Raw genomic sequence first — 57,671 nt, 5'->3', positions numbered from 1 at the left:
GCACTTTTATTGTTCGGCCGCCAGGTGTGGCCGGGAATAGCTTTAGGCGTCTTCTTTTTCGATATTTTCAACCAAAAAGTCTCCTTAATAAGTGGATTAGTATCTGCCTTAAGTGCTTGTCTGCAAGCTTTTATCGCATTTACTTTGTTACAGAAACTCAAGTTTCGGCCGTCACTAGAGCGGCTGATAGATGTAGTCAATTTAGTTTTCTGCGGTGCTGTAGTTGCCACTCAAATCAACTGCACTCTCGGCACGCTGCGCCTCTGTGTAACTGGTGTACTTGAGTGGAGCGAATATTGGCACATTCGATGGAATTGGTATCTCGGAGATAGCTTAGGAGTTTTAATTTTTACTCCCCTGCTGTTGATTATATACCACCAGAAGCCCGCGCCCAGCCCTTCACAAAATACAAGTTCTCAAACAATTGTAAATCGAATCGGTGCCACAATATGCCTGGTGTTATTAGTAACAGTCAGTTGGCTAGTATACAACTCAAAAAGTGAAGGTAGTATCTCAGGTTATCCCCTCGAATACTTGCCATTTCCCTTGGTAATTTGGGCAACCATTCAATTCGGCCAGGGTGGGGCGGTTTTAGCATCTTTCCTTGTATCCAGTATCGCCATTTGGGGCGGTTCTCAGGGAGGCGGCCCTTTTATTGCCAAAGCCGAAAATATCAATCAGGCAATCTTATTTTTGCAGGCTTTTATGAGCGTAATTGTAGTTACATCGCTGCTGTTGGCGGCCAGTGTAGCCGAACGCGCATCAGCAGAGGATTCGCTGCGCCAAAGCGAAATTAAGTATCGGGAATTAGTGGAAAATGCTAACAGCATTATTTTAAAAATAGATACGGAAGGAAATATTACATTTTTCAACGAATTTGCACAGAATTTTTTTGGTTACGATGAAGAAGAAATTATTGGCAAAAACGCCGTGGGAACAATCATTCCCCAGAGAGATACAAGAGGAAATGACTTGGCAGCCAAGTTGAGAGATATTTTGGAAAACCCAGAAGAATATACTCGAAATGAAAATGAAAGTATCCGGCGCAGCGGCGAGCGGGTTTGGGTATCGTGGGCAAATAAACCGCTGTTTGACGCGGCAGGAAAGTTCGCGGGAATGCTGGCAATCGGTACGGATATAACAGACCGCAGGCGGGCTGAAATGGCGCTTTACAAGCTGAATGAAGAGTTAGAATTTAGAGTGAAAGAACGAACTAATGCTCTGAATGAGACTTTAAGTGCACTGCGAGTTCAACAGGAACAATCAGAACGGTTGTTGTTGAATATTTTGCCTGAAGAAATAGCAAATCGGTTGAAGCGGGGAGACAGTACAATCGCAGACACTTTTGCTGACGTTACTGTCTTATTTGCGGACATAGTAGGCTTTACTCAGCTCAGTTCGCTAGTTTCTCCAACGCAATTAGTAGCCTGGCTGAATGACATTTTTTCGACATTTGACAACCTAGCAGAAAGGCACGGTTTGGAAAAAATTAAGACGATTGGGGACGCTTACATGGTAGTTGGAGGGCTGCCAATTCTCCGCCCAGATCACGCAGAAGCGATCGCAGAAATGGCTTTGGATATGCAGCAGGCAATTACTGACTTCAGCAATACCCACAATCAAAATTTCAGAATTAGAATCGGCATCAACAGCGGCCCGGTTGTCGCCGGAGTCATCGGTATTAAAAAATTTATTTACGATTTGTGGGGAGACACCGTTAATACCGCTTCCCGCATGGAATCTCACGGCAAGCCTGGGAGTATTCAGGTAACAGAAACAACTTATCAGCAATTGCGAGAAAAGTATTTCTTTGAAAACCGCGGCGCGATCGAAGTTAAAGGCAAAGGTCAGATGACTACTTATTTACTGAAAAGCCGAAAATTGCTCTAGTAAAGGTTTTTCTCTAAAAGTAAGGGCGATCGCACTCTCAAGTGTGCGATCGCCCTCATTTTAATTTAGCCAAGTTTTTTAAAGCTTGTACAGGTTAATTCCAGCTTCCTTCGCCATGATTTCCAAACCCTTGTTTTGCAAGGTTTTAATCGCCTTTGTAGAAAGGTGCAATCTTACCCAGCGCTTCTCCTGCGGCCACCAAACCCGCTTCCACTGCAAATTGGCGTCTTGCAATTTGTGAGTGCGGTGGTGCGAGTGAGAAACTGCAAAACCGTTATTCGCCTTCTTTCCCGTTAGCTGACATTTCCGTGACATATTGCGCTCCAGATTACCGTTTTTTGCGTGCAGCCTTTTATTATATAGCAACAGCGCAGAACCCCCCTAGCCCCCCTTGTTAAAGGGGGGACAAAAAACACCCGATCGCCCGCTCAGCAATAGAAATAAACTCTTACTCCCCCCTTAGCAAGGGGGGGTTGGGGGGGGAATTACATTGCACGTTCAGTCAATTTTGTCAAGACTTGATTCGATCGCTCGACAAAATCTTTCATCCCTTCAGCATCGAAACCCTTCTGGGCCATCAAAGCCAAGTCGTAAACGTGGTGACAAATCATACTCGCCAACTGACTTGACGGAGACTCCCCGCCGCCTTGAATAATCGCACCCTGACTCAAACTCGCCAGATTTTGAATCAGCGGGTGAGAGGTATTCACCAGCAAAACGTGTTCTTCGGGGAATTCGGCGGCTTGCTGCTGCAAAAGCGCCGTCATGTCGCGCATCCGGCGCAAAGCTTCCGGCAAAAGTACGATCGCAGGTGGCGTCGCCTCCGCAGAGTCAGACTTCAAAGCTTCTGTGCGAATGTTCACTTTCGGCTTATTGAGAGCTTTTTGGAACATTTCTTTAACTTGTTCGCTGCGAGTTTTATTCGTCGCCGGATCGACAATTTCCGCTTCTTTCTCTTTGTCAATTAGCGTCTCGTCGATGTCGGAATCAACCCGGGAGAATTTAACATCTGAGTATTCTCTTTCCAAGAAGCTGATAAAGTGCGTGTCGATGAAAGAATCCATAAACAGCACTTCTAAACCTTGGCTTTTGTGCATTGCCACGTAAGTTGCTTGAGACGCCGGATCGGTACAATAAAACACGCGATTTTCGTGGCGTTTTTGATTGCGTTCCAAATACTCTTTTAGAGTCGTGTAAGGCTGCGTCGAAGTAGAAGTTTCAGACTTCGGAGTTACATCTTGCCACAAATCTCCTTCCTCAGTTTGCACCTGAACTTCTGGCGTTACAGTTTCTGGCTTCTCGGCTGTTGGTTCGTAGGTGCTGCGGTAGATTAAAATATCTTCGACTTGCTTTTTGAACTTGTCATCGTTGAGAGTTCCAAACTTGACAAAAGTGCCGATATCTTGCCAGCAGCGGATGTATTCGTCACGGTCGTCGCGGTAGAGTTCTTTCAGGCGATCGCCCACTTTTTTCGCAATATAATCAGCAATTCTCCGCACAGTGCGATTGCTTTGCAAAGAACTGCGAGAAACGTTCAGCGGAATGTCGGTACTGTCAATAACGCCCCGCAGCGGCATCAAGAATTTCGGGATAATTTCTTCGCAGTGGTCGCTGACAAAAACCTGGTTGCAGAATAGCTTAATATTGCCTTGGGTAACATCGACATCCGGGCGCAGTTTGGGAAAGTAAAGAATCCCGTTAACAATGAAAGGATAATCTGTATTCAGGTGTACCCACAGCAGCGGCTCGTCTTGGAACGGGTAAAGGTAGCGGTAGAGTTCCAAGTAATCTTCTTTTTGCAAATTGCTGGCTGAGTCCCGCCAAATTGCTTTGTGCTTGTTGAGTTCCTCTCCATCAAATTTGATGGGAACTGGCATGAAATCGCAGTAAGTTTTGATTAACTGCTTAATGCGAGTGGGTTCTAAATATTCTTCTTCTTCGTCTTGGAGGGTAAGAGTAATAGTAGTGCCGCGTTCCGTGCGGGAAGATTCTGATAGTTCAAAAGCGGGAGAACCGTCGCAAGACCAGTGTACTGCTTGGGAGCCTTCTTGGTAAGAAAGAGTATCAATCTCTACTTTCTTCGCCACCATGAAAGAAGAGTAGAAACCTAAACCGAAGTGACCAATGATTGCGTCGTCGCCACTGCCTTGGTATTTTTGAATAAATTCTTCTGCGCTGGAGAAAGCGACTTGGTTGATGTATTTTTTTACCTCATCGGGGGTCATGCCGATGCCGTTATCGGAAATTGAGAGGGTTTTGTTTTCTTTGTCGATCGCTATGTTGATTTGCGGTTCGCCCATGTCGCCGCCGTATTCGCCGGAACGGGAAACCATTTTGAGTTTGGCAATGGCATCGACGCCGTTAGAAATTAGTTCCCGCAAGAAGACTTCGTGGTCAGTGTATAGCGACTTCTTGATAATCGGGAAAATATTTTCGGTATGGATTGAGATTGTTCCCTGTTCTAAAACTGTCATAATTTTTCTCTCTGATGACTGCTAATTGCTTAGAAATAGCTATTTAATGATTTTCGGCGATCGTGTTCTCTTCTGCAAAAGGGATTACCACAAATAGATGATTCGGTTTTCCCCACATCTTGGACAATTCTCAATAAGCCTTTCACGGGCTGGCTAGAAAATCCCAACTCCTACTCCCCACAAGATAATTCACTTTTTGTGGAACAGGCCAGAAAGACCTGTTAAGCGAAGATCGTGCAAGATGTCAGTTTCCCTCACATAGTAGCTCACAAAGGCAACTGCAGGAGAAAGGTGCTGCCGGAACCCAATTCGCTGCGGGCGCTGAGGCTGCCGCGGTGGGCGCGGGCTATGGTTTGGGCGATCGCCAATCCCAGTCCCGAACCGCCGGTATGGCGCGATCGATCGCTGTTGACTCGGTAAAATCGATCGAATATTCGTTCTAAATCTGCCGCCGCCATCCCAATACCGGTATCTTGAACCTGAACGATCGCCTCTTGGTGGCTGCAATCTAAAATAACTGTTACTTTGCCGCCCGCCGGAGTGTATTGAATCGCATTAACAATTAAATTAGCAACTAAGCGATAAAGTTGGTCGGAATTGCCGACAACATTTAATTGCTGCTGCACTCGCACTTCGGATGTTAACGCTACCTTAGAAGCGATCGCCATTGCCGCCAATTCCTCGACTAAATCGCTCACCAAGTCATTCAAACAACACAATTGAGGGCGATCGCGTATCGCCTGATTATCCATGCGAGCCAGCAGCAGCAAATCAGCAACTAACTGAGTCAACCGTCGGTTTTGGCGATCGATCGTCCGCAAAATTTCCCGCGCTTCTTTTTCATCTAATTGAGGCGTCAACAGCGCCGATTCTACAGTCGCCTGCGAAGCCGCTAAAGGCGTCCGCAATTCGTGGGCTGCATCCGCTGTAAACTGTTGGATTTGTCGGTAGGAAGAATAAATCGGTTTCATGGCCAATCCTGCCAGCAACCAACTAGCAAAGCCTATCAAAATCAATGCTGTAGGCAATCCTAATTTCAAAACCCATTTCACTGTACTGAGATAATCATTGAAGTCTTGCAGGTTGCGCCCAACTTGAAAATACCCCCAATCTTGCTGTGTTTGGGTGTGTAGCGCTACAGAAATTTGGTGGTAAATATTGCCTTTGCTGTCAGTTATTGTTTGCCAGTATTGGGAGTTAAATTGTGGTGGTAATTCTTCGGGATAAGCGCCTGCTGTAGCAATTAATTTCCCGGAATAATCAAATAAACGAATATAGTAATAGCCTTGGTTGATCGCGCTTAAAATATGGCGGCTTGGCAACTGTTCTTTAATGCCTTTAACTCCAACTAGCCGGAGGTTGGGCAAAAGTTCGTTTACTATTGGCTCCAAGCGTCCGGGCTGCTGCAATTTGAGTTCTAGGCTGTCGTGTAGCGTCCCCGCTACCGATTCTAATTCCCGGTCTATGGCTACCCAGTGAGCGTGGGCGATCGCCTTGTATACCCCAAATCCTAACACGCTTAAAATCAAACCCATTACAGCCGCATAGGAAATGGCTAATTGCCAGCGAGTTCGATTAAATAGTTTATTTTGATTCATTTAAACTCAGATTTTATATAATTTGGAACGAAGGCCAACTGTTACAAATAAGGGTGCAATTTTACGTATGTAGTTGCGCTTCAGCGCTCTTAGCTAGCCCTGTCTGGCGTGTTAAATCTGAACCCGACCAAAAGCCGAAAACCCCTATTTCAACTTCCAATTTTTGAGACTTCAATCAAGGAAAATTGCTTGGGGGAGCTTGGACTCAGAATTAAAACGCTGAAACTTAGTAGGCTCGTTACTCACCTTGACCCGGCTAAGCGCTCTTAGCTTAGGAAAGAGCGCTGAAGCGCAACTACATACTTTTGTGCCAGTTGGCCTTAGTCCTATAATTGTTAAGAACAGGCAAGATGCCTGTTCCACAAAAATTAAATTTTATTGTGGGGGCGACCGGAGAAGCTGCCCTACTTTAATTTCTCATGCGGTATCCGACGCCGTGAACGGTTTCTATTAAATTCGCGCCGCCTACCGACTCAAGTTTGCGCCGCAGCAAGCGCACTTGAGCTGCTACCACATTGCTAAAGCTATCTGCACTCGCTTCCCATAGCTGATTCCGAATTTGGTCAGTCGTGATAATTTGGTTGGGATGTTTCATAAAGTATTCTAGCAGTTGAAACTCTTTGTTTGTTAAAGCAATTATCTGGCTGTTGCCACTTCGATCGAGATGGCACACAGTGCGTGTTCCGCAGTCCAAAACTAGATTTCCTACCTGTAGCTGTTGCGGTTGAATGTGGGGCGATCGCCTTTGCAAAGCCCGCAATCGTGCTAACAGTTCCGCCATCCCGAACGGTTTAACTAAGTAATCGTCAGCCCCGGCATCTAGTCCTGCAACTTTATCTTCCATTCGGTCTTTGGCTGTTAGCATCAAAACGGGCAGGGCGCTATTTTTAGCACGCAATCTCCGCAGCAGTTCCAATCCTGACAATCCTGGTAACAACCAGTCAAAAATAGCCAGGTTATATTGCGTCCACTGACTGTCTAAATATTCCCAAGCTTCACTGCCATCCAAAGCCCAATCAACTATATATTTTTCCTGCTTTAAAGTGCGATCGATCGCTTTCCCTAAATCTGGCTCATCTTCAACTAGCAAAACTCTCATAATTCTAATTTATAGCGGTAAATCCTTATACATTGTTAGCGATCGGCAGCATCTACCCCAACATTTAAGCTCACATACTGAGATGAAATCAGCATGAAATATTCTGAATTCGCAGAAAAAGAGAACAGTTGACAATGATTGACAACAAGCTAGTAATGTCTTATAATCAACCACGAGAAAATTTTTGAGAAAGTTTTTCAATAAGTATGACAGATTTATCCGATCGTCCCGCCATTAAAAAGGCAGGGCGCTGGAGTCGCCGCCAACTGCTACAGCTAGGAATAGCTGGTGCTGGGGTAGCGGGCGGCGCGATCGCACTTCAAAACTTGACTCGCAAACCGACATCAGTTGCGAGAATACCGCCCATCCCCGCAGATGCACTCACCGTCAGCAATATTAACCCGATGCAAATTGCGCGGGATTTTGATTACGGCACGGTGACGCGCGAAAACGGGCGCACGGTTCGGGAATTTCGCTTGGAAGCTAATACTTCGATCGTCCAACTTAACAGCGCCGTCGCTTTCAACACTTGGAACGTCAACAATCGAGTGCCGGGGCCAACATTGAGGGCAACTGAGGGCGATCGAATCCGCGTCATTTTTTATAACAAAGCCGGACATTCTCATTCGCTACACTTTCACGGCGTTCATACCAGCGACATGGATGGCGTTAAACCCGTGAAAAACGGTTCAGTATTTATTTATGAATTCGATGCCAATCCTTACGGATTGCATCTATATCACTGCCATATTGAACCCGTAACTCGCCATGTAGGTAAGGGACTATATGGAATGTTCATCATCGATCCGCCAAAACCCCGCCCTCCCGCCGATGAAATCTTGTTAATCATGGGAGGATACGACGTAAACGACGACGAAAAAAACGAACTATACGCTTTTAACGGGTTGCCCAATTATTACATGAACAACCCGATCCCTATTTACCGAAATCAGCTAATCCGGCTGTACGTTCTTAACCTGATTGAGTACGAACAGGCCGTGACCTTTCACCTGCACGCCAACTTTTTTGACGTATATCGCACGGGAATGACTTTAACTCCCAGTGAAAGAACCGATGTAATCACAATGGGAGTAGCTGAACGGCATATTTTAGAATTTACCTACGGCTACGCTGGAAAATTTATGTTTCATCCCCATCAAGATGCGATCGCCGAAGCTGGCTGCATGGGTGTATTTGAAGTCATCACTTAAACCACATCCTGCTACCAGGGTGCACCGATTCAAATAAAGTATGAAATTATTTGACAAGCTCGATCGCAAATAGGTAGAATGAATAGCTCGCAAATAATTGAGAATTATTCTTAATAACTTGTGAAACCAAATGCACATAACGTAAAAATTAGCAACTGCCATGTTATCCACATTTCGTTTATTACCTAGAGTCACTGCTACAGCCATCCTCGTTGCTCTAGCTGGTTGCGCTTCCCCCACAGCCAGCAACACCGACAGCACACCCTCACCCGCTGCTACAGCCAGTCCCGCCTCCACAAGCGGTCACAGCGGGCATCACGGCGGCAAAGGCGGCATCAACATCAATACTGCCATTCTTTCAGAGTTAGATAAACTCGAAGCCAAGTTAGGAGTGCCGGCACTTTCTAACAAAATTCAAGCCAGCCGCCCTTACGGAAAAGTCGAAGAATTGGTTTCAAAAAATGTCATTACTCAAGCGCAATTCGACCAAATCAAAGACTTGGTAACTATTGAAAATGTGGTGCTGACAGGCGAAGCCAAAGATGTAGATTACATGACTAAACTTGGCTTGATGAAAGGGCATCTTTTCGTAGCCCAAGAGCTCTTAGATCAAGGCAAACCCGACCAGGCAGAACCGCACATCGGGCATCCAGTCGAAGAAATTTATGCCGATGTGGAAGATCAGCTAAACGAGCGTAAAATTCCTGAATTTAAGGCTACTTTAATTAAATTGCAAGATTTAGTTAAAGCGGGTGCAAAAGATCCGGCTCAAGTGAAGGCGGAATTTACCACATCAATGCAAGCAGTTGATGGAGCAATTGCCGCCCTTCCCGAAACGCAGCGAAAAGATCCGAAATTCGTGCTGCAAGTGATTAACGGCTTGTTGGATACAGCTAATTCCGAATACGGAGCGGCAGTTGCTAACGGCAAAATTTCCGCAATAATTGAATACCAAGATTCGCGGGGTTTTGTCATGTACGCGGAAAGCCTGTACAAAGATATCGCCGCTCAAGTGGCTAAAACCAGCCCGGAAATTGACAAAGCAATTGTTGCCAACATGACTGAACTTAAGGCAAATTGGCCAACTGCGATCGCGCCGGCGGCCCCCGTAAAAACCACCGAACAAGTCAACCAGCTAGTTAAAGCCATCGAAAGCGACAGCCAAAAAGTTGTCAAACCCGCATCTTAAAAAAGTTAACTCAAACCGCCAACGGTAATTGGTAAAACAAATTACCAATTACCTCCAGATATTACCTCAACTAAAAAGATGAATTTTAGCGAAGCATTGCCCACCTTTGTAATTACTCTCCGCGAAGGAGTCGAAGCCGCCTTAGTTGTCGGAATCGTTCTCGCTTGCCTCAAAAAGTCGGGACAAAGCTATTTAAGCCCTTGGGTTTTTGGGGGTGTTGGGCTTGGACTTATTGCCAGCGCTTTGATAGGTGTACTTTTGGTCTGGACGATGCAAATTTTGTCCGCATCCAATCAGCCTTTTGCACCGATTATGGAATTGCTGCTAGAAGCAATCTTTGGGCTGATAGCGATCGCAATGCTGAGCTGGATGCTGATTTGGATGACCAAGCAAGCGCGATTTATGAAAGCCGAAGTTGAAGGCGCTGTAAGTGCTGCTTTAACGCAAAACTCTCATGCTGGTTGGGGCGTATTTAGTTTAGTTTTTATTGCCGTTTTGCGCGAAGGGTTTGAAACTGTTTTGTTTGTCGTCGCCAAGTTTCAACAAGGCATTATTCCAGCCCTCGGCGCTTTGGGCGGCATTCTCTCAGCCACCGGACTTGGTGTCCTGCTGTTTAAATGGGGAATCAAAATTAATATCCGCCTGTTTTTCAAATATATGGGCATTTTATTGCTCTTCATTGTAGCAGGCTTAGTGGTATCTACTTTGGGACTTTTTGACAGCGCGGTGAATATTTTATCGCAAACAAATCGCGAATCAGCAGCACTGTGTTTCTATTACGAAAGATTTACTAAAATCCACTCTTGCATTCTCGGGCCGATGGTCTGGAATACCTCGCAACTGCTTCCCGAAGACAAGTTTCCAGGTTTGTTGTTAAGTGCGCTGTTTGGCTACACGGATAAGCTCTATGTCGTGCAGGCGATCGCTTATTTCGTCTTTTTAATTACCGTCGGTGGCATCTACTTCCAAAGTTTGGCAGGTCGAGTGTTTTTCCCATTCAAAAAAACCCAGGCAAGTAAATAGGAAATTAAGTGCGATCGAAATACGATCGGCTTTTTAGTCTGAACTTGCCCCTGCAAATATACTTACACAAGCTCAAAAGCCTCTCATCAGAAAGGTTTCAATTGTTGAGTAAAAAATTGTGTACCCATGTAGATGATTGATATCTGTTTGTAATCGGCAATTATATTGAATCTACAACAATTGAGCGCGAGATCCTGCATCAGCTATTGCTGATAAATGGGTACAAATTTTCAGCTCAACAGTTGCATCCTTTGTTGAGTAATAGTTTTAGGAATGTTAGTACATTTGTATGGGGGAAGTCCAGTCTATTGGTGGCCGGAGGCAAAAGTTTAATCATCGTTAATCGACCGGACATGATATAAGGTGGCGATCGCATCGCATCTAGTATCCCGCGCTCACCCAGTCTCTTAGAGAACCCAAATGGGTTCTCTATTTACCCCCATAAGCATGGATCTATCCACCGCCGATTCCAACCGTAAGCGGCAGATCACAAATGAGTTTCTGCCTGAGCCTTATCTAAGCAAGCTTTCAATTTTTCGGCTAGCACCTGTACATGAGGTTCTTGTAACATACCAAGGTGGGTACCAGGAACTTCATGGAATTCTAATCCTCCAGCAGCAAGTTCGCCCCAGCCCAATAGAGGATCTGCGTAAGAGCTTACACCGATAATCTGATCTGTAGACCGGAAAAGGGCTACTTGACCAGGGTAGACTTGCGGTACATAGTTTCTTGATGCCTGAATGTTTTCCTGTTGAAAAGTGAAGTCTTGAAGATCCTTAGGCAAGGGTCGTCCGATACCTCTGTAAAACTTGCAGCCAATCTCGTTGAGGCTATGATTAAGCTTATCGTTGAAGATCTGGATTTTCCCCTTCACGTTATCCTTCGCCTTCTTTAAAACATATGTTGGTCCGAGTTGTAAAAAGTTACTCCAGTGAGCAGAGAGCTGCTCTCTGCTTGATATTGGTTTGAGTGCCTCTGAAGTGTGTGTATCCAATAAGGCTAGTAGAGCTACCTTTTGGCCTTGCGCGACTAGCTGCTGAGCCATATCGAAGGCTACACTGCCGCCAAAAGACACGCCTGCCAGAAAATAAGGTCCCTCGGGCTGGAGAATCCGCATTTCTTTTATATAGTGAGCGGCTAAGTCCTCAACGCGATTGGGGGGAGCATATTTTTTATCCATAATTTGTGCGGCTAGTCCATAAAGGGGTTGTTCTAGACCCAAATGATGTGCCAAAGGACGGTAGAATTTGAGACCTCTGCCAAGCACATGGATACAGAATAGAGGCGGTTTGGAACCCTTAGGTTGAATCACTATCAGTGAGGAACAAGGCGATGACAATCCAGACTGATTCAGAAGGTTAGTTGCACTCTCAAGCTTTATTGTTGATTTGTTATGTTCTGAACTATCGCCTTCTTGGCTGAAAATGCTAGCTAGTTCCTCAATAGTCGGTGCTTGGAAGAGTTTAGCCAGAGGGAGATTTCTGCCCAATTTCTTCTCGATTTGTGCGAATAGACGTGCCGCCAACATGGAGTGTCCTCCCAAGTCAAAAAAGTTGTCTTTCACGCTGATGGGGTGGACACCTAAAACTTTTTCCCAAATCTGTGTGAGCTGGAGTTCTAATTCATTGCGGGGAGCTACAAACGTTTCTTCTGGCTCTTTCCTGATTTGGTCGGGTGCTGGTAAGGCGCGGCGGTCTACTTTGCCGTTGGGAGTCAGGGGCAAAGCCTCTAGAAGTACGAAAGCTCCAGGCACCATATAGTCGGGCAGTTTCTGCTTGAGGAAGCGGCGCACTTCATCGATTGTGGATGCTTGCTCTTGGTGGGAAACGATGTAGGCGACTAAGCTTTTGTTGCCGGAGATATCTTTTCTAGCTGTGACTACGGTTTCTTTCACAGTAGGGTGTTGTGCCAGCACCGCTTCAATTTCTCCCAGTTCGATGCGAAAGCCGCGAATTTTCACCTGATTATCGATGCGACCGAGAAACTCGATGTTGCCATTGGGGAGGTAACGGGCTAGGTCATTGGTTTTATAGAGGCGTGTTCCTGGTTCATCACTAAAAGGGTTTTGGAGAAATTTCTCTTCGGTCAAGTCTGGGCGGTTGAGGTAGCCTCGGGCTAAGCCGTCGCCGCCGATGTACAACTCGCCGGGAACTCCGATGGGGACAGGCTGTAGGTGGCTATCCAACAGATAAACCTGGGTATTGGTAATGGGGCGTCCAATGGGGACGGAGTTACCGAGTTGGTCAGGCTCTATTATTGGGTAGCAGCAGGTGAACGTCGTGTTCTCGGTTGGACCATAACCGTTGATTAGCTTACAGTCTCCTATTTTTTGGAGAAATTTCTGGACATGGGGAACAGATAAAACATCACCACCAGCCAAGAGTTGACGCAAGGGCTTTAAATCCTCCAGTCGCTCATCCACCATTAGGTGAAACAGACCCGCTGTGAGCCACAGAGTTGTGATTTGGTATTGCTGGATAACTTGTCCCAACTCTTCCAGGGATGGCGTATGGGGGGGAAATATCACCAGCCGCGCACCGTTAAGTAGGCTACCCCAAATTTCCAACGTTGAGGCGTCGAAGGAGATGGGAGCTAGCTGTAGGAAGACTTCTTCTGCTGCTAGGTTGGCATAGTTGGCTCCTTTGACTAACCGCACTACACCTCGATGGATGACGCTAACACCTTTGGGTCTGCCTGTAGAACCGGAGGTATACATTACATAGGCTAGGTTGCCAGCCGTCACGCTGCTAATGGGGTTTTCCCGGCTCTCTCGGTTAATGGCGTCCCAGTCAGTGTCTAGGCAGACTACTTTGGCTCGATGTGAGGGAAGTTTCTCAACCTGCGGCTGTTGGGTCAATAGGACTGGGACTTGGGCATCCTCCAGCATGAAGGTGAGACGCTCTTGCGGATATGCCGGGTCTAGTGGTAAGTAGGCTGCACCGGCTTTGAGGATGCCTAGGAGTCCTACTAATATATCTAGCGATCGCTCCACACAAATCCCCACGCATGTCTCTGGTCCTACCCCCAGCCCTTGCAGGTGGTGTGCTAATTGATTGGCACGGTGATTTAGCTCTCGGTAGGTAAGTTGCTCGCTTCCAAAGACTGCGGCAACAGCGTTAGGAGTTTGCTCGGCTTGGGCTTCAAATAAGTTATGAATACAGGTGTTACTTGGGTAATCTGTTTGGGTGTTATTCCACTCCACCAGCAACTGATGTTGTTCGGCTGCTGTCAACAGCGGTAAGTCTGAGAGACGCTGTTGAGGGTTGGCGACAATGCCTTCCAGTAAGGTCTGGAAATTCCCCAGCATCCGAGTAATGGTGGCGGCGTTGAAGAGGTCGGTGTTGTATTCCAACGAGGCTCTCAGTCCTTGCGCCGTCTCCATTATGAATAGGGTTAGATCGAATTTCGCCGTTCCACTGTCAATATTCAGGGAGTTGACGGTCAAACCTGGTAACTCCAAGGCGGAGGTTGGAGTGTTCTGTAGAACGAACATCACCTGGAACAGCGGCGTGCGGCTTCGGTCTCGTTCGGGCTGTAGTTCTTCTACGAGTTTTTCAAAGGGTAGGTCTTGGTGGGCATAGGCTCCTAAAGCGACCTCGCGTACTCGACCTAGCAGTTCTTGGAAACTTGGGTTGCCACTGAGGTAGGTACGCAGGGCTAGGGTATTAACAAAAAATCCAATCAGACCCTCGGCTTCCACTTGGTTGCGACCGGCGATTGGAGTGCCTACGATAATGTCTTCTTGCCCGGTATAGCGGTAGAGTAATGTCTGGAATGCTGCTAACAGGGTCATGAACAGAGTGCCCCGCTCCTGCTGGCTCAGGTCTTTGAGTGCCTGGGTTAGGTTTTTCGGTAGCTCCAGAGATTGGTACCCACCCTGATAGGTCTGAACTGGTGGGCGCGGGTAGTCAGTGGGCAGTTGTAGTATGGGCAGGCTGCCATTTAGCTGCTGTTTCCAGTAGTCTCGCTGAGACTCTAGGACTTCACCCTGTAGCCACTCGCGCTGCCAGTGGGCAAAATCAGCATATTGGATGGGCAGTTCGGGGAGGGGTGAGGGCTTGCCACTGGAGAAGGCGTCGTAGAGCGCTGCCAGTTCCCGTAAGAAAATATCGTAGGACCAGCCATCATAAACAATGTGGTGCATGGTCACGAGCAGCATATGTTCCGCTTCTTCCACGCGCAGAAGTTGGACGCGAAATAATGGCCCAGTCGCTAGGTCGAAGAATTGTTGAGCCTCCTCGGTGGCAAGGCGTTGAGCTTCAGAAAGCCCTTGGTCTGGAGGAAGTTCCCTCAGGTCTATTACTGGCAGTTTTAAAGCTGTATGTAGGGAGATGACTTGCTTGGGTTGCCCATCCACAGAGGGGAAAGTGGTTCTGAGGACTTCATGGCGTCGGACAATTTCACTCAGGCTCTGCGAGAGTGCGGTTACGTTGAGTAGACCGGTTAAGCGAAAGGCAGCAGGTATGTTATAAGCAGGACTCTCTGGTTCCAATTGAGCGAGTAACCAGAGTCTAGCTTGAGCAAATGAGAGGGGGAGGTTTTCGTCCCTTGGGACAGGCAATATGGGCGAAAGATTGGAATTGCTGGCAGCATTAGCCTTGTGCAGAAATGCGAGGATTTCTGCTTTGCGCTCTTTTAGCTCTTGCAGCAGGGCGGGTGTCAGTGTTTCTTTGGGAGCTTTATAACGCAAGCGATCGCCTTCGTTCCATAGCTTCACGTCTAGACAGCGAAGCTCAGACAAAAACTCATCAATCGTTTTCATAGTTCTCCCTCTTCATAATCACCCATTGTGTCGCTCTCATGAGCTTGTAATTCTTGCACTGCCCAACGAACTGTCTCAAGGCGAGTGCCTAAGTCAGCCACGGTAGGTGCTTCAAATAAAGTACGCACGGGCAGTTCCACTCCGAAGGCTTGGCGCAAGCGAGAAATAACTTGGGTAGCCAGCAGGGAATGTCCCCCCAATTCAAAAAAGTTGTCGTGGATGCCGACCTGCTCCAGTCTTAGGACTTCAGCCCAGATATCAACTAGCTGCTGCTCGATCGGGCTGCGAGGAGCCACAAACGTTACTGACTGGTCGGGTCGTGACTGGTCAGGCGCTGGTAGAGCGCGGCGGTCTACTTTGCCGTTAGGGGTCAGGGGCAGGGCATCTAGCAATACGAAGGCTGATGGCACCATGTAGTCAGGCAGTTTCTGCTTGAGGAAGCGGCGCAGTTCATCGATGGTGGGTGTCTGCTCTGGGTTGGGTACGACATAGGCTACTAGACGTTTGTCGCCGGGGATGTCTTCTCTAGCTATGACTGTGGTTTCTCGCACGGTGGGGTGTTGGAGGAGTGTTGACTCAACCTCGCCCTGTTCGATGCGGAAGCCGCGAATCTTTACCTGATGGTCGAGGCGACCGAGAAACTCAATATTGCCGTCGCTTAGGTAGCGGGCTAAGTCCCCAGTTTTGTAAAGGCGTTGCCCAGGTTCAGCGCTAAAGGGGTTAGGGATGAACTTCTGGTTGGTTAACTCCGGGCGGTTGAGGTAGCCTCGGGCGATGCCTGCGCCGCCGATATAGATCTCGCCCGGTACACCAATGGGAACAGGACTCAAATATTTATCCAGCAGATATATCTGCATATTTGCAATGGGGCGACCAATCGGAACCTGTGTTGTGAGTCCCGAAGGCTGACAATGATATACACTGCTCCAAACCGTTCCTTCTGTTGGACCGTATTCGTTGAACAAAGATGTGTGAGCCAGCAGCTTAGTATGGCGTTCAACCAACTCTCTGGAACAGGGTTCGCCTGCCACAATAACACTACGAAGACAAGTGAGCTGTTGTGGTTCCGCTTGCTCCAATATCAGGCTATAGAGAGATGGAAGACTCAATAAATGCGATATTTGATGTTGAGCGATGAACTTTGTAAGCTGTAACAGCTCTTGTTGGAACTTATCTGGCGGTAGTACAAGGATGCCTCCCTGGCACAATGTCCAAAAGATGCCCGCGATCGAACTGTCAAAGCCAAACGACGAAAGTAATAGGAAACTGGTGACGGGTTCGCTGTAATAAGAAATACGAGCACTGGTGGAGTGGACTAGGTTTTGATGGGTTACCAACACTCCTTTTGGTTTCCCTGTAGAACCAGATGTGTAGATTGTGTAAGCCAGGTTATCGGCCGTCACGCGGATGACAGGTTTTTCCTCGCTCTCTTGGGCGATTACTTCCCAGTCGGTGTCCAAGCAGAAACGCTGTGCTTTGTACTCGGAAAAACCTGCGATTAGCTTCTGTTGGGTTAATAGCACCGACACCTGGGCATCTTCCAGCATGAAGGCTAGACGATCCTGGGGATACGATGGGTCTAACGGCAAATAAGCCCCACCAGCCTTGAGAATGCCTAGGAGTCCTACGATCATCTCTAGCGATCGCTCTACACAAATTCCGACCAGCATTTCTGGTTCCACACCCAATTTTTGCAGGTGGTGTGCTAGTTGATTGGCACGATAATTGAGCTGCTGGTAGGTTAATTGCTCGTTTTCAAAGACTACTGCAACGGCGTTAGGAGTTCGCTCTACTTGGGCTTCAAATAACTGATGGATACAGGTTTGATTGGGGTAATCTGTCTGGGTGTTATTCCACTCCACTAGCAGTTGATGCTGTTGGGCTGCACTCAACAGGGGTAAGCCCCAGAGGCGCTGTTCTGGATTGGCGACGATACCTTCCACCAAGGTCTGAAAATGGTTCGCCATCCGGGTGATAGTGAGGGTGTCGAACAAGTCTGTGTTGTATTCAAACCAGCCCCTGATACCCTCGGCACTCTCTTCTAGTTCGAGGGTTAAATCAAACTTTGCTGTGCCGTTATGGACTTCCAGAGGGGTTAGACTTAGACCCCGAAACTCCAAAGCCGATATCGGGGCATTCTGGAGAACAAACATCACCTGAAACAGGGGGTTACGGCTCAAATCCCGTTCTAGTTGCAGTTCCTCTACCAACTTCTCGAAAGGCAAATCCTGGTGAGCATAGGCTCCCAAAGCCACTTCACGCACCCGACCTAGCAATTCCCGGAAACTTGGCTCGCCTGAAAGCTCAGTTGGTAGCACCAAAGTATTGACAAAAAATCCAATCAACCCTTCGATTTCAACGCGGTTGCGATTAGCAATGGGAGAACCAACAATAACGTCTTCCTGACCTGTATATCGGTAGAGCAGTATCTGGAAGACCGCCAGTAAGGTCATAAACAAAGTAACGCCTTCCTGCTGCGAGAGCGCTTTGAGGGCATCGGAACTTTTCTTAGGCAGTTCCAGAGATTGCCTTGCACCTCGATAAGTTTGAACTGGAGGTCGGGGGCGATCGGTGGGCAACTCCAGCACGGGCAACTGACCACCTAGATGCCGCTTCCAGTAGTTAAGTTGAACCTCCAACACCTCACCGACGAGCCACTCGTTCTGCCAGACACCAAAGTCAGCATATTGGATAGGTAGTTCAGGCAATGACGAGGACTTCTCAGTGGAAAAAGCTTCATAAAGCGCCGTCAACTCCCGCATAAACACACCAAGAGACCAGCCGTCGGAGACGATGTGGTGCATGGTCAACAGGAGGCAATATTCCTCCTGTCCCAGGTGCAAGAGTTTGACGCGAAACAATTGTTCATTAACCAAGTCAAAGGGGCGCTGAGCTTCCTCAGCAGCTAACCGTTGAGCTTCCGCCTCCCGTTCAGTCTCAGGAAGTTTCCGGAGGTCTACTATCGGCAACAGCAAGGTAACAGCCGGATGAATGACCTGAATTGGCTGCCCGTTCACAGCACTAAAGGTAGTCCGTAGAGCTTCGTGACGCCTCACAATTTCACTTAAGCTCTGCTCTAGTGCCGTCACGTTGAGCGAACCTTTCAAGCGAAGAGCGTTGGGGAGGTTGTATAGGGGTGTCCCAGACATCAATTGGTCGAGGAACCACAGCCGCTGCTGAGCAAAGGACAGAGGCAGGTCTCCCTCCCGTGAGATGGGACTAATGGGCAGAGCCTGTAGACTGCCTTTTTCGGCTCGGCTGGCTGTCTCGACGCTCTTGGCCAAGCCAGCTAGGGTGGGTTCTTCAAAGAGAGTATGCAGGGGGAGTTCCACTCCGAAAGCTTCGCGCACGCGAGAAATGACTTGGGTAGCTAGTAAGGAATGTCCCCCCAACTCAAAGAAGTTGTCGTGAATGCTAACTTGCTCGATGCCTAGGACACTTGCCCAGATGGCAACTAGTCTTTCTTCAATCGGACTTCGAGGAGCTGTAAAATTATCGTCTATCTCACGTAGTAATTTTGGTGTCGGTAAGGCGCGACGGTCTACTTTACCGCTAGGTGTAAGTGGTAGGGCATCCAAACTTACAAACACCCCAGGAATCATGTATTCTGGCAGTTTTTCCTTCAGGAAATTGCGTAGTTGGCTGTTTGTTGTTGCAGACTGATGATGAGATACTATGTATGCTGCTAAATACTTGCGACCAGGAACATCTTCCCTCGCTACGACTGCGGTTTCTTGGATTGCTGGATATTGTGCGATCGCAGTTTCAATCTCCCCTAATTCTATGCGGAAGCCACGAACCTTGACTTGATTATCAATCCTTCCCAAGTACTCTATATTGCTATCGGGTAAGTAACGCGCTAAGTCTCCAGTTTTATATAAACGCTCTTCTAAATCTTCACTGAAAGGATTTGCAATAAATTTTTCTGCGGTTAACTCTGTACGGTTCAAATAGCCTTGTGCTAAACCAACACCACCGATATGTAATTCACCTGCAACACCTATAGGTACAGGTTGAAGATGGGTATCAAGTAAATATATTTGCACATTGTCAATAGGACGACCAATAGGAGGCAGCGTTGACCAATTTTCAGGATAACCTGTAAGTTGATAAGCCGTCACTACATGACTTTCCGATGGTCCATAATGATTGTGCAAAGTACAATAAGGGATTTTGCTTAACCAATTCTTTAGCTGTCTAGTCATCTGCAACTGTTCACCAGCAGTAATAATTTCACGCAGACTTATAGTAACTAAATCTTGACTCTCAGCAACTTCAGCTAATTGTTGTAGTGCTACAAAGGGTAAAAATAATCGTTCAATTTCTTGCTCTTGAAGGAAACTTAATAACCTGAAAGGATCGCGGCGCATTTCATCCGAGATTAAAACTAATGTTCCTCCTGCACACCATGTAGAAAAAATTTCTTGGAAAGAAACATCAAAGCTAATCGGAGTAAATTGGAGAGTTTTTCCCTTCTGTACAGTTGAGCTTTTTAGTTGCCAGATCAACAGATTAGTGAGGCAACTTTGGCTCATGGCTACACCTTTCGGTTGACCTGTAGAACCAGAAGTATAAATGACATACGCTAAGTTGTTCGGCGTAACTGGATTAACAACTTTTTCTTCACTTTGTTGAGCTATATTTTCCCGGTTAGTATCTAGACAAATAATTTGCTGCTTAGAAATTGTGAGGTTAGGTAATCCTGTTAACAACTTTTCTTGGGTTAACAGTATTTGCACCCCAGCATCTTCTAGCATGAAAGCAATGCGTTCTTTTGGAAAAGCTGGATCTAAAGGCAGGTATGCACCACCTGCCTTAATAATACCCAGCAATCCCACTACCATTTCTAGAGAACGCTCTAGGCAAATTCCCACGGTTACTTCGGGTTTTACACCCAAATTTTGCAGGTGATGGGCGAGTTGATTGGCGCGGTGATTTAGCTGTTGGTAGGTGAGTTGTTCGTTGTCAAAGACTACGGCAGTGGCGTTGGGACTGCGTTCGACTTGGGCTTCAAATAATTGATGGATGCAGGTATTGTTGGGGTAATCTGTCTGGGTGTTATTCCACTCCACCAGAAGTTTGTGACGCTCCTGCTCAGATAGCAGGGGAATGTAGGCAACGCGCCCTTTGGGGCAAGTTACAATACCTTGCAAAAAAGTAGTAAACTGATCCAACATCCTGGCTATGCTGTCACCATCTAATGCTTCGGTGTTATAGAGCCAACAGCATTCTTTCCCCTCTGACGGAATGACCAGGGTCAACTCATTCCCCAACCCAGCTTGGTGATTTTCTAGTTTTTCTACCCGTTCTACGACCACCGGAAACATCGGCTCACGACTCAGCTCAGGCAATGAACGAAGAGCCGGATACCTAGCTACGACATCACGCGCATAAGTTTTGTGAAGTTTTGTCAACTCCCATTGCTTCCTAAAAGCTGCAAAAACTTCCTCAAAACTTTGCTCGTAGTCTATATCTACGCGACAAGGAACAATTGAGGCAAAAAAGCTTTCCAGTCCTATCAACTCCCGTTGCAGCTCAACATCCCTAAATCCGATATCGAAACATCCAGTTCCTCCAATACGGCCCAGATAAGTGGCAAAAGCAGCAAACAGGAAGTCGCTCTGATTCCAATCGGGATGGCGCTCCTCCAAGAAGGTTGTGACCTCATGCGGTATGGACATCTTTACACTTGTGTACTGCTTCTGTTCCAAGTGTGATGCCATCGGATCTGCATAGGGAACCGTAATTGGCTGTAACGTCGCCAGCTTCTCTACCCAGAAAGCCTCGTGCTGAGCAATTAACCCATCCAACCTCTCAATACGCCTCGCCCTATCTGGCTCGATGTCCTTAAACTGATACCCAACTTGCAGTCCAAATCTCTCGACCCAATCAGGAATCGATAGCGCTTGACCATCGATGGTCAGCACTTGGTGCAGCGCTACCTCGTAACTTGCTGTAGAAACCGTCAAGAAGCTGGATTCAATCGCCGTGATTGTTCCGGGAGACGACTTAGACAGGTCATCTTTAACTTCGAGTTTGGGGATAACGATCAAGTCGCTCCCTATAGCCAACTTCGCCACACCAAGGGCATTGGGGTAGGAACCAAAGTCCAATGCCCGAATGTCGGCATCCATATCATAGGCACAACGATTGAACGAGAGTACACCTCCAGCAAAAAGTCTTTTTGAGTGTCCCAAATAGGTTCGCTCATCCAGATTTTGCTTGTTCGATAAGGCTTGACCACTTGAGATCTCATCAACTAACTCTTCAAACGCACGAATTGCCGCTTCATGACATTTCCCATTGAGAGAAAAAGCCGTATCGTCATCAGCAATATCGATAGCAACCTGCTTCAGGATATCGCCGCCCTCAACCGAATCGCTCATCACATACCACGTCACCCCATGAGTCTTCTCCCGGTGCATCAAAGCCCAAGAGGTAGCATTGAGTCCCGCATACTTCGGCAGTGGGGCATCATGGTAGTCGATCGCTAACTGGCGCGGCAACTCCAAAATTTCTTTGGTTAATAGCGACCTGTTGACAATGTTGAATAGGTAATCAAAAGGCTGTTGTCTTAAAAATGGTATGAGATTATCTGTTGGCTGGATGTGAGGTATGTCCTTTGCCTTCGCCCAGCTACTTATCGATGTATCAAGGGAGATGACACCGAAAATCTGATGACCCCGCTCTAAAAGAAGTTCAGCACATTGAATAAGTAAAGTTCCTTCTCCAATAAGAAAGCAACTAAATTGATTCTGAATATACATATTTGTATTGCTTATAGTTTTAGCCACTCAATTCACCAGTGTTTACTACGGGGTCTTTCCACGGCATAGCAAATTACTTCATTCCTTTGATACTTATTCTCTGTTTCAGGAATGAAATAGTTCGCCACACGCTCTAGAAGCTTTGTTAGCTAATTTTAGATTTTTTTAAGTAGCTAGGTTGACATCATCACTCATAATTCGCGCTCTAACCCCAGTCCGTCAGCTTTGCCATTGCCACAGGCTAGCCTAGCGATGCACCCGATCCCCGTGATACCCATCATAAACCATCGCTGCCTAGCCCTGTCAAGGTGCGATCGAACTCCAGCCCAGTCCGCGATGGTTCCTGACGGGCAATTGTCAGCGGAGTTTTAACCTGGACTTCCCCGATACAAATGTACTAACAGTCCTAAAACTCTAACTCCACAAAGGATGCAACTGTTGAGCTTAAAGTTTGTACCCCTTTATCAGCAATAGCTGACGCAGGATCTCGCGCTCAATTGTTGTAGATTCAATATAATTGCCGATCGCAAACAGATATCAATCATCTACATAAGTACAAAATTTTTTACTCAACAATTGAAACCTTTGTGATGAAAGGCTTTTGAGATTGTGTAAGTAGATTTGCATGAGGAAGTTCAGTTTAGTGGAAATGCAGGAGGCAGTTGTTTGTTGCTAATACCTAATGCGGCCCTAAGTTAGAGCGCATTAGGAAATCAGCTATCTATTGATTGAAGGTAAAACGACCCTCAACTTTTTTTCCGTTAATATCCGCAGCCACTTTCACTGGATACTGACCGGGCTCTTTGCCGGGAAACACCACAGCGTAATGTTTGCCCTCAGCATCATACTTGAGAGCTAGGCTTTGCTGCTTTCCATTCGGCAACTGCACTTGAGCCGTCACTTTCGCGTTAGGAACTGGTTCCTTGTTATCCTCTTTTAGCAAATAAAAATCTAAATGAGTTCCGGTAGCTTCTTTTTCAGTTACAAACTCTAAATGGTAAGCTCCCGACTCCACAACTTGCCCCCCTTTAGTTGCTTTTCCAGGAGCGGCGGCAGGAGGCGAAGACGCAGGTTGAGAGGCGACAGAAGGGGATGCTGGACTGCTATTTGTATCGCTTGCTTGGTCGCCTTTACTGCAAGCTCCCAAAAACAGCAATCCAACACTACCTAAAACAATTAAATTTGACTTAAGCGATTTCATTTGTTTGACTCCTTGCTGACTGACAATAATTAGAAAATATCACACATTAACTACCTTTCCGTCTTCAATAACTGGCTGAGGTTGTTGAGGTCGTAAAAAATGCCCAAATTGAGCATACAAAGCTGGCAAAACTAACAGAGTCAAGGCTGTAGAAGTAAATAACCCTCCTAAAACTACGACGGACAGCGGTTGCAAAATTTCCTTGCCCGCCCCACCTTCAAAGACTAAAGGTGCTAAACCCAAAGCTGAAGTTAAAGCGGTCATCAGGATGGCGTTGAGCCGTTCCATCGAGCCTTTAATAATTGCTTCCTTAAAAGGCATTCCCTCGGCAAATTTAGTGTTGTAGTTGTCTACTAATAACAAGCCGTTGCGGGTGGCAACGCCAAATAAAGTGACAAAGCCCACTAAAGAAGCAACAGAGATGATGCCGCCAGTCAAAGCTACCGCAATTACTCCTCCCACTAATCCGATCGGCAAATTAATCATAATCATAGCAGTTGAAGCGATAGACTTGACGGACAAGTACATCAATACTGTAATTACCAAAAAGGCGATCGCACTAAATATCATAATATTTTGCGAAGCTCTTTGTTCTGCTTCAAATTGACCGCCGTACTGGATAAAATAGCCAAAAGGCAACTCTACCTCTCCTTTGACTTTAGCTTGAATTTCATTCACAACCGATCGCAAATCCCTACCTTTAGCATTAGCCGCCGCCACAATCAAGCGAGAAACATTCTCGCGATTAATCGTATTTGGACCCGTACCGTATTTGACAGTCGCAACTTGGGCGAGGGGAATTTTATTGCCACTTGGAGTATCAACCAACAAATTCTGAATAGTTTCTAAGTTATTGCGGGCTTCAGGCTGCAACCAAACAACTAAGTCAAAAGTTTGTTGCACTTCCAAAACTTGAGAAACAACTTTGCCGTTTAAAGCTGTCTCAATTATTTCAGAAAGCTCCCCGATTTTCAAACCGTATCTACCCGCAGCTTGGCGGTTAAACTTAATTTGAATCTGCTGCACTGGCACCTGCGGTTCGAGTTGCAAGTCTACAATCCCTTCAACAGTTTTCATTTGCTCTTCAACTTTGGCACCGAGGATGCGAAGCTGATCCAAATCCGGGCCAAAGATTTTGACAGCAATCTGACTTCTGACACCAGATAAAACCTCATCCATCCGGTGAGAAATAAAACCGCCGATATTTGGTGCAACTCCCGGCAATCTAGCAAATTCTTGCCGCAGCGACTCCAAAGTTTTCGGCCTGTTTTTCATCCCAGCCTCGGTCAAACCGATATCAATGTGAGCTAAATTGACTCCCGCAGCATCAGCATCACCCGGAGCTCTGCCCGATCGCACTTGCACGTATTCAAACCTGCTATCATCCTTAAGTGCATCTTCAATAGCAAAAGCCGCGCTATCTGTTGTCTCCAAAGACACCCCCGGATAAAGGAGAATAGTATTTACCAAAGTTTGCTCCTGAAACTCCGGCAAAAACACCCGTCCGAAGGAAGGCAAAATAATTAATGCAGCCACCATGCTAGCAGCGGCTAAAGCTAAAATAATCCCCGAATAGCGCATTGACAATTGGATAAAAAAATGATAGAACTTTTTGCACAATCTCGGCAACCAAGGTTCCGCAGCACTCATGCGTTTGTTAGGCAATAAAATAGCGCAAAGGGCGGGAGATATTAACAGCGATTCCAGACTAGAAATCACAACAACTACCAGATAAGTAATCCCCATCGGCGTAAAAATTCGACCTTCTACACCGGGCAAAGTAAAAATTGGCGAAAACACCACAATCCCAATAACAGTCGCTCCAATTAACGAATCGCGCACCTCTTGACTGCCGTCAAAAATCACATCCATCACCGGGCGAGGATGAAGAGAAGCCTTATTTTCTCTCAAATTGCGGTAGGTATTTTCGGCATAGACGATCGCATCGTCGATCGCAGTGCCGATCGCCACCGACAAACCCCCCAAAGTCATCGTATTTAATCCCAGCCCCAGCCAATACATCGCCAGCAGCGCCAACAGCCAAGTCAGAAAGAAATCCAGCAAAACAACCGCCAGAGTGCGCCAATTCATCAAAAACGGAATGAGAATAAGGGTGACGATAATACTGCCTTCAACTAAAGCCGATCGCACATTCTCCACCGAGGAATTAATATATTCTTCCTGTCGAAAAGTCACAGTAACTTTAATATCTTTTGACAGAGCTTGCTGCACCTCAGCCATTGCTGCCTCAACCGCTTTAGTTACCGTCGGAGTATCAGCAACGGGCTGTCTGTTTACCATCACAATCACAGCTTTTTTGCCGTTAAAACTGCCATCGCCCCGCTTGATAGCCCCACCAATCTTGACATCAGCGACATCAGCAATTCTGACGGGTATTCCGTTGCGAGAGGCGATCGCCGATTGCTGCAAATCTTCCAGAGACTCAATCCGCCCCACCCCCCGGATTAAAGTTTCTCGATCCGGCGTAATTAAATACCCCCCCGGCGCGTTAACATTCGCAGCAGCCGCCGCTTCAGCTACTTGCTGCAACGATACATTAAAAGCTTTTAACTTGGCAGGTTCTACTAATACTTGATACTGCCTTTGATCGCCACCGTAAGCCACCACTTGAGCAACGCCAGTCACAGCTAGAAGGCGATTTGTGACTTGCCAATCAACCAGACGGCGCACTTCCATCAAAGGAGTAGTTTCCGAGGTAAAAGCATAGGTAATCACTAGGCCGACTGGAGAAGTTGTCGGAGAAATTTGCGGTGTTTCTACCCCAGCAGGGAGTTTGCTTTGAGCTTGCTGTAACCGTTCTGTTATCAACTGCCGCGCTTGATAAATTTCAGTTCCCCAATCAAAGATTACCTTAACCGCAGAAAGGCCCACAGCAGAAGACGATCGCACGGCTGTCACCCCAGGAGTTCCGTTAATTGCACTTTCAATTGGCAGTGTTACTAAAGACTCGATTTCTTCCGGTGCGAGACCCGGTGCTTCCGTCTGAATTTCCACCTGGGGGGGCGCAAAAGGAGGAAAGACATCAAGCGACATTTGGGGGATGATAGAAAATGTCCAAAGGCTAACAATAATGGTAGCGATAACAACTAGCCAGCGGCGGTTTATTACCCATCTAAGAATAGTGCTGAACATTTTATTATCTTGGAGTTAATAAATACATACTTCTGCAAACTAAATTGCTATATTCACGCAATTGTTTATTTCAAACTCTTGACTTCTGTCTCTTGAGTTTTAACGTGATGGTTGTCATTGTGTAACAGCAGTTCATTGTCCAACGCCGATGCAGATGCGGAAAAACTATTGTTTCCGGCATTGTTTCCAGAATCCGCTGCTATTGCTGGCAATTTGCGCCGATTTCCCCACAACACGCCGGCTGTGAAAGTTAGGGATGCGATCGCAACTCCTCCCCCTATTCCCGCCCACCATAAAGACACGGGTAAATTATTAAAATTAACCTCTGTTACCTTTGGAGTTGCCTCTTTTTTTTCCTCGTCTTCTGAGTGTTTATGGCTGCCGCCCCGCAAAGATTGTGCGTAAAGTTGAGGTGCGCGCTGCGTTACTATCAAATCTCCCTCGAATAAACCCCTCTTAACTTCAACTAAATCTCCCGCAGTTTGACCGAGTTCAATTTCAACAGCTTGATAAGCATTGCCATTTTGGACGTAAACGGTTTTTTTTCCGCTAACATCCACTACCGCCGCACTCGGAATTGCTAAAATATTTGTTGCAGTTTTGTCGGTTAAAATCTCCAACTCAGCAAACAGTCCGGGCTTTAATTCGCCGTTAATATTATCTAGTTCTGCTTTCACCGGCACAACCCGCGTTTCTCCTTCCACGGATGACCCAATGAAGGTAATTTTTCCTTTAAAAATGCGATCGGGTAAATTAGCGACTTTTACCCTGACTTCCTGACCCTGTTTTACTTGATTCAGGTCTTTTTCGTAAATATTGGCTGTGGCAAAAACGCGGCTGTCATTTAACAGACTCATCAACGGTTTTTCAGCGTTTACTGACTCTCCTGGGGTGATTTCGCGATCGGCTACCGTCCCCGAAATCGGAGCAACTACGGTAACGAGTCCTCGATCGTTGGCAACAGTTCCTAATTGTTGGAGTCGCGCTTGATAGGCTGCGTCAGCCAAGCGAATGCGCGACTGAGCGACTTCGACGGCAGTTTTGCCGCGTTTGACTTGGTTCTCGGCTTCTAGGACTTCCCGGCGACTCTGAGCTCTGGTAAGTTGAGCTTTTGCTTCTGCTACTCTGCCTTGAGAATCGCGCAATTCCCGCATTGGGAGGTCTACTTCGGCTTGTTTAATTTCGGTTTGGGCTTTGATAACTTCAGGACGGCTTTTTGCTTTAGCAACAGCGGCTTGTGCTTCGGCGAAGTGGGCTTGCGATTCCAGCATTGTGCGCCGCGCGATCGCTCCTGATGCCGCTAATTCTTTGTCGCGCTCGAACTGTTCTTTTGCCACAGTTAATTCCGTTTCTGCCCGCGCTATTTCAGCTTGCGCTATTTCAACTTGACGTTGATAGTTTTCTTTAGCGGCTTGCACAACTGAACGCTTGTTTACTAATTCTTGTTCTCGCTGGTACTGCTTAGTTACCGCTGTCAATTGGGTTTGGGCTTGGGCGATTTCTGCTGCGGATATTTGAAGTTGGCGATCGTAATTTTCTCGTGCTAGTTTGAGATCGCCTTCCGCTTGCTGCAAATCTGCCTCAGCTTCGGCACGTTTCGAGAGAGATTCAACCCGCAACTGTCCTAATTCGGAACTCGATAAAACGGCAACCAGTTGACCTTTTGATACTTTGTCGCCAGGCTTAACCAACAACTCTACTACTTTGCCAGCAACAGGAGCCGTCACTTCGACTTTTTGGTTGGGCAAAGTTTCAATTTGTCCTGTGGTTTTGATGCCGATATCTAGTCGCTGGCGGGCGGCAGGGGAGACTTTAATACCTAATCGTTTTGCTGTTTCGGCATCGACGGAAATAGCAGCAGGAGTTTGAGTTGTTTCGCCGCTTTGGTGAAATTCATCTCCGTGTCCCGCGTGGGCAAAGACGACAGCCGGAGAAGTTAGCAAAATTAGGCTGAACAAAGTTCCTGAAAAGCTGCTAATAATTGCCGGAGACTGAGCATATTTGTGAAATATCATCGTTGGCATTGTCCTTGAAATCAGGTAGAGTGCCACAGGTTTAGCCGTTGGTATTTTGCCAAGGTAAGTAAGTGATACCCATTAAGTAAAGTTACTTATTAGCATTTTCCAAGAAGCGACCGCTAAGCAATGACCAAGAGCTAGAATTGCTCTACTCAACCTAGTATTTCACGGTCAAATGAAATTAGGATGAAATTTCGCATCAGCAGCCCAGATGCCCACCGGCTGCTAAAATACCCATATAAGTTGCGCCTAATGACAAGCAATTGTGCTGTAGATTTTTTTGCGCTTTTTTGATCTCTGCTTGCCCTTCAATTTCGTTTGTCAATGCGCTCACTCGCTCATCTACGGCTGCATTTGATTTATAAGTGGTGTTTAATTCCAAGCTATTCAATATCATAAACTACCATCTCTATCTATATAGCTTTTTGTTGACTTATCTACTACTTTAAAGTTAGGGGTGATCCATTTTCTCCAGTATTATTACGCAAGTTTCTACTACTTTAGAGGTAGAGCGACTCAATTATTTACACTATGTGTAGGTACTCTCAGGAAACTAAGGTGGAGTCAGACCAATGCTGACACCCACTGTCGAGCTACATTACTTTGTCTACCAAGGTTGTGGCCACTTTTTCATGTGCTCAATTTCTTGCTTTGGTGAAGCAAGTATTTTCGGAACTCTTGAGCTACTGTGATTAATTTACCTCATTTTCAGGATTGGGTTCACGTGTGGTTGATGTGAGCTAAATTACTGTTTGTACCAAGCTTGCCGCCACTGTTTCATTTGCTCAATTTCTTGCTTTTGCGAAGTCATAATTTCTTGAGACAGTTTCTTCATTTCCGGGCGTTTTGACTTCTTCAAAGCATCTTCAGCCATCACTAAAGCTCCTTCGTGGTGAGGAATCATCCCATTGATAAATCGCAAGTCAAATTGGTCGTCAGCGGCGCCTAAATCCATGCTCATCATCATGCTTTGCATTTGTTCGGGAGTCATTGCCATCATGTGACCCATTTGAGCGTGATAAGCCATCGGGGTACTGCTGGCTTTGGGATACCAAGTTTTTCGCCACTCTTTCATTTGATTAATTTCGCGGTTTTGAGCAGCAATTATATTAGTGGCAAGTTTTTTCATTTCCGGGCGTTTTGATTTATTAAGCACCTCTTTTGCCATGTTTACAGCACCTTGATGGTGTACTGTCATGCCATCAATAAATCGCAAATCGTAGTCGGCATCCGCAGGGCCTAAATCCATTGACATATCGTGATTCGTGCCATGATTCATGCCATGATTCATGCCACCGCCTTGTGCCACGTTTTGCTTGTTGTTTGCTTCGGTTGCAGCCGTAACATTTGGGGCTGGAGTTTCACTGGAAGGGGCTTTTGAACAAGCTGCAAGCACTCCACTGGTTAAAGCGGCTGTGGCGGTCAACATCAGCGCTGCCAAGCCTGTTTTCAATGAAATTGGTTTCATAGAACTTATATCCTTAAAACGGCTATTTATCTTCAGCTTTTCACATATAAATGAAATTAGGATGAAATTTTTTAATCGGACTTGTAAAGAATTATTGCTGTGCCGTCGATCGCACTCAAATTTAAGATTTACAGAACTCACTTGAATCTAATTATGTAGGGTGCACAGTGCGCGCCTTACCCCTATGGGTAGCGTGTCAAACCAGTTTTTTCATAATTCCTGATTTATTTCGCAATTCCCCTTGACTCTCCAGTGAACAGGAGACTTTACAATGGAGTTAATTCATTGATTGAGCAGAGTAGTTTCTGCTGAGGTTCAAATTATGACTTTACAGCTAAAAGTTCCTAAGATGGCTTGTTCTGCTTGTGCGACTACAATCACAAAAGCAGTCCAAGCCATTGACTCAGCCTCAACGGTTGAGGCGGATCTCAAGACACAAGTGGTCGCGATTCAAACCGCTAAGTCAGAAAGTGAAGTTAGGAAAGCGATCGCATCTGCTGGCTATCCAGCGATTTAAACACAGGAGGTAATTGTATAATTTAGGAGGGCATCTATGGACAATCTCACACTTAAATTGCGGGGCATGAGTTGTGCTTCTTGTGCTTCCTCTATCGAGCAAGCAATTCAATCTGTTCCCGGCGTAATTGAGTGTCATGTCAATTTTGGGATGGAACAAGCAACCATCCAATACGACTCCAAGCAAACCAACTTAGAAACAATTCAATCGGCGGTTGATGATGCGGGATACCAAGCTTTGCCACTTCAAGAAATGGCGGCGACAGAGGATGATTCCGAACAAGCCGATCGCAAATCGGAATCTCAAACCTTGCAGCGGAAACTCTGGACAGCAGGTATCATAAGCATCCTGCTAGTTGTGGGCGCTATTCCAGCGATGACCGGCTTGCACCTGCCATTTATTCCCGCATGGCTGCACAATTTTTGGCTGCAATTAGTCCTGACATCCCCCGTACAATTTTGGTGCGGCAAATCGTTTTATGTAGGAGCTTGGAAATCCCTAAAACGGCGGGTGGCGACAATGGATACCCTGATTGCTTTGGGAACGAGTGCTGCTTACTTTTATTCTGTATTTGTGACATTTTTTCCCGGTTTCTTGACGACCCAAGGTTTGACTCCTAGCGTTTACTACGAAGTTGCCGCCAGCGTTATTGCCTTAATTTTGTTGGGGAAAACCCTAGAAAATCGGGCGAAGGGAGAGACTTCGGAGGCCATTCGCAAACTCATGGGTTTGCAAGCAAAAACTGCTCGGATAGTTCGCAACGGGGAAGAGTTGGAAGTGCCGATCGCCCAAGTGGAAATTGGCGACATCGTGCAGGTGCGACCGGGAGAGCAAATTCCCGTAGATGGAGATGTTATTGAAGGCTCTTCCACAGTAGACGAAGCAATGGTTACGGGAGAAAGTGTGCCTGTCAAAAAGCAGCTTGGCGACGAAGTTATCGGAGCCACAATTAATAAAACTGGCAGTTTTAAGTTTCGGGCGACAAGAGTCGGCAAAAATACATTTTTAGCTCAAATTGTCAAGATGGTGCAGGACGCACAGGGTTCAAAAGCACCGATTCAAAAGTTAGCCGACCAAGTGACTGCTTGGTTTGTACCCGCAGTAATTGCAGTCGCTTTAGCTACTTTTATTATATGGTTTAACGCGACTGGAAACATCACTTTTGCAACCGTAACAATGGTGGAAGTGCTGATTATCGCCTGTCCGTGCGCTTTGGGTTTAGCGACTCCGACTGCTGTGATGGTGGGAACTGGTAAAGGTGCCGAAAACGGGATTTTAATTAAAGGAGCCGAGAGTTTAGAATTGGCTCACCAAATTCAAATTATTGTCTTAGATAAAACTGGGACTATCACCGAAGGCAAGCCGACGGTAACTGATTTTGTGACAATTAGGGGAACCGCGAACAGCAATGAGTTAAAGTTGCTGCAATTGGCGGCGTCTGTAGAGCGAAATTCGGAGCATCCTTTGGGGGAAGCTGTTGTGAGGTACGCTCAATCTCAAGAGGTTAATTTGACGGATGTTAAGGATTTTGAGGCGATCGCGGGAAGTGGCGTGCGCGGGGTTGTAGGCGGAAAGTCGATCGCCCTGGGAACGCTGAGGTGGATGCAGGAACTAGGCTGCGATACTGAATATCTGGAACTGCGCGGGAGAGCTTTGGAAGCTGCGAGCAAAACGGTTGTTTGGATGGCTGTAGAAGGCAAAATAGAGGCAATTCTGGGCATTGCGGATGCTCTCAAACCATCGTCCGCGCAGGCGGTGAAAGCGCTTCAAAAGCTCGGTTTGGAGGTGGCGATGCTGACGGGGGATAATCGCGCGACTGCGGAGTCGATCGCCCAATCCGTAGGCATTACTCGCGTTTTTGCGGAAGTTAGACCCCACCAAAAAGCAGCTCAAATCCAAGCCCTGCAAGGGGAAGGAAAAATTGTCGCGATGGTGGGAGACGGGATTAACGACGCACCGGCTTTGGCCTTAGCAGACGTGGGAATTGCGATCGGCACCGGCACCGATGTGGCGATCGCAGCCAGCGACATTACCTTAATTTCAGGAGATTTGCAAGGCATAGTTACAGCAATTAAACTTTCCCGCGCCACCATGCGGAACATCCGCGAAAATCTGTTTTTTGCGTTTATTTACAACATCGCTGGAATACCGATCGCGGCTGGCATTTTATTCCCCATTTTTGGCTTGCTGCTACATCCAATCATCGCTGGTGCAGCAATGGCTTTCAGTTCAGTCTCTGTAGTTAGTAATGCTTTGCGATTGCGTAATTTTCAAGCCAAATCTAGTGGCTAAATTAGGAGTTTCCCCAAACCTCCTGGTAGGCAAGGCGCACAATCCCTCGATTTATTAACGCACATCTCTTGCATAAACTCGGAGAAATTTTAAAAATGTTGAACCAACGTCAAATCTTAGGAAGCCTCGGAAGTTTAGGAATTCTGCTCGGAATTGCATCGGGAGTTCGAGCAAATCAAATATCAATCCCTCCTGCAAATTCAACCGCTCAATTTCGGCATATCGAACAGCCGTTAAGTTTAAAAATTGGCGTAACAGCAGGCGGATTGACATTAATTAGTTTAGAATTATGGTGGTTTTTGTCCAGTAAAAAGCCAGCTAAAACCCGGTAAACTTTGCCGACGCGGTTTTTTCCAGCAAGAAATGGCTAAAATTGAGGAAGCTTAAAAAATTTGGAGTGAGCTCAATGAAACTACTACACACGATGCTCCGAGTCGGCAATCTGGAAGAATCCCTCAAATTTTACACCGAGGTTCTGGGCATGAAATTGCTGCGGCAAAAGGACTATCCAGACGGTAAATTTACTCTGGCTTTTGTCGGTTACGGCGACGAATCAGACACTACAGTTTTGGAGTTAACATACAACTGGGGCGTCACAGAGTACAATTTGGGAGATGCTTACGGTCATATTGCGATCGGCGTTGACGACATTTACGGTACTTGCGAAGAAATTAAAGCCCGCGGCGGTAAAGTCAGCCGCGAACCCGGCCCGATGAAGCACGGTTCCACAGTCATCGCTTTTGTGCAAGACCCAGATGGATATAAAGTTGAATTAATTCAACTGGCAAATCAAGGTAGCAACGCCCAGAAAGTAAGTGCGGCGAGCGCATCTTAGAGTTCGTCCTCCTAGTCCTGGTAGGGTGCGTCAGAAACAAACTTTTTGAGTTAAGCTGAAACTCTTTCTGTAACGCACCCTACTGAGGGGATTTAGGGGTTTTCAACACTTTTAATTCGATCGCACCGACGGTACAAACTGCTGCAAGTAACTCTTTTGCCACAAAATAGAAAAACTGGTGCCTATTTGGCTTAAGCTATCAAATTGAGGAATTAATTTAGATTCTCGGCGCTTGTCTAAAGCACCGAGTACCGAAAAAAATACAGCTAATACTAACAAAAATACCACCATCACAATAAATAAAATAGTCCAATAAACTACAAATTCGCTTGTGTAGCTGACGGTAAACATCGAGTTAATCACTGAATCCGATATATACAAGAGCAGCCCTACTGAAAACCACACCCCCAACAATACCCATGTCCACTTAAACATATCTGTAGCCGTCTTATTATTCTTAGACACAGAAAGTTCTAAATCTCTAATTAGGCTGTTAATTTTGGATGTGACTTCATACAAAGTATATTGCAAAGAATCTCTGATAGAATTTAGCTCGTTGTCGAGGTTTATGCACTGCTCGGAGGTGCTTTTGTCAAAACTGAGGTTTTGGAGTTTCTTGCGGTGCACCGATAGTTTATGGCCTAGGGTGTAATCCCATTTTTGCAGCCGCTCTATAGTCAAATACAAAAGTTCCCTATTAGCATCTAACAAGCTCTGGCAATCTACGATCGACTTAACTAACTTGCTGAGATTGTTGATCTGCTCGTCTACCGTATTTTGGTCTTCACTCTGTTTAGCTGACAAGAAACTTGCCATCTCGACATCCCGATCGCCGCACAGCGACAAAGCCTCGCTATACACCTTGTCAATTTCCATTTTATCTCGATACAGTGAGGCTTTGCACTCCTCTATTTCGGGAATAGTCAGACATTCTAAGGGCTGATGTTTTACTACATTAAATTTATATACTAGGGCTGTCAGAATCAGCGCCGATTTCCGGTCAAGCTTGTCTTTGTAAGGTTCTAAAATAATTGCCGCTAGATTTTTGACTCTCGCTTCCGGGTGGTGCAGGAACTCAAAAATTTTGGCAAGTATTTTGGAAAATTCCAAGTCATTAAAATTATTTTCCGCAGCTTCCAAAAAGTTGGTTACGGCTGCATCCTTTTTGGAATTCAATTTGTACGAGCCCGTAACTGCGATCGCAGCAAATACTCTCTCGATCCAAAACAGATATTCTTCGCAATCCATTGGCATACCCGGCAGCAGCCAGCTCGGGCCGTACACCCAAAAATCTAGGCAATTCTCATATTCCTTACTGCTGTCATTTCTACTGTCGCCCAAAGCAAATTTGTTGATTGCTAACACTTTAATTTGCTCTTCTACAACCAGCCGCTCAATTTCCCCTGCATTGATTGTGACATTGACCGCACATTCCTTGTCTTGTCGTTGCCCTGCTTCATCCAACCAAATTGACTTAATACTAACAGCCGCAGACCACCGAATTAAAGGAGTCGAGCCCCCTCGCGCTTCTTGTTCTAACGCCGCCAGCAGATTTTTGCTAAAATCACTTGCTCTAGCTTCTCTCTCACTTGATCTGAGCTCATCTCGCACCTTCCCCAATGCCTGAATCCCCAAAGCGCGAAACAGCAAATTCGGATGCGGTTTTCTGACGGGTTCTGGTATATTTTCTCTGAATATTCCGCTTTTCGCTACGCCCACAACTTCAGCAAAAGGCTCGCTGCCGCACTGTTGCAGCATTTTTTCAACTATGTTTATTCTTTGCCAGGGCTGAGTATATTTATTGAGAATGAAGATTAGCGCTGTGCCGCTGCACCCGATCGACTCAGGGATGCTACTGCGATCGACTTTCCACAGATTCCTCGTCATAATTGGTCGCCATGACAATTGGTAGATATGGACGCCATTCTTTGATGCTAAATTCAACTTTACATCTAGTGGTGCTTTTTGTCAATATTAGTCCTGGACGCCTAGGGAGTTAGAAACCCGGTTTCACGGGTAAATTTCTCCTAACTAAAGCCCATATTTTTCTTATAAACCGGCTTGAACAAGGCAAATGTGCGTCCCGAACTAAATATATAATTTTGCAGTAATCGGTGAAATGTCAAAATTTTAGGTTGGGTCACGAAACCCAACCTACTATATTTATTTTTTTGCCGGAAGTTTTAAGATTTTGTCGCTCACCATTTGGTCAACTATTAAGTCGCTGATAATTTGAGCCCCGTGGGAGGTAAAGTGCAAGCCGTCATTATTTTTTACATAACCTCGCTTACCCGATTTATTAGCAACTACAGGAACAAAGTTGCCGCCTTTTCCAAAAGTCTCCCAGGTCGAAACATATTCAATTTTTGATGAAGATTTGCTGGCATTTTTATAAATATCGTTCATGATGGGAAAAGCTTTGAGATACGAAGATTTATTAGGGATCGATTGACCGACCCAATACACTTTTCTCACGGATGACGAATCAAGTAAATTGGCATACTTTTCAACTCTTTCTTGATAAGCTTTTTGCCATCCTGGGCTCATAACGACCCAGGATTTCCCTTGAAAATTAGTGATATTTTGACGGTCATTTGCTCCGAACAAAACTATTACTACATCCGGCTGGTAATTATTAATAATTTGGCGAGTTCTGGCATACCAATCATAATAATCTATCCGATTTAATCCGGTCGAAACCTTGTAGTCAATTTTCGTATCAGCGATATTGTATTTTTTCTTAAGAGTGTACTGGAGTTGAATTCCTAAGTCGAACATTACGGAATCTCCAATAAATAAAAATCTGCGATAAGGTCTGGTCAGTTTAGGTTTAGCTGGGGTTGGTTTTTTAGCTGGGGTTGGTTTTTTAGCAGTAGCAGGCTTTGGGGGTTTAACCGCTGCTTTTGTTTCGGTTTGGAGAGGAGGAATTTCTGGTTCTTTGGGAAGGCTATCGAAGTTAATATCTTTAATTTTGCTCCAAAAATCTTGTTCTGATTTTCGGAAACCGTCTATTTCGATCTGGCCCACGGCTTGTTTAATTTCTGCACTGGCGAAAGGAGTTGAAGCAAAGCTTTTTAGAAATAATGATAAGTTTGAAAATATTAAAGTTAGAATTACAGAAGTAACAATCAGCAAAAATTCCCGGTCTTTCATATTTCTTAGAAATTAAAGTAAATAAAAGGCGGCATGGTACTCGGGCCCAACATCAAGATAGTATACACGAGCAGTGAAACTAAGACAACCCGAAAGAAAATGTTTTTTAATGACAATACGGTTTGCAAGAGATTCGCGATGCGATCGCCCCACAAGTTGAGCGCGCCAATGACTGCAATTACTAAATACAATTGCCAAAAGTTAAATTGAAAAGTTGCGACGGCCGGATGGACAATTCCTTCAAAAAAACTCACCGCAGTTTCCCAGTTGGGAGTGCCGAAAAATACCCAGCTACAAGTAACAAAAGTAAATGTTAGTAGCCAACTGCAAAATTTAGCAAATCGGGGAAACGCATAGTCTAATTTAAAGTGGATAGCTTGGGGGATATCTTTACATAAATGGTTGACAACCAATCCTAAACCGTGAATTGCTCCCCAGAAAATAAAGTTTAAACCTGCGCCGTGCCAAAATCCACCGATCGCCATTGTTAAAAATAGATTTAGGTACTTTCTCAACTTGCCGTATTTGTTGCCGCCCAAGGAAAAGTAAAGGTAATCCCTCAGCCACTCGGAAAGACTGATGTGCCACCTTTTCCAAAATTCTTGCAGACTGAGCGATCGGTATGGCATATTAAAGTTGGCAATGGGTTGGAAACCCAGCAAACAGGAGATGCCGTTCGCTAAATCCGAGTACCCGCTGAAATCTACGTAAATTAAACAGGAATAGGAAATTGCCGCCAGGATTAAATCGATGCTGCTGTATTGCTGGGGGACTTTGAATGGCAAGTCAGTGAAGTTAAACAAAAAGCTGGCTAAAGTATATTTTTTAAACAGTCCCGACAAAATTAAAACTATAACTTCTTCAATTTGATAGTCGTATTTTTTTGGGGAATTTAGCTGCAAATAAAATTCGCGAGCTCGCGAGATTGGCCCGGAGGCAATTTGCGGAAAGTAGGTAATGTAGGCGGCATAGTCTATAAATGTTGGACAGGGTATTTTTTGCTGGTAGCAGTCGATTAAATGCGAAATCATTCTAAAAGTGTAGAAAGACACGCCGACGGGGGCGATTATTTGCAAAACAGGAAAGCTGGCTGGAATTTGTAGCTGGTTCAGTATCTCAAATAAAGAAGTTACAAAGAAGTTGCAATATTTAAAGATGCCGAGATAGGTAATGTTGAAAACTAAGCCGGAGATTAAAGCAATCTTTTTATATTTACTGTTGCCGAGAACCCGGAGAATGATATAATTAGAGATTGTAGAGAAAACTAGGAGCAAGAGAAAGTCGAAACTCCAAAAGGAATAAAATAATAAACTGGAAACTAACAAGACAATTTTATACAAATCGACTTGGGGTTTCACAGAGAGGATCAGGCTAAAAATAATTAGGAAAAATACTAAAAATTGGTAAGTGGGAAATAGCATAAATCTCAGCCGCTAAAAAATCTTGTTTCTGGCAATATTTTTATAAGTACAGCCAGCGAACCTATCCCGAAGGGAATTGCCAGAGTCGGTCTGAACTCACCAAATTTCGGGGTGGATTGCGGACTGGAAGCTTTTGCAAGAGGTCAATTAGGTCACAACTTCCGCCCTAGTTAACCGCACTCATAAATTCATAATCCTGTTTAAAGATTATGATGGTTGTGAGACGATGTATTAACGGATAACAACAGGAATCCCCTTGATTGCGAGGAACCAACGTGCAGCCAACAGACCCTAGCAAATTTACAGATCAAGCCTGGGAAGCCATTGTCAAATCCCAGGATGTAGCCCGCCGCTTTGCCAATCAGCAGCTAGAGGTTGAACATTTAGCCATCGCCCTTCTCGAACAGCAAGGCCAGGCCAACAGCATTCTCAGCAAAGCTGGAGTCGATGCCGCCCGCTTTGCCCAGCAGTTAGATGCTTTTGCCAAACGACAGCCCCGAGTTGCCAACGCTGACCAACTATACCTCGGTCGCGGCTTAGAAGTGATGTTAGATGTTGCCGAGGCCACCAGGGCGGCTTGGCAAGATAATTTTATCGCCGTTGAACATTTATTAATTGGTTTAGTAGAAGACGAACGAGTCGGTCGCAGGTTGCTGACAAAAGGCGACGGGCCGCCGGGCCGCCCCGGTTACGATCGCAAACCCCCAGCCGGTACACTCGATCGACCAAAACTCGAAGAAGCAATCAAATTAGTCCGCGCCACTGCTAAAACCCAAGAAAAAAATTCCGAAACGGGCAAAGGCAGCCGCAGCAGCGCTAAAGCCCAAGATCAAGATGGCGAAGCTAACTCCGACGCCCTCAGCAAGTACGGCCGCGATTTGACAGAAGCCGCCAAAGCCGGCAAACTCGACCCAGTAATCGGCCGCGACGAGGAAATCCGCCGCGTGGTACAAGTTCTTTCCCGCCGTCAAAAAAACAATCCGGTGTTAATTGGCGATCCCGGAGTCGGAAAAACTGCGATCGCCGAAGGTTTAGCCCAGCGAATTGTCAACGGCGACGTACCGGAATCTTTGAAAAATCGCCAGCTATTTAGCCTTGACATGGGCAGTTTAATTGCTGGGGCAAAATTCCGGGGCGAATTTGAAGAACGATTGCGATCTGTTCTGCGGGAAGTCATCGATTCCGACGGGCAAATTGTCCTATTTATTGACGAATTGCACACGGTTGTCGGCACTGGCGGCGGCGGCAGTTCCGGTTCGGGAATGGATGCGGGAAACTTGTTAAAACCGATGTTGGCGAGAGGCGAATTGCGCTGCATCGGCGCTACAACTCTCGACGAATTCCGCAAGAATATTGAAAAAGATCCTGCACTAGAACGCCGATTTCAACAAGTATTTGTCGGCGAACCCAGCGTTGAAGATACTGTTTCGATTTTGCGCGGATTGAAAGACCGTTACGAACGCCACCACGGGGTAAAAATTACTGATTCGGCCCTGGTAGCTGCTGCAACTCTCTCTTTTCGCTATATTTCCGATCGCTTTTTGCCGGACAAGGCGATCGACCTGGTAGATGAAGCGGCCGCCCACTTGAAAATGGAGATTACCTCTAAACCTGTGGAATTGGAAGGCATTGACCGCCGGGTGATGCAGTTGGAAATGGAAAAATTGTCGATCGAAGGCGAAGGAAAAGGTGCTCTAGCCCCTGGGCTCGGCTTCCGCGTCGAACGCATCACATCGGAGATTGACATCTTAAAAGTCAAGCAGGAAAAATTGTCCTCTCAGTGGTTGGGCGAAAAGCAGTTGTTGGATGCAATCAATAAATTGAAAGCAGAAGAAGACCAATTGCGAGTCCAAATTGAACAAGCAGAAAGGGCTTACGATTTGAATAAAGCCGCACAGTTAAAGTACGGCAAGTTGGAAACTGCGGTGCGCGATCGCGAAGCGAAAGAAGCGGAACTTTTGAAACAGCAAGCTCAAGGTTCTTCCCTGCTGCGGGAAAAAGTTACTGAGGGCGATATTGCGGAAATTGTCGCCAAATGGACGGGCATTCCCGTTAACCGATTGTTAGAATCCGAACGCCAAAAATTGCTGCAATTGGAAAAACACTTGCACCAAAAAGTCATCGGTCAAGAGGAAGCTGTAACAGCCGTGGCGGCGGCAATTCGGCGCGCGAGGGCGGGCATGAAAGACCCCGGGAGGCCGATCGGCTCTTTCTTGTTTATGGGCCCGACAGGCGTCGGAAAAACCGAGTTAGCGCGGGCGTTGGCGGAGTTTTTGTTTGACAGCGATGATGCGATCGTCCGCATCGATATGTCGGAATACATGGAGAAGCACAGCGTTTCCCGGTTGGTAGGAGCTCCTCCCGGATATGTCGGTTACGATGAAGGGGGACAACTTTCCGAAGCAGTGCGGAGACATCCTTATTCGGTAGTGCTGTTTGACGAAGTGGAAAAAGCGCACCCGGACGTATTTAACATTTTGCTGCAAGTGTTGGATGACGGCAGAATTACCGATTCTCAAGGTCGAGTGGTTGACTTTAGAAATACCGTAATTGTGATGACTAGCAATATCGGCAGCGACCACATTTTAGACGTGTTTACTAAGAAGGAAAAAACCGTCAAAAAACCTGCTAGTAAGAAGCAGGAAACGAAAGATTTGTCAAGTCAAAAGACAGATTATAAAGTAGCTGCCGATGGTACTGTTGAGGTGTCAGCCCAGCGAGTTGATGTTGATACTCTAACTAAGAGTGAAAACAAGACGGAAAACAAGAGTGAAAATGAAAATTTATTGACTCAAGAACGGGAGACAGACCAAGAGTACGAACAGATGTTAAAACGGGTGATGACAGCGCTGCGATCGCACTTCAGGCCCGAATTTCTCAATCGGGTGGACGAGATAATTTTGTTCCACACTTTGAGCAAGGTCGAACTGCGGCAAATAGTCAGTATCCAAGTGAAGCGGATCGAGCGGTTGTTGGCCGAGCAAAAAATCACTTTGGAACTGTCGGATGCGGCGAAAAACCATATCACAGATGTCGGTTACGACCCGGTTTACGGCGCTCGTCCCTTGAAACGCGCTATCCAGCGGGAGCTGGAAAACCCGCTGGCTAACAAGATTCTGGAAAATGCGTTTGTGGAGGGAGATACAATTGCGATCGACTGTGAAAATAACTCTTTGCAATTTCGCAAAAAAGAGTCTCGCCCAGCGCTGACAGGTAAGAGTTTGTAGTTGCCGAATAGTTAGGAACAGGCAAGATGCCTGTTCCACAAACAATCAATTTTCTTGTGGAACAGGCATCCTGCCTGTTATTAAAAATTAGGAATCGGCATCTTGCCTGTTCCACAAACCATCAATTCTCTTGTGGAACAGGCATCCTGCCTGTTATTGAAAATTAGGAACCGGCATCTTGCCTGTTATTGAAAATGGTGAAACCTGTTACTTGATATCAAGAATTCGAGATGGTGCGGCTGCCGTAAGCATCCATGCTGTAGGCGGGAACGCGAACGCTGTAATCCATCTCTGTTGCTGTGATTGCTACAGCCAATTTTTCAAAAGATTCATCGTTCCAATTCCGCTCGTGGATAGGCTTTGACTGTTCGCCCAGGAAATATGCTTGAGTGCCAATTACTGAGGCAGCGACCCAACCGACGATTAAAAGAGCGATTACAATAGCCATTTTTGATTTTTCCTTAACTTTTGTTGCTTTATGTAAACTAATGTAACGAAAATTAGTAATCAACGTCAAGGTACTGTACTGTCGTGGCAACCGTCCGACAGGTAGTAAATACCGCACCTAATCCTGAGTCTGTAGGGTGTGCTTAGTGTCAACAAGGGCTCGCTCGCCCCTAGTCCCCCTTAATAAGGGGGGGACAAGAGTGTTCTCAAAGTCCCTTATCAAGGGGGATTTAGGGGGATCTAGACTGGGCTACCAGCAAGAGATACAGAGGGGTTTCAGGCTTAAGTTGACACGCCTTGGTAGGGTGGGCACTACCGCGCATCGGTAGCTAGCACAGTACCCGGATTGTGAACTGTATCCGAAATAGCAAAACAGATTGTTGAGATTTTATAGTTAAGAAGTTATAAGTTTTGCGTTAATAAATTACGATTAACAGTCTGCCGCTGGCATGAGGAATTGCGGTCAAATTATGAGTTATGATTTATCGGTTTGGATGGGAACTAACAAATCCCAATTACCAAATTTTAAGTACAAATTACCAATGACCAATTATCGCTACAAATCATGCCAAACTCAATGTTAAATAACGACCCGTTGTGGTTCAAAGACGCGATTATTTACGAAGTACCAGTTCGCGCTTTTGCAGACAGCAATGCAGACGGGATCGGCGACTTTAGAGGACTGACCGAAAAACTGGATTACCTGCAAAACTTGGGAGTAACAGCAATTTGGATACTGCCATTTTTTCCCTCGCCGCTCCGAGACGACGGCTACGATACATCTCACTATACTACCGTCAACCCGATTTACGGCACATTAGAGGATTTTAAAGACCTTTTAGAAGCAGCGCACCAGCGGGGAATTCGAGTCATTATTGAGTTAATTGTCAACCACACTTCCGATCAGCACGCTTGGTTTCAGCGAGCGCGCCGCGCCCCGAAAGGCAGTAACGAAAGAGATTTTTATGTGTGGAGCGACACGCCGGAAAAATATCAAGATGCTCGGATTATTTTCAAAGATTTTGAAACATCTAATTGGGCTTGGGATGCGGTAGCAAAAGCTTATTACTGGCACCGTTTTTATTCCCACCAACCCGATTTGAATTACGACAATCCGGCCGTCCGCCAAGCCATCTTAGATGTGGTAGATTTCTGGTTGGCGCTGGGAGTAGACGGACTGCGAATGGATGCGGTGCCTTACCTTTACGAGCGCGAAGGTACTAACTGCGAAAACCTGGCAGAAACTCACGTATTCTTGAAGCACTTGCGGAAGCACGTAGATGAGAAATTCCCGAACCGGATGCTGCTGGCTGAGGCGAATCAGTGGCCGGAGGATGCAGTTCAATATTACGCGGCCGGCGATGAATGTCACATGAACTTTCATTTTCCGCTGATGCCGCGTTTATTTATGGCTTTGTATATGGAAGATAGCTTCCCAATTAGCGACATTCTCCAGCAAACTCCGCCGATTCCCAATAACTGTCAGTGGGCATTATTTTTGCGGAATCACGATGAATTGACGCTGGAAATGGTGAGTGATGAAGACCGAGATTATATGTATCGGGTTTACGCTCAAGACACTCAGGCGAGAATTAATTTGGGCATCCGCCGCCGCTTGGCTCCTTTGATGGGAAATAACCGCCGCCGCATCGAGTTGATGAATGCTTTGCTGCTGTCTCTTCCGGGTACGCCGGTGCTTTACTACGGCGATGAAATTGGTATGGGAGACAATATCTATTTGGGCGATCGCAACGGGGTGAGAACTCCGATGCAGTGGAGCGGCGATCGCAATGCCGGTTTCAGCCGTGCTAACCCGCAACGGCTTTACGCGCCGCCAATTGTTGACCCTGAATATCACTACGAATCTATTAACGTGGAAGCGCTGCGGGCGAATCCGAGTTCTCTTTGGTGGTGGATGAAACGCCTAATTGCAATTAGGCAGCGCTTCCAAGCATTCGGTCGCGGAACTTGCGAATTCCTGTACCCGGAAAACCGCAAAGTTTTAGCTTTTGTACGCACTTATCAAGACGAACACATCCTCGTAGTGGCTAATTTGTCGCGCTTCGTCCAGACGGCAGAATTAGACCTGGCGCCCTTTAAAGGTGCTGTTCCGGTGGAAATTTTCGGCCGCACAGAGTTTCCTGCCGTTGGCGAGTTGCCTTACTTTTTGTGCTTGAGTCCTCACACGTTTTACTGGTTTACTCTTACTGTTAAACACGAAGATCTTTCCTTGCACGGTTCTCATACAGACTTGCCTAGTTTGGCGGTCATCGGCAATTGGAAAACTGCTTTTGCTACAAGTCAGTTAAGTGATATGCTGCTCAATCTTTTGCCGGGATACCTGCGGCGCAATCGCTGGTTTAGCGGTACAGACAGGATAATTCAATCTTTAGAAATAAGTGAAGTTGTGCCTGTTGAATGTAAAGATATTGCCGGGGAGGAATCTAAAGTTTACATTCTGTTTTTGCAGTTGAATTATACTGAAGGTATGCCGGAAACTTACGTTTTGCCTTTAGGTTGGGAAGAAATAAAAGGCGATGTGGACGATCGGGCGATCGCGCGCCTGCAGTTCCCAGAAACCAACAAGGAAGTCGGGGTACTATTTGATGCTGCTGGGGAGAAAGGTTTTCTGAGCGCCCTGCTGGAGGCGATCGGCAATTCTCGCAGTTACAGAGGTGTTGCAGGTCAACTCGTAGGAATTGCCGACCGTGCATTCAGCTCAGAACAAGATTTATCGCACCTCGACCCTCACCTGTTCAAAAAAGAACAAAGCAATACATCCGCAGGTTACGGCGACCGCTTCGTCCTGAAAATATTGAGAAAAGTCGAGGAAGGAATCAACCCCGAATTAGAAATCGGGCGCTTTTTAACAGAGCGCAATTCGATCCAACACTACGCTCCAATTGCCGGAGCATTGGAATATCACACACCAGCAAAACAAGTCCTTACAGTCGGAATACTACAAAATTTAATCCCCGACAGCGTAGATGCTTGGTCTTATACATTAGACACGCTGCGCGACTATTTCGAGCAAGTAATGACAGTAGAAGCAAAGCATTCCGGCGAGAATTTATCTACTGCCCCCGAAAATTATTTGCCGAACGCTTTGACCGGACAAACCCAGCGGCAGCAAAACTCGCTAGTAGCAGATTTATCGCTAGAAATTCCGGCATTAGCTCGCGAACTCATCGGCTCTTACTTAGCATCAGCCGAACTTTTAGGTCAGCGGACAGCCGAACTTCACCTCGCTTTAGCTGCTGACACAGAAAATCCCGCTTTTGCCCCAGAAAACTTCACTTCCTTTTACCAGCGTTCCATTTATCAATACATGAGAAATCTGGCCGGAAGAACTTTGCTGGAGCTGAAAAAACGGATGTCCAAACTGCCGCCAGAAATACAAAAATCGGCGCAAAAACTCCTCAACCGCGAAGAGTTGATCATGGAACGTTTCAAGTCTATTTTGAACTTGAGAATCACGGCCGATAGAATTCGCTGTCACGGGGACTTTCATTTCGGGCAAGTTCTTTATACAGGCAAAGACTTTGTAATTATTGATTTCGGAGGAGAACGGAATCGACCGTTAAGCGAGCGGCGCATGAAGAGGTCGCCCCTGCGAGATGTTGCGGGAATGCTGCAATCTATAAGTTACGCTGTTACTTTGGCACTCCGCAATGAAGTAGAAAGTGGCATGATTCGCCCGGAAAATCTCCCGGAGATGGAGCAGTGGGCGAACGTTTGGCACCGCTGGGTCAGCCTGACTTTTCTTAACAGCTATTTGGTAACAGCAGGCGATGCCAATTTCTTGCCCAAATCTATACCGGAACTACAAGTTTTGTTGGATGCTTACATTTTGGAAAAAGCGGTTGGCGAGCTAGCCTACGAACTTAATTACCGCTTGGATTGGGCGGAAATTCCGATGAAGCGGATTCTACAATTGCTGAATTTATAAGGGTGGGTTTATCTATACTCATTAGGGTGCGTGGCTTTTTAGTTACTCAATTAACAGCGAGATGCTGGAGAGTCACGCACCTTACATGACACCAAATCTGCTTTGATAAACATTTTATCGGGGAACAGAATTCGCTCCTATAGAACCCATTTGATATCTTTTAGACGAGTAAGGTAGAATTATTTGGATTGAAGCAGGTCAGGGGGGAAAATGGGTTATTCAAGTGACGTGACAGACAAAGAGTGGGAAATTATTGAGCCATTATTGCCGACGAAGAAGAAAACAAGACCTCCGGTGTGGACAAAGCGGCAAATTCTGAACGGGATATTTTATCAACTCAAGAATGGTTGCAACTGGGGCGATTTACCCAAAGATTTACCGCCCTATTCGACAGTGTTCTGGCATTACAAGCAGTGGTGTGAAGATGCTATCCTCGCTCGGATCATGACGGAGTTACATGGACGAGTGCGCGAACAAGTCAAAAAAAACCACAGTGGACGACTCTAATCATGATTGACTCACAAGCGGTGAAAAATACTTGTAATGCCAGTGTTGAGTCGAAAGGGTTTTGTTTTTACAAAGCGACCAATGGGATTAAAAGACATCTAGCAGTGGATATATTGGGTTTCCCCTTCTTTACTCACTGCACCAAAGCTAATGTATCTGATGACCAAGGGTTGATTGAAATGCTCGCGCAAAACATTGATTACTTTAAATCTAAACCGTTGGAACTGCCTAAGATAACCATCTTGGTAGATCATGGCTATCATCCTGAGAAAATTATCCAAGCCTTGGAGCAGATTTACCCCCAGATCATGACCAAAATCCAATTTCAACTCTCAGCTAAGCCATCGAAAGCCGAAAAGGAAGCTAAGGGACAATCTGGATTTGTGCCAATCCCAGCTAGATGGGTGATTGAGAGGTCAAACGCTTGGGTGGAAAGATGTAAAAGCTTGGTCAAAAATTTTGACCGCACACTTGAGCGCGCCAATGCCAAGCTCAAGCTTTGTTTTATCCGATTAATGCTCAAACGACTAGCTGCAAGCATCCATGTTGACCGTTCGCGTAACATCGACCCTACTCACATCACAAGCGAGTGAGTAACCACCGAGTGGCTAAAAGATATCAAATGGGTTCTATACAAACTTCCATCCATTTCTAAGAGACTAGAAAAAAAGATGGTAAAAAACCGATTTCGTATTACTTCAAATAGAGAGATGTTTGATACAAAACTTGTTCTTGGTGCGTTAACAAAGTGCAGTCAGAAAGCGGGTAAGCCACACAAGTAACAGCGTAGCCAGCTTGCAATTCTGACGGCTTCAAAAACTTTTGTTCGCTTTGGTCGATTTCACCGCTCAGCAGTTTGACAACGCAAGCAGAACACTCTCCTTGCTTGCATCCATTCGGCAAGCGGATGCCGGCATCTTCTGCCATATCTAAGATATACTGGTCGTCTGGAACTGCGATCGTGCGATCGAGCGCCAGAGCCTCATTCACCAACCGAACTTGATAAACAGCCATTTCCACCTCTTATATTTGGATTGCTTGTATTCAACTAAAATAGATGATTACAACTTACAGAAAAAATCAAAATGTAGGGTGCCGACGGAGGATATGCCACTATACATGATACCTAAAAAACCCAGTATTTTCAAAACACCGGGTTTTTGAGAAACCACAACCTCGATCGCTATACTAGACAAGCGCTTCTTGATAATCGAGATTTTCATCTAGATAAATAGCCCGAATATCCTCCGGCAAGTTTGATTCTAAACTTTGATATCCTTTTTGCAGCAAAGCCTTTACCTGAGCGGGGGAAATAGCTTCGCCTTCTGCTTGCAAATAAGCGGCAATTCGAGTTTCGCTCCAGCGGAAAGTCTGAGCCATTAACACGACTAAACGCGGCAGGGGCGCTAACAATTCTAAGGCTTGTTTGACGTAACACCAGAGGGGAGGCGGAGCCGATTGCAAAGAGTAGTGAATGGACTCAACAGGGGGCAATTCAGCTTGATTTATGCAGACGGCAGTGACATTAATCAGCCAGTTTTGGAGACTGAGATTTCCGCCATCAGACTCTTGGACTTCGCGGCGCAAATCGAGGCCTCGGAGTTCGTGATAGATGTGCAGCCAAGTGTGGGCAAATAGGTAATCTCCTTGTACGGGCGATCGCACGGAATGGCGAATCAGGGAGTGGACAATTTGAGCGTAGCGGCAAAAAATCGCCGTGAAGAAGCGACCCTGATCGGGATGGTTTTGAAACAGAGTCAATAATTCCTGGTCGCTGTGATGGAACAGGGATTTGACTACAGGATGGTTGAGTTCTGAAAAATTAGGTGTTTGCACAATTGTTCTGGAAAGGTTTGGAGAATAAATGCTGGTGCAACCCGATTCTACAACACGATATACATTTGATGCAAGTGCTGGAAAATTATGTTGATATTTAAGTTAATTAATTATATAATATCGCCAAATGTTTGTATTCCATGAAGAAGTCCACAAGCATGAACAACTTGAAACAAGTTAGCATCTATACTCGTGGTATAACTACGGCGAGCAGTGCTGGCGGATATGGGGCAATCTTGCTGTATGAAAATCATCGCAAGGAACTATCAGGGGGATTTCAGTTAACTACAAATAATCGTATGGATATTCTTGCTGCAATTGAAGGTCTGAAAGCACTCAAAACAAGATGTAAAGTGACGCTATACAATAACAACGGCTACCTTGTAGATGCTATTGCCAACAATTGGGCGCTGCGCTGGCAAGCTAATAACTGGAAAAATAGCGAACAGAAACCTACTGCTAACGTAGATTTGTGGGAGGAATTACTCCAATTATGTTCCCAACACGACGTTGAGTTTATTAGAATTAAGGAATGTGCGGGCAACCAAGAATATCAACGCTGCAATTATATTTCCAGACAAGCAGCCAATCAACAAAACTTACCAGCAGATGAAGGCTATCAACGGTGAACCCCGCTAGGAAAACCATATCCTCCGCCTCCGGGAGTTTCAATTACAAAGACATCCCCCGGCTGCATTTCCACAGTCGCCGTACTCCCCAATTCTTCAACTTTTCCATCAACCGTTTCAACATAATTCCGCCCAACTTTCCCCGCTGCACCCCCATTCAAACCGCAAGGAGAAATCACCCGCCTCCCCGATAAAATGCCCGCCGTCATCGCCTCCCGAAACTGCACCCGCCGCACAACTCCATTACCGCCGCGATGACATCCATTCCCCCCGCTATTAGCCCGAATTGCAAAATTTTCTAACAACACCGGAAAACGCCATTCTAATACTTCTGGGTCAGTTAAACGCGAATTAGTCATGTGAGTTTGAACCGCATCCGTACCATCAAAATCTGCACCAGCGCCCGAACCGCCGCAAATAGTTTCATAATATTGATAGCGCTGATTTCCAAAGGTAAAATTATTCATAGTTCCCTGAGAAGCCGCCATCACTCCCAAAGCACAATACAAAGCATCGGTAATATTCTGCGATGTTTCCACATTTCCGGCCACTACCGCCGCTGGATAGCGAGGATTCAGCATACAGCCTTCGGGATTGATAATTTCGAGAGGTTTCAAACAACCCGCATTTAGAGGAATATCGTCATCTACCAAGGTGCGGAAAACATACAAAACAGCCGCTTTGCACACGGCTGCGGGAGCATTAAAATTGTTGGATTGTTGAGCAGAAGTGCCAGTAAAATCTATTTTTGCACTGCGCGCATATTTGTCAATTGTAATCGCTACCTTAATTTGTCCGCCACTATCCATCGGATAAGTAAATTCGCCATCTTGCAAAACATCAATTACCCGCCGCACCGACTCCTCAGCATTGTCTTGTACGAAGCCCATATAAGCTTGCACAGTCTCTAATTCATAATGTTCTACCATCTTGAGAAGTTCTTCTGCGCCGCGCTTGTTAGCAGCAATTTGTGCTTGCAAATCGGCTAGATTTTGAGGGAAATTGCGGACAGGAAACTTACCAGATGTCAGAATTTCTAGTAATTTTTTTTCTCGAAACTGGCCCTCGCTTACTAACAGGAAATTGTCGAGCAATACACCTTCTTCAGTTACTGTTGTACTGTTAGGAGGCATGGAACCGGGAGTGATGCCGCCGATGTCGGCGTGGTGTCCCCGCGATGCCACATAAAACAAAGGAAGGGAGGAATCCCGATCGAATACTGGAGTAATAACGGTGATATCTGGTAAATGTGTGCCGCCGTTGTAGGGATTGTTAGAAACATAAACATCGCCCGGTTGAATCGCATTGCCTTGTGCTAAAATTAAAGCTTCAACGCTTTCGCTCATCGAACCCAAATGTACGGGAATGTGCGGCGCGTTGGCAACTAATTGCCCGTTTTTGTCGAAAATTGCACAGGAAAAGTCGAGACGTTCTTTGATGTTGACTGAAGAACTTGTGTTTTGCAATGTGACGCCCATTTGTTCCGCGATCGCCCGAAACAAATTATTAAAAATTTCCAGCAAAACCGGATCGGATTTAATCGCAGATAAACCCGAAGGAACGCGGATATTATCTGCGTCCATCTGCGTGCATCTGCGGTTCAAAATTAAATCATTATTTTCCGTGATTTCCCCTTCCCAGCCCGGTTCTATGATATTAGTTCCCGTAGCTTCAACAATCATAGCAGGGCCTTCTATGCAGTCGCCCGATCGCAAATCGTCTCTCTGATAAACAGGCGTTGCCCGCCACCCGCCAGCCACATACATTTGCACCGTTGAAATTGGTTGCACAGGCAAGATGCCCCTGCCACCAGAGGGGGAAATTGTGGATGCTTCCGGCACATCCATTCTTTCTACAACTTCCACCGAAACCGCTTCCACAATCAGCGGTTTTTCTGGCATAATAAAACTGTAACGCTGTCGGTGGGCTGCTTCAAATTCAGCCTGCATGACCTCAATATTGTCAGCAAAATTGACCGCCAAAACCGAGTCGCTTCCCTGATATTTTAAGCGCAACTTGCTAACAACTAAAACCTCTGACTCATTCTCTGTGTTCTCTGCGCCTCTGCGGTTCAATTCCCTCTTCCCCTCAGCCTCCAATTCGGTTAAAATATCATGCAAATCAGCTAATAATTCGGCATTTAATTGTTGCTCGATCGCCCTTTCGCGAATAGCCCGCACATCAGCCAAACCCATACCGTAAGCGGACAACACACCCGCATAAGGGTGAATAAATACCCGTTTCATCCCCAAAGCATCGGCGATCGCACAAGCGTGTTGGCCGCCCGCACCGCCGAAACAGCACAATGTATACTCCGAAACATCGTAACCGCGCTGAAGGGAGATTTTTTTGACAGCATTTGCCATCTTTTCCACAGCGATCGCCAAAAAACCCTCCGCCACCTCTTCGGCCGTCCTCTCGCCCCCAATTTCCCCCGCTAATTGCCCAAATTTTTGCTTTACTACGTCAGGGGCGATCGGCAAATCTCCATTCAATCCAAATACTTTCGGGAAAAAATCCGGTTGAATTTTCCCCAACATCACATTGCAATCAGTCACCGTCAAGGGGCCGCCTTTGCGATAGCAAGCAGGCCCAGGATTGGCCCCTGCAGACTCCGGCCCGACGCGGTAGCGAGCCCCGTCAAAAAAGACAATTGAACCGCCCCCGGCTGCTACAGTGTGAATTGCCATCACGGGCGATCGCAATCTCACCCCAGCAATTTCTGTCTCAAATTCGCGTTCGTATTCGCCGTTAAAATGGGCAACATCTGTGGAAGTTCCGCCCATATCAAAGGTAATAATTTTATCAAAACCTGCCTTTTTGCTCGTTTGAACTGCACCGACAATTCCCCCAGCAGGCCCGGATAAAATACTGTTTTTTCCTTGAAATTGTGCCGCGTCCACTAAGCCGCCGTTCGATTGCATAAACATTAATTTAGGGAATTGGGCATTGGGCATTGGGCATTGGGCATTGGGCATTAATAATCCCTCGTTCCCGGAATCTGCCTCGATTAACTGACTGGTTACTTGTTCGACATAACGCCGTAAAATCGGAGATAAATAAGCATCGACAACCGCAGTATCTCCCCGCGAAACTAATTTCATCAGCGGGCTAACTTCGTGAGATACTGAAATTTGAGTAAAGCCAATTTCTTTCGCTATTTTAGCAACTTGTTTTTCGTGTTCCGAGTAGCGGTAGCCGTGCATGAATACGATCGCACAACTGCGAATTCCCTCATCGTATGCTTGCTGCAGAGACGGGATAAAGTCGGGATTGACAGCAGTTAACTCCTCACCTTGAGCGCTGTAGCGTTCCGCAACTTCAATAACTCGATCGTACAGCATCTGGGGCAAGATAATGTGACGCGCGAAAATATTGGGGCGGTTTTGATAGCCAATTCTCAGCGCATCGCCGAAACCTTTAGTAATTAACAGAATTGTGCGATCGCCCTTTCGTTCCAGCAAAGCATTTGTCGCCACAGTGGTCCCCATTTTAATCGCTTCAATTTGTGCAGCGGGTATGGGAACATCTGCGGCAATTCCCAAAATGTCGCGAATTCCTTGAACTGCGGCGTCGGTGTAGCGTTCTGGGTTTTCCGATAGCAGCTTGTGAATGACTAACTTACCGTCGGGACTCTTGGCGACAATATCGGTAAAAGTGCCACCGCGATCGATCCAGAATTGCCAGCGAGTGCGATCGGGATAAGTAGGATTCATATCTCTTTTTTTTGTAATTTTTGCTTGATTAATTTACAATTATTCAACCAACTTCTGTTCGAGTCAATTCATAAAAGTCATAACTTCGGGTCATAAAATTCATAATTTCTGGTCGCTCAAACTAGCAGGCGCTCGATCATGTTAATTATAGATGTCGAATACCCTTGACTAACCCCTGACAAACACCAGCCAGAAAATCCAAATCCAAAGTCTCAATCCTATCGCTTTCTCGATGATAATGCGGATTTCGCATATTAGCAGTATCAGTCACCATAATAGCCGGATAACCATTATCCCAAAAAGGCACATGATCGCTGCGGCGAGTATCCGGCACAATTAAACCTCGATTTGGCACCGGCAGCCACTCGCAGGGCTGACCAGACTTGCGAATTTTCCCACTCAAATTAATCAAATCGGGAACCGTCCGCAAAGTGCCAATTAAAGCAATAAAATTGCCACTATTTGGATAAAAATATTTCAAGCCAGCGGGATAGCTTTGAGAATTAGGATTATGGTTGCAATAACCCAACATTTCCAAAGAAATCATTAACCGGATTGACTCTTGCTGTTGCTTGTATTTAGCTGCATGATGGCTGCTTCCCAAATAACCGTATTCTTCCATATCGAAGGCGACTAATTGCACAGGATATTTGAGCGGCGCAGATGCGATATCCCTTGCGAGTTCCAGCAAAACAGCAACACCAGTAGCATTATCATCGGCCCCAGGTGATCCGGGTGCAGTATCGTAATGAGCACCAATTACGATCGGCGGCAACCGCTTCTTAATCTGCTTTTCAAGATCCAGATTGTCTTGCTTCCCCCCCTTAGCAAGGGGTGGTTCTTGTTGCTTCTCCCCCTTAGCAACGGGTGATTCTTCTTGCTTCCCCCCCTTAGCAAGGGGGGGACTGAGGGGGGGTAAATCCAAAATCAAATTGTGATGAATTCGCCCGCGCACGGAAAAATCGTCAATTTTTACAGTTCCCCACTGTGCCAACTGTTCGCGGATGTATTGCTGAACATAAAAATGCCCTTCGGATGCGAGGTATGGGTTGCGATCGCGTACAATTTGAATCAGATGGCTGTGCAAGCGTTCTTTGAGATTCATGCGATCGGAGATACAATGAGTACACTAAGATTATATGGGATTGAATTATGATTGGAGAAGTCAGAATCGAAAATTATAAGTCGATTCAAAAGCTGAAGCTAGAATTAGGACAAGTAACTGTATTGATCGGTGAAAATGGCTGCGGCAAAAGTAATATCCTAGAGGCGATCGCCCTTGCTTCTGCTGCGGCTGATGACAAGCTGGATAACGAGTTTTTAGCTTCTCGGGGCATCAGAGTTACAGAACCCCAATTTATGCGATCGGCTTTTGAAAAGGAGAATTTGGATAAAGATATCAAAATTGAGTTAAGAGGGAATGAGGTACAACCATTCAGTTGTATTTTACAAAATGATAATTCTCCCTATTCTCAGTGGGTTAGTAAAAACTTTTTGAGTGACATTGAAACCTCTCTAAAAAATGCTGTTAAGATTGTTGTTAACAAATACGGTGGTGAAGAAAAACTCCGCTCTATTTTATTAGATGAAGAAACGCATTTTTCCAAACAAGAACTATCTAGATTGACAAAAGAGTTGCAATCATTTTTGCTGATAATTTTTCTCAATAATTTTATAATTTATTCTCCTGAAAACCAAGCCTTAAGAACTTTTGAAAAAGAAGGTCAAATTCAACCATTAGGCATTAATGGAGAAGGTTTGTTTAAACTTTTAAAATTTTTGAGTTCAGATAACCAGCAGCAGATTAATGAAATAAAAAAAAAGCTGCAACTGATAGATTGGTTTCAAGATTTTGAAGCTCCTCCAAATTTATCAAATATTCAAAGCTCTCTTCAAATCAAAGATAGATACTTAGATATAGATTTAACTTACTTTGACCAAAAAAGTTCTAATGAAGGGTTTTTATTTTTGCTTTTTTATTTCGCTTTATTTATTAGCGATATCACGCCTAAATTTTTTGCAATAGATAACATTGATGCTTCTCTCAACCCCAGATTGTGTCGCAGATTAATGCAAGAATTAGTCGAATTAGCAAAAAAACACGACAAACAAGTCATTTTTACAACCCACAACCCGGCAGTTTTGGACGGTTTAGATTTAGATGATGATGAACAGCGGCTGTTTGTGATCTACCGCAACCAATTAGGGCATACTAAAGCTAGACGCATTCTCAAACCTGAACCTCTCGAAGGACAGGAACCTGTAAAATTATCCGAGGCTTTTTTGAGGGGCTATATCGGAGGGCTTCCTAAGAATTTTTAATATGATTAGTTTTGGATTAATTACAGAGGGATTGACTGACCAGATTGTGATTGAAAATATTTTAGCAGGATATTTCAAGAATCCGGATCTAGATATTAGACCGCTTCAACCCGAAAGAGATAAAAAAGATGAAAACAAATTTAAAGGTTATGGTAGTTGGAGTCAAGTTTTTGCTTATTGCCATTTAAAAGATTTTCAAGAAGCGTTTCAATTTAATGACTATATAATTATCCAAATAGATACTGATGTTTCAGAAGAGCATGGTTATGATATCCCACAGCGAGATGAAAATGGCGAATTTACTCCTAAAGAGTTGATTAAAAAAGTTATCGAAAAGTTTAAAGAGGAAATAATTGGCGAATATTTCTACAGTCAATGTCAACAGCGAATCATTTGGGCTATATCAGTACACTCTATTGAGTGTTGGTTGCTGCCACTGTATTATAAAGACAACAAAAAGTCTAAATTTAAAAAGTGTTTAGAAACCTTAAATAAGGAGCTTGTAAAGAAACATGATTTTACAATTGACGCCAAAAAGCCTGAATATTATCGGGACATTTCCAAACAATATCGCAAGCATAAGGATTTGATGGCTTGTTACCAACACAATCCCAGTTTGACAAGTTTTGTAGTAGATATTGAAAGCAAGAAAATTGTTATTCCTTTAGAAGACGAGTGGAAAAGTTTAGGCAATTTTGCCTAAACTTTTCCACCTGCTACACTTCTGATTCCAATTCGCTAACCCGCAACTGCACGGGTAATTCTACAGAATTCAACTCAGACGACTCTAACAATCCTGTTGCTTCAACTTCTGCACTCGCTTCACCGTGCCGCACTTTTCGCAACTTTTCACCCAAAGTATCCCGCTGATTAATCAAATAAATACTCACCAAAGTCAGCCCCACTCCCATCGATTGTAGCGGATTGAGCACTTCGCCCAAGAACAAATTGCCGAACAGCAAAGCAAATACAGGCGTAAGAAAGGTAAGAGAACTTAAACTTGTGAGACTGCCACTCGAAGCAAAATAAAAGAATAAACCGTAGGCGATCGCACTTCCGAACACAGTAGAATAACCTAACGCCATCCAGCCGGAAAAATCGATATTCACAAACTGCTCAGACTCAGTTGCAGCCGAAATTGCCAACAGCGGCAAACCGCCCAAAATCATGTGCCAACCAGTCGCCACCACCGGGTCAACATAACGGCAAACCCAGCGCACCAAAACCGTACCGACAGCCATCGACAAAGCAGCCAACAGCATCAACCATTCTCCACCCTGAAACAACTGTTCGATACCCGCAGAAACCTGCGCGTTTTCAGGATGAAAAAGCCCCCAAATCCAGCCATCGGGCAACCCGATCAAACTGATGCCCGCAACGCCAATAACTAATCCCAACCAGCCCCAAAAACCAATTTTTTCTTGAAACAGCCACAAACATAAAATCGCCACAGCTAGCGGCTGAGAGTCAATCATCACCGAACCCAAACCCGCACCGGTTCTCGCCAAACCTTCGGCTAAAAAGCCTTGAAACAAAGTAGCGTCAACCAAAGCAAACAGCGAAATCCACAGCCAAGCTTTCCAACCCTGCGGCTGCGGTTTTCCCATGAATGCCGCCGCCAGCAGCACCAACACGCCCGCAGGTACTAAACGCACGAATGCCACAAACAGCGGCGTTGTGTGCGGCATCACGCCCTTCATGGCTACCATCGCGGTTCCCCACAGGAAAAACGGCGCAATTAGCAACAGCGGGGCAAAAGGCAGTTTTGAATCGGTAAGCTTTAGCTGCATGGCGGAGACTCCAAATAATTGATGAGATTGATTCTCGTGGGGATGATGTAGTTTTGTTAAGCAATTTTTACAATTATATATTGGTGTTGAGTTAAATGCGATCGCACAAATCTCGGCCATTATGAACAGGCAAGATGCCTGTTCCGCAAAATCAAGGTGGAACAGGCATCTTGCCTGTTGCGAACACAGGCACAACATCTACCCCGATGAATAAGGCACACTATAAGAGTTAGCTACAAAAATCCGTAACATTGCCTGTACACTGCCCATGATTTGGCCATTCAAGCCCCGCTACCGCAAACAAATAGCCCGTATCGAAATCACCGGAGCCATTGCCGGAGAAACCCGTAAACGAGTCCTAGAAGCTCTCAAAACCGTTGAAGAACGCAAATTTCCCGCCTTGCTGCTGCGGATAGACAGCCCCGGCGGCACAGTCGGCGATTCCCAGGAAATTTACAGCGCGCTCAAGCGTTTGCGCGAAAAAGTCAAAATTGTCGCCAGTTTCGGCAATATTTCAGCTTCTGGCGGAGTTTACATCGGCATGGGAGCCGAGCATATCGTTGCTAATCCCGGTACAATTACTGGCAGCATTGGCGTGATTATCCGGGGCAACAATCTAGAACGGCTGTTAGAAAAAGTAGGCGTTTCTTTTCAGGTGATTAAATCGGGGCCGTATAAAGATATCTTGGCATTCGATCGAGAATTGACCGATCCGGAACAGCAAATTCTGCAAGACTTGATCGACACCAGCTACCAGCAATTCGTGGAAACGGTTGCCGAAGCCAGGAACTTGGCTGTTGAAAAAGTCAAAAGTTTTGCCGACGGTCGCGTTTTTACCGGTCAGCAAGCCTTAGAATTGGGTTTGGTCGATCGACTGGGAACAGAAGAGGACGCTCGCCGCCTTGCAGCCGAACTCGCAGGCCTCGACCCGGAAAAAACCGAGTCTTGCACGCTAGAAAAACAAAAACCTTTCCTAAATCGCGTCTTGGGGAGTAGTCTGGATATATCCGGGCTTTCAGCTTACAATAATGTGCTGGAATTCGAGCTTTCTACTAGCGGTTTGCCGCTGTGGATGTATCGGCCGTGATTAAATAAATTAGTCATTAGTCAGGAGTCAGTAGTCATTAGTTACCCGCTGGATGATTGGACGATTTAAATGTGTTGACCTCAAACTCCA

36 protein-coding genes (1 of these 36 only partly in view) are annotated in these 57,671 nt (G+C 45.8%); 16 read left to right on the top strand and 20 right to left on the bottom strand.

The annotated features are described in order from the left end of the window. Window positions 1-1,890, top strand: the 3' portion of a protein-coding gene (locus tag QUB33_RS05100) for an adenylate/guanylate cyclase domain-containing protein (RefSeq protein ID WP_333348135.1). 177 nt of this gene lie to the left of the window's left edge; only the last 1,890 of its 2,067 coding nucleotides appear in the window; its start codon lies beyond the left edge, outside the window; the stop codon is at window positions 1,888-1,890. A 78-nt stretch (window positions 1,891-1,968) separates the two neighbouring features. Here the strand turns inward: QUB33_RS05100 and rpmB are convergent, their stop codons facing one another. The 4 genes from rpmB to rppA form a co-directional block, all read right to left on the bottom strand. Then, window positions 1,969-2,205 carry a 50S ribosomal protein L28 gene (rpmB, locus tag QUB33_RS05095; RefSeq protein ID WP_015177569.1) on the bottom strand — a complete coding sequence of 79 codons (237 nt, stop codon included), beginning with the start codon at window positions 2,203-2,205 and terminating at the stop codon, window positions 1,969-1,971. Window positions 2,206-2,375: 170 nt separating this feature from the next. Then, window positions 2,376-4,364: a molecular chaperone HtpG gene (gene htpG / locus QUB33_RS05090; RefSeq protein WP_333348132.1), complete on the bottom strand. Its 1,989-nt coding sequence runs from the start codon at window positions 4,362-4,364 to the stop codon at window positions 2,376-2,378. A gap of 266 nt (window positions 4,365-4,630) precedes the next feature. Continuing rightward, window positions 4,631-5,962, bottom strand: a complete 1,332-nt coding sequence (gene rppB / locus QUB33_RS05085) for a two-component system sensor histidine kinase RppB (protein ID WP_333348128.1) — start codon at window positions 5,960-5,962, stop codon at window positions 4,631-4,633. A 409-nt stretch (window positions 5,963-6,371) separates the two neighbouring features. Beyond that, window positions 6,372-7,061: a two-component system response regulator RppA gene (gene rppA / locus QUB33_RS05080; RefSeq protein ID WP_333348125.1), complete on the bottom strand. Its 690-nt coding sequence runs from the start codon at window positions 7,059-7,061 to the stop codon at window positions 6,372-6,374. Between the two features lie 206 nt (window positions 7,062-7,267). Here rppA and QUB33_RS05075 point away from each other — a divergent pair, with 206 nt between their 5' ends. From QUB33_RS05075 to QUB33_RS05065, 3 genes are all read left to right on the top strand, one after another. Beyond that, window positions 7,268-8,272 carry a multicopper oxidase domain-containing protein gene (locus QUB33_RS05075; RefSeq protein WP_333348121.1) on the top strand — a complete coding sequence of 335 codons (1,005 nt, stop codon included), beginning with the start codon at window positions 7,268-7,270 and terminating at the stop codon, window positions 8,270-8,272. Between the two features lie 160 nt (window positions 8,273-8,432). Next, a complete protein-coding gene (locus QUB33_RS05070) occupies window positions 8,433-9,461 on the top strand; it encodes a helix-hairpin-helix domain-containing protein (RefSeq protein ID WP_333348117.1) in 1,029 nt (342 codons plus the stop codon). A 78-nt stretch (window positions 9,462-9,539) separates the two neighbouring features. Then, a complete protein-coding gene (locus QUB33_RS05065; RefSeq protein ID WP_333348114.1) occupies window positions 9,540-10,484 on the top strand; it encodes an FTR1 family protein in 945 nt (314 codons plus the stop codon). A gap of 487 nt (window positions 10,485-10,971) precedes the next feature. On the opposite strand, the gene QUB33_RS05060 is transcribed toward QUB33_RS05065, so the two are convergent. The 7 genes from QUB33_RS05060 to QUB33_RS05030 all read right to left on the bottom strand — a co-directional run bounded on the left by QUB33_RS05060 (window position 10,972) and on the right by QUB33_RS05030 (window position 29,853). Then, entirely contained in the window at window positions 10,972-15,246 is a 4,275-nt protein-coding gene (locus tag QUB33_RS05060) for an amino acid adenylation domain-containing protein (protein ID WP_333348111.1), read from the bottom strand. Next, complete coding sequence (locus QUB33_RS05055) at window positions 15,243-22,013, bottom strand: amino acid adenylation domain-containing protein (protein ID WP_445299506.1); 6,771 nt, start codon at window positions 22,011-22,013, stop codon at window positions 15,243-15,245. The genes QUB33_RS05060 and QUB33_RS05055 overlap by 4 nt, the downstream gene beginning before the upstream one ends. 721 nt (window positions 22,014-22,734) lie before the next feature. Next, complete coding sequence (locus tag QUB33_RS05050; protein ID WP_333348105.1) at window positions 22,735-23,214, bottom strand: hypothetical protein; 480 nt, start codon at window positions 23,212-23,214, stop codon at window positions 22,735-22,737. Between the two features lie 39 nt (window positions 23,215-23,253). Then, window positions 23,254-26,367, bottom strand: coding sequence for an efflux RND transporter permease subunit (locus QUB33_RS05045; RefSeq protein ID WP_333348102.1), 3,114 nt, complete (start codon window positions 26,365-26,367; stop codon window positions 23,254-23,256). Between the two features lie 65 nt (window positions 26,368-26,432). Further along, window positions 26,433-28,391, bottom strand: coding sequence for an efflux RND transporter periplasmic adaptor subunit (locus QUB33_RS05040; RefSeq protein ID WP_445299505.1), 1,959 nt, complete (start codon window positions 28,389-28,391; stop codon window positions 26,433-26,435). 193 nt (window positions 28,392-28,584) lie between these two features. Further along, window positions 28,585-28,782 (bottom strand): hypothetical protein, encoded by a 198-nt coding sequence (locus QUB33_RS05035; RefSeq protein ID WP_333348099.1) that lies wholly within the window; start codon window positions 28,780-28,782, stop codon window positions 28,585-28,587. 348 nt (window positions 28,783-29,130) lie between these two features. Continuing rightward, window positions 29,131-29,853, bottom strand: coding sequence for a DUF305 domain-containing protein (locus tag QUB33_RS05030; protein WP_333348096.1), 723 nt, complete (start codon window positions 29,851-29,853; stop codon window positions 29,131-29,133). A gap of 322 nt (window positions 29,854-30,175) precedes the next feature. Between QUB33_RS05030 and QUB33_RS05025 the strand changes: the two genes are divergently transcribed. From QUB33_RS05025 to gloA, 4 genes are all read left to right on the top strand, one after another. Further along, window positions 30,176-30,370, top strand: a complete 195-nt coding sequence (locus tag QUB33_RS05025; RefSeq protein ID WP_333348093.1) for a heavy-metal-associated domain-containing protein — start codon at window positions 30,176-30,178, stop codon at window positions 30,368-30,370. A gap of 36 nt (window positions 30,371-30,406) precedes the next feature. Beyond that, complete coding sequence (locus tag QUB33_RS05020) at window positions 30,407-32,662, top strand: heavy metal translocating P-type ATPase (protein ID WP_333348090.1); 2,256 nt, start codon at window positions 30,407-30,409, stop codon at window positions 32,660-32,662. A gap of 95 nt (window positions 32,663-32,757) precedes the next feature. After that, entirely contained in the window at window positions 32,758-32,994 is a 237-nt protein-coding gene (locus QUB33_RS05015; RefSeq protein WP_333348087.1) for a hypothetical protein, read from the top strand. Between the two features lie 74 nt (window positions 32,995-33,068). Continuing rightward, a complete protein-coding gene (gloA, locus tag QUB33_RS05010; protein ID WP_006634328.1) occupies window positions 33,069-33,497 on the top strand; it encodes a lactoylglutathione lyase in 429 nt (142 codons plus the stop codon). A gap of 111 nt (window positions 33,498-33,608) precedes the next feature. Here the strand turns inward: gloA and QUB33_RS05005 are convergent, their stop codons facing one another. The 3 genes from QUB33_RS05005 to QUB33_RS04995 form a co-directional block, all read right to left on the bottom strand. Continuing rightward, the gene (locus QUB33_RS05005) at window positions 33,609-35,384 is read right to left on the bottom strand and encodes a hypothetical protein (protein ID WP_333348083.1); all 1,776 of its coding nucleotides are present in this window, start codon (window positions 35,382-35,384) and stop codon (window positions 33,609-33,611) included. 276 nt (window positions 35,385-35,660) lie between these two features. Then, window positions 35,661-36,650 (bottom strand): DUF459 domain-containing protein, encoded by a 990-nt coding sequence (locus QUB33_RS05000; RefSeq protein ID WP_333348080.1) that lies wholly within the window; start codon window positions 36,648-36,650, stop codon window positions 35,661-35,663. A gap of 5 nt (window positions 36,651-36,655) precedes the next feature. Then, window positions 36,656-38,071, bottom strand: a complete 1,416-nt coding sequence (locus tag QUB33_RS04995; RefSeq protein ID WP_333348077.1) for an MBOAT family O-acyltransferase — start codon at window positions 38,069-38,071, stop codon at window positions 36,656-36,658. A 275-nt stretch (window positions 38,072-38,346) separates the two neighbouring features. Between QUB33_RS04995 and QUB33_RS04990 the strand changes: the two genes are divergently transcribed. Next, window positions 38,347-41,298, top strand: a complete 2,952-nt coding sequence (locus QUB33_RS04990) for an AAA family ATPase (RefSeq protein ID WP_333348074.1) — start codon at window positions 38,347-38,349, stop codon at window positions 41,296-41,298. A gap of 217 nt (window positions 41,299-41,515) precedes the next feature. Here the strand turns inward: QUB33_RS04990 and QUB33_RS04985 are convergent, their stop codons facing one another. Continuing rightward, a complete protein-coding gene (locus QUB33_RS04985; protein ID WP_333046753.1) occupies window positions 41,516-41,746 on the bottom strand; it encodes a photosystem II protein, Psb35-related in 231 nt (76 codons plus the stop codon). 564 nt (window positions 41,747-42,310) lie between these two features. On the opposite strand from QUB33_RS04985, the gene treS reads away from it, so the two are divergent. From treS to QUB33_RS04970, 3 genes are all read left to right on the top strand, one after another. Beyond that, the gene (gene treS / locus QUB33_RS04980) at window positions 42,311-45,694 is read left to right on the top strand and encodes a maltose alpha-D-glucosyltransferase (protein WP_333348071.1); all 3,384 of its coding nucleotides are present in this window, start codon (window positions 42,311-42,313) and stop codon (window positions 45,692-45,694) included. A gap of 210 nt (window positions 45,695-45,904) precedes the next feature. Then, window positions 45,905-46,201, top strand: coding sequence for a transposase (locus tag QUB33_RS04975; RefSeq protein WP_333348067.1), 297 nt, complete (start codon window positions 45,905-45,907; stop codon window positions 46,199-46,201). A gap of 2 nt (window positions 46,202-46,203) precedes the next feature. Continuing rightward, window positions 46,204-46,794 carry a transposase gene (locus tag QUB33_RS04970; protein WP_333348064.1) on the top strand — a complete coding sequence of 197 codons (591 nt, stop codon included), beginning with the start codon at window positions 46,204-46,206 and terminating at the stop codon, window positions 46,792-46,794. A 100-nt stretch (window positions 46,795-46,894) separates the two neighbouring features. Here QUB33_RS04970 and QUB33_RS04965 read toward each other — a convergent pair whose 3' ends face one another. Together QUB33_RS04965 and QUB33_RS04960 are read right to left on the bottom strand one after the other, a co-directional pair. Continuing rightward, window positions 46,895-47,215: a 2Fe-2S iron-sulfur cluster-binding protein gene (locus QUB33_RS04965; protein WP_333348061.1), complete on the bottom strand. Its 321-nt coding sequence runs from the start codon at window positions 47,213-47,215 to the stop codon at window positions 46,895-46,897. Window positions 47,216-47,389: 174 nt separating this feature from the next. Continuing rightward, entirely contained in the window at window positions 47,390-48,037 is a 648-nt protein-coding gene (locus QUB33_RS04960; RefSeq protein WP_333348058.1) for a sigma-70 family RNA polymerase sigma factor, read from the bottom strand. A 158-nt stretch (window positions 48,038-48,195) separates the two neighbouring features. Here QUB33_RS04960 and QUB33_RS04955 point away from each other — a divergent pair, with 158 nt between their 5' ends. After that, complete coding sequence (locus tag QUB33_RS04955) at window positions 48,196-48,666, top strand: RNase H family protein (RefSeq protein ID WP_333348055.1); 471 nt, start codon at window positions 48,196-48,198, stop codon at window positions 48,664-48,666. Here the strand turns inward: QUB33_RS04955 and QUB33_RS04950 are convergent. Continuing rightward, window positions 48,657-52,382: a hydantoinase B/oxoprolinase family protein gene (locus tag QUB33_RS04950; protein ID WP_333348052.1), complete on the bottom strand. Its 3,726-nt coding sequence runs from the start codon at window positions 52,380-52,382 to the stop codon at window positions 48,657-48,659. The genes QUB33_RS04955 and QUB33_RS04950 overlap by 10 nt on opposite strands. 145 nt (window positions 52,383-52,527) lie before the next feature. Further along, entirely contained in the window at window positions 52,528-53,487 is a 960-nt protein-coding gene (locus QUB33_RS04945) for a M28 family peptidase (protein WP_333348050.1), read from the bottom strand. Between the two features lie 47 nt (window positions 53,488-53,534). Here QUB33_RS04945 and QUB33_RS04940 point away from each other — a divergent pair, with 47 nt between their 5' ends. Further along, window positions 53,535-54,704 carry an AAA family ATPase gene (locus QUB33_RS04940; RefSeq protein WP_333348046.1) on the top strand — a complete coding sequence of 390 codons (1,170 nt, stop codon included), beginning with the start codon at window positions 53,535-53,537 and terminating at the stop codon, window positions 54,702-54,704. Window position 54,705: 1 nt separating this feature from the next. After that, window positions 54,706-55,407: a phage tail protein gene (locus tag QUB33_RS04935; RefSeq protein ID WP_333348043.1), complete on the top strand. Its 702-nt coding sequence runs from the start codon at window positions 54,706-54,708 to the stop codon at window positions 55,405-55,407. Between the two features lie 13 nt (window positions 55,408-55,420). Here the strand turns inward: QUB33_RS04935 and QUB33_RS04930 are convergent, their stop codons facing one another. Continuing rightward, window positions 55,421-56,494, bottom strand: a complete 1,074-nt coding sequence (locus QUB33_RS04930) for a DMT family transporter (protein ID WP_333348040.1) — start codon at window positions 56,492-56,494, stop codon at window positions 55,421-55,423. A 268-nt stretch (window positions 56,495-56,762) separates the two neighbouring features. Between QUB33_RS04930 and sppA the strand changes: the two genes are divergently transcribed. After that, the gene (sppA, locus tag QUB33_RS04925; RefSeq protein WP_333348037.1) at window positions 56,763-57,581 is read left to right on the top strand and encodes a signal peptide peptidase SppA; all 819 of its coding nucleotides are present in this window, start codon (window positions 56,763-56,765) and stop codon (window positions 57,579-57,581) included. Window positions 57,582-57,671: the final 90 nt, after the last annotated feature.

Source organism: Microcoleus sp. B3-A4 (assembly GCF_036705385.1).
In the GTDB taxonomy this organism is placed as follows: Bacteria; Cyanobacteriota; Cyanobacteriia; order Cyanobacteriales; family Microcoleaceae; genus Microcoleus.
This window is presented reverse-complemented; position numbering and strand designations above follow the sequence as displayed.

Coding starts and splice junctions, on each gene's coding strand:
- rppA (WP_333348125.1), bottom strand. CDS start 7,061: ATGAGAGTTTTGCTAGTTGAAGATGAGCCAGATTTAGGGAAAGCGATC.
- gloA (WP_006634328.1), top strand. CDS start 33,069: ATGAAACTACTACACACGATGCTCCGAGTCGGCAATCTGGAAGAATCC.
- QUB33_RS05075 (WP_333348121.1), top strand. CDS start 7,268: ATGACAGATTTATCCGATCGTCCCGCCATTAAAAAGGCAGGGCGCTGG.
- QUB33_RS05070 (WP_333348117.1), top strand. CDS start 8,433: ATGTTATCCACATTTCGTTTATTACCTAGAGTCACTGCTACAGCCATC.
- rpmB (WP_015177569.1), bottom strand. CDS start 2,205: ATGTCACGGAAATGTCAGCTAACGGGAAAGAAGGCGAATAACGGTTTT.
- QUB33_RS04955 (WP_333348055.1), top strand. CDS start 48,196: ATGAACAACTTGAAACAAGTTAGCATCTATACTCGTGGTATAACTACG.
- QUB33_RS05045 (WP_333348102.1), bottom strand. CDS start 26,367: ATGTTCAGCACTATTCTTAGATGGGTAATAAACCGCCGCTGGCTAGTT.
- QUB33_RS05055 (WP_445299506.1), bottom strand. CDS start 22,013: ATGTATATTCAGAATCAATTTAGTTGCTTTCTTATTGGAGAAGGAACT.
- QUB33_RS05060 (WP_333348111.1), bottom strand. CDS start 15,246: ATGAAAACGATTGATGAGTTTTTGTCTGAGCTTCGCTGTCTAGACGTG.
- QUB33_RS05000 (WP_333348080.1), bottom strand. CDS start 36,650: ATGAAAGACCGGGAATTTTTGCTGATTGTTACTTCTGTAATTCTAACT.
- treS (WP_333348071.1), top strand. CDS start 42,311: ATGCCAAACTCAATGTTAAATAACGACCCGTTGTGGTTCAAAGACGCG.
- QUB33_RS05040 (WP_445299505.1), bottom strand. CDS start 28,391: ATGCCAACGATGATATTTCACAAATATGCTCAGTCTCCGGCAATTATT.
- QUB33_RS05025 (WP_333348093.1), top strand. CDS start 30,176: ATGACTTTACAGCTAAAAGTTCCTAAGATGGCTTGTTCTGCTTGTGCG.
- QUB33_RS05020 (WP_333348090.1), top strand. CDS start 30,407: ATGGACAATCTCACACTTAAATTGCGGGGCATGAGTTGTGCTTCTTGT.
- QUB33_RS04965 (WP_333348061.1), bottom strand. CDS start 47,215: ATGGCTGTTTATCAAGTTCGGTTGGTGAATGAGGCTCTGGCGCTCGAT.
- QUB33_RS05035 (WP_333348099.1), bottom strand. CDS start 28,782: ATGATATTGAATAGCTTGGAATTAAACACCACTTATAAATCAAATGCA.
- rppB (WP_333348128.1), bottom strand. CDS start 5,962: ATGAATCAAAATAAACTATTTAATCGAACTCGCTGGCAATTAGCCATT.
- QUB33_RS04945 (WP_333348050.1), bottom strand. CDS start 53,487: ATGAATCTCAAAGAACGCTTGCACAGCCATCTGATTCAAATTGTACGC.
- QUB33_RS05030 (WP_333348096.1), bottom strand. CDS start 29,853: ATGAAACCAATTTCATTGAAAACAGGCTTGGCAGCGCTGATGTTGACC.
- sppA (WP_333348037.1), top strand. CDS start 56,763: ATGATTTGGCCATTCAAGCCCCGCTACCGCAAACAAATAGCCCGTATC.
- QUB33_RS04950 (WP_333348052.1), bottom strand. CDS start 52,382: ATGAATCCTACTTATCCCGATCGCACTCGCTGGCAATTCTGGATCGAT.
- QUB33_RS05015 (WP_333348087.1), top strand. CDS start 32,758: ATGTTGAACCAACGTCAAATCTTAGGAAGCCTCGGAAGTTTAGGAATT.
- QUB33_RS04940 (WP_333348046.1), top strand. CDS start 53,535: ATGATTGGAGAAGTCAGAATCGAAAATTATAAGTCGATTCAAAAGCTG.
- QUB33_RS05050 (WP_333348105.1), bottom strand. CDS start 23,214: ATGAAATCGCTTAAGTCAAATTTAATTGTTTTAGGTAGTGTTGGATTG.
- QUB33_RS04935 (WP_333348043.1), top strand. CDS start 54,706: ATGATTAGTTTTGGATTAATTACAGAGGGATTGACTGACCAGATTGTG.
- QUB33_RS04975 (WP_333348067.1), top strand. CDS start 45,905: ATGGGTTATTCAAGTGACGTGACAGACAAAGAGTGGGAAATTATTGAG.
- QUB33_RS04985 (WP_333046753.1), bottom strand. CDS start 41,746: ATGGCTATTGTAATCGCTCTTTTAATCGTCGGTTGGGTCGCTGCCTCA.
- QUB33_RS05065 (WP_333348114.1), top strand. CDS start 9,540: ATGAATTTTAGCGAAGCATTGCCCACCTTTGTAATTACTCTCCGCGAA.
- htpG (WP_333348132.1), bottom strand. CDS start 4,364: ATGACAGTTTTAGAACAGGGAACAATCTCAATCCATACCGAAAATATT.
- QUB33_RS04995 (WP_333348077.1), bottom strand. CDS start 38,071: ATGCTATTTCCCACTTACCAATTTTTAGTATTTTTCCTAATTATTTTT.
- QUB33_RS05005 (WP_333348083.1), bottom strand. CDS start 35,384: ATGACGAGGAATCTGTGGAAAGTCGATCGCAGTAGCATCCCTGAGTCG.
- QUB33_RS04970 (WP_333348064.1), top strand. CDS start 46,204: ATGATTGACTCACAAGCGGTGAAAAATACTTGTAATGCCAGTGTTGAG.
- QUB33_RS04930 (WP_333348040.1), bottom strand. CDS start 56,494: ATGCAGCTAAAGCTTACCGATTCAAAACTGCCTTTTGCCCCGCTGTTG.